Source organism: Spirulina subsalsa CS-330 (assembly GCF_028330765.1).
In the GTDB taxonomy this organism is placed as follows: domain Bacteria; phylum Cyanobacteriota; class Cyanobacteriia; order Cyanobacteriales; family Spirulinaceae; genus Spirulina; species Spirulina subsalsa_A.
Genome location: NZ_JAQMTY010000079.1, coordinates 1 through 52,291, shown reverse-complemented (window position 1 = coordinate 52,291; position 52,291 = coordinate 1). Strand labels below are relative to the sequence as shown.

Below are 52,291 nucleotides of genomic sequence, written 5' to 3'. Positions count from 1 at the left end.
GACATTCAGTGGACGTTAAACAGATGCTTGTGGAGGGGAATCTGGACGGGGTTTCAAGACAGAGATGACTTGAAACTAGACAAACCCAGTGAAACAAGAATCCCCCGTTATAATCTTTGATTTAACGGTGGGAGTGTCAACCCGTACCTTTGTTCCTAACCGCGCCCGACCCTTCCCGCTGCCGTCGGCTATTTGCCACCGTAATAAAACAGGATTTCTTTTTCCTTGAGGGGGGCAAAGTCGGCATCCAGGAGGCGTTGATTGAGTTCGGCTTGGGAGAGGTGTTTTGCACCGATGCGGACAATGCGCGATCGCATCGTATTGCTCACGCCGCTGCGTTGGCGATCGCCTTCTAAGCCCATCACATCCTGATACAACTGCAATTTTGCCGCCGGGATTGGGCTGCCGTCTAAATCAAGGCCTTGGGCGATCGCTGCATCCACAGCCTCAGCGCCGGTGGTTTTCGGGGTCTCAGTCATGGGTCAAACTCCATCAGATTATTCTTTCAACCTACCCCTAAATGGCTCATGATAATGGTGATTTAAAATAGACCTTCGGTGTTAAAACCAATCTAGGAGTTAGTTCACCATGATCGCCCCCGAAATTACCCCCACCTTAACCGAGTTGGGTCGCCAAACCCGCCACGCCGCCCAACAGTTGGCCGCCCTCTCCAGCAACGATCGCAACGCGGCCCTAGAGGCGATCGCTGCTGCCCTCGAAGCTGCCACCCCGGAGATTTTGGCCGCTAATCAGGCCGACTGTGATGCAGCGGAGCGGGACGGGATTGCTAAACCTCTCTATGCGCGGTTGAAGTTGGGGGCGAGTAAGTTACAGGGGGCGATCGCAGGCGTGCGGGATGTGGCGCAATTGCCCGATCCCGTTGGGTCAGTGCAGATTCATCGTGAACTGGATAGGGGGTTGGTGTTGAAGCGGGTGACCTGTCCGCTGGGGGTGTTGGGGATTATTTTTGAAGCCCGGCCCGATGCGCTGATTCAAATCACCAGTTTGGCGATTAAGTCCGGTAATGGCGTGATTTTGAAAGGGGGCAGCGAGGCGTTGCGATCGTGCCAAATCTTGGTGGATGTGATTCATCGCGCCCTGGCGACGACGGCGGTGAACCCGGACGCGGTGCAACTCCTCACCACTCGCGCCGAAATCCGATCGCTCCTCACCCTGGATGATTATGTGGATCTGATTATTCCCCGTGGCTCGAATCAGTTTGTGCGCTATATCCAAGCCAATACGCGGATTCCGGTGTTGGGCCATGCCGATGGGATTTGCCATCTTTATCTTGACCAGGCGGCGGATCATGGGATGGCGATCGCGATCGCGGTGGATGCGAAAACTCACTATCCGGCGGCCTGTAATGCGATTGAAACGCTGCTGGTACATGAAGCGATCGCGCCCCAACTCCTTCCCCCCCTCGCGGCTGCCCTCCAAGCCCAGGGCGTGGAATTGCGCGGTGATGCTGCGACCCGGCAGATTATCCCGATCAACCCTGCCACCGATGCAGATTGGGCGACGGAATATAGTGATCTGATTCTGTCGATTAAGGTGGTGGATTCTGTCACCGCTGCCATTGACCACATCAACACCTACGGCTCCAAACATACTGATGCGATCGTCACCCAAGATGAGGCGATCGCCCGCCAATTTCAACAAACCGTAGACGCGGCGGGGGTGTTTCACAATTGCTCGACGCGGTTCGCTGATGGGTTCCGCTACGGCTTCGGCGCAGAGGTGGGGATCAGCACCGCCCAAATGCCGCCCCGTGGCCCGGTGGGGTTAGAGGGCTTAATCACCTATAAATACGAGGTGGTGGGCCAGGGTCACATCGCTGCCACCTATACCGGCGAAAATGCAAAACCGTTCACCCATCGGGATTTAGGGGAATGAGCAGCGATCGCATCCACATCACTAACATCCGCGCCTACGGGTATACGGGGGCATTGCCGGAAGAAACGGTGTTAGGGCAATGGTTTTCGGTGGATCTGACTCTCTGGGTAGATCTGCGGGTGGCGGGGGCCCGCGATGATCTCAGGGAAACGCTGGACTATCGAGAGGCGATCGCGATCGTCCAAACCACGATCCAAACCCAACCCTACGCCCTGATCGAACGCCTCGCAACGGTGATTAGCGATCGCCTCCTCACCCTGCCCCGCATCACCCAAGTCCGCATCCAACTCACCAAGGAAGCCGCCCCCATCCCCAACTTCAGCGGCAAAATTGCGATCGATATTACCCGCCCAGAGTGATGGGGATGTTTTGGCTGTTTTGGGTTAATGACTGCATATCGAACCAGCACAATTTGCGTTTGAGTCTTTGGAATAGAGCAATGGATGGAGCTTTTTAGATGGGTAAATATGAAAAGCTATTATTGAAGATAATCGGGGGTAAATCGGACACAACTATTGATTTCAAACAACTTTGTGGTTTGTTGCTTAAGTTGGGTTTTGACCAAAGGGTGAAGGGTGACCACTTTATTTTCACGAGGGAGGATATTATTGAAATCATCAACATCCAGCCGCGAGGGTCACAGGCGAAGGCGTATCAAGTGAAGCAAATTAGAGGTTTAATTCTTAAATATAATTTAGGTGATCGCGATGTCAATTAAGTATCAGTTAGTGATTTATTGGAGCCATGAGGATGATTGCTTTGTGGTGGAGGTTCCGGAGTTGCCGGGATGTTTTGCGGATGGACAAAGTTATACGGAGGCGGTGCGTAATGTGGAGGTGGTAATTCGGGAATGGATCACGACGGCGCAAGAGTTGGGGCGGGAGGTTCCGGAACCGAGGGGGCGGCTCATCTCTGCGTGATGGGGTTGGGGATTTGTGGGTTTAGGGTTTGTTGTGTTTTGGATATTTTAGGGGGTTTTGAAAATATGATTGAAATCAAAAAGCCTGATGGTTGGAAGCAATCGACATTGGATAAGGTTGCAACCATTGAAAGATTATCAATACAACCAGATTCAATAAAAGAAGGAACTAAGTATATTGGACTAGAAAATATTAACAGAGGTGGAAATATTAAAGATTTTTCGATCGTGATGAACGGAGATATTGCAAGCAGTAAATTTCAATTTACAGAATCCCATATTTTGTATGGAAAACTTAGACCATATCTTAAAAAGATTTCTCGTCCTAGTTTCTTGGGCGTTTGTAGCACTGATATTTTGCCGATAAAGCCAAGCGAAAGTATTGACAAAAATTATCTATTTTATTACTTGAGACAAGAAATTTTAGTTAATTTGGCAACCACTAGATCAACTGGTGTAAATTTACCAAGAATTAGCCCAAAAATATTAGCAAAATTCCCTATTGTTTACCCGCCTCTTGAGGAGCAGAAGCGGATTGCGGCGATTTTGGATAAGGCGGACGGGGTGCGGCGTAAGCGTCGGGAGGCGATTCGGTTAACGGAAGAGTTGGCGCGATCGCTCTTCCTCGATATGTTCGGCGATCCCGCCACAAACCCCAAGGGGTGGGATGTTGTGAAGTTAGAAGAGTTGACAAATCGTCCAATTACATATGGAATTCTAAAGCCAGGAGAACATAATAAGAATGGAATTCCTATGTTAAGAATTCAGGATTTAGAAGATGGAACAGTAAAAACTTCAGGATTACATTGCGTATCCCAAAAATTATCAGATCAGTATAATAGGACAATTTTAAAAGGTGGGGAAATACTTGTATCACTTGTTGGTACTTTGGGAACAGTTGGAGTTGTTCCAAAAGAGCTATATGGGGCGAACATTCATAGAAATCTAGGATTAATTGATGTAAGAAGTGATTTGATTAATCCAAGGTTTATTGCAAGCTATTTAATATTTTCTGGAGTTTCTAGTTTCTTAAAGCGTCGAACCAAAGGGGGAGTACAAAGCTTGTTTAATCTTTCTGATTTGAGAGAACTTCCTGTTTTTCTTCCATCTAGAAAGCTACAAGAAGAATTTGATACTTTTTATCAGAAGCATGATCTATTTTATGCAAGAAGTCAGAAATTCAAACAACAATCAGAAAACCTATTCAACTCCCTCCTACAAAGAGCCTTCCGTGGCGACCTCTGAAATAATGAGCGAAACATTTAACCAAATTTTGAAATTGATTCATCAACAAGAAATCAAAAAGAGAGATTATCAAAACCAACCCATATATACTGTGTGGGGCATTCCCAAAAATGCCAAATCTCCCGCAGTCTTAATCACCGCCTATCGACCCAGCCCAGACCGTTGGGAACATGACCACAAAACTCGAAAACCATGAACACTAAAACCCAAACCAAAATCATTCGCCATGGTGACTACATGGCAGAAATTCAAATCACCCTAACCTATACCGATCATGATTGGTCACCTTACCTTGATCTTGCCGAAGCGCAAAAACTCGATCACCTGCGTCAAGCCCTGCAAAACCAAGACCTCCGAACCGCAGCCCAACTCGGACGACTGTATCGCCTCACCCCCGTTGAAGCATAAAGTGTCAAAGGGTAAGCGGCCCGGCGTACCTCGTCAGTCACTCCCCCAACCCGCTAAAGTAAAGAAACGTATCAATTTCTCATCACCCGCCCCCAAGTAGGATCAATACTCATGCGCTTAATCTTAATGACTGGCAAAGGAGGAGTCGGTAAAACCTCAGTCGCCGCCGCCACCGGCCTCCGCTGCGCCGAACTCGGCTACAAAACCCTCGTCCTGAGTACCGATCCTGCCCACTCCCTCGCCGACAGCTACGAAATCGACCTCGGCCACGAAGCCCAGCCAATCCGCCCCAACCTTTGGGCCGCCGAACTCGATGCCCTCATGGAACTCGAAGGCAACTGGGGCGCAGTCAAACGCTACATCACCCAAGTCCTCCAAGCCCGCGGCCTCGATGGTGTCCAAGCCGAAGAACTCGCCATCCTCCCCGGCATGGACGAAATTTTTGGCCTCGTGCGGATGAAACGCCACTACGACGACGGCGACTATGAGGTGCTGATCATCGACTCCGCCCCCACCGGAACCGCCCTCCGTCTCCTCAGCATCCCCGAAGTCGGTGGCTGGTATATGCGCCGCTTCTATAAACCCTTGCAAGGGATGTCCGTTGCCCTCCGTCCCCTCGTGGAGCCGTTTTTTAAGCCCATTGCCGGGTTTTCCCTGCCGGATAAAGAGGTGATGGATGCACCCTATGAGTTTTACGAACAAATCGAAGCCCTCGAAAAAGTCCTCACCGACAACCAAAAAACCTCGGTACGGTTAGTAACTAATCCTGAACGGATGGTGTTGAAAGAATCCCGCCGCGCCCATGCCTACCTGAGTTTGTACAACGTCGCCACGGATTTAATCATCGCCAATCGGATCATTCCTGATACCGTCAATGATCCGTTTTTCCAACAGTGGAAAGCCAATCAACAGGTTTACAAGCAAGAAATCCACAGCGATTTTCATCCCCTGCCCGTGAAAGAAGTGCCCCTTTATTCAACGGAAATGTGCGGTTTAGAAGCCCTCGATCGCCTCAAAAAAACTCTTTACGGCGATGAAGATCCCACCCAAATTTATTACCAAGAAAATACAATGCGCGTCGTCCAAGACGGCGATCAATACAGTCTTGAACTCTACCTACCCGGCATCCGCAAGGATCAAATTCAACTCAACAAAACCGGTGATGAATTAAATATCCGCATCGGCAACCATCGCCGTAATCTCGTCCTCCCCCAAGCCCTCGCCGCCCTCCAACCCGCTGGCGCAAAAATGGAAGAGGACTATCTCAAAATCCGCTTCAAAACGGTGATCATGACTTAGATCCTGACCTTCCGCAGGTTACTCCTTCCCCTCACCCCAAACCCCTCTCCCACAGGGCGAGGGGCTTCTGATCGCCCTCAAAGGCAGGGCTTACAGTTCGCCAAAGCCTTTCTTTTTCTTGGTTTTCTTGCGTTTTTTGCCGCCGCCCATGTTCGGCATCCCACCGCCGGGGCCGCCGCCGAACATGCCGCCGAGACCGCCGCCGCCCATGCCGGGCATTCCCATGCCAGGGATGCCGCCGCCTTGGCCCATTTGTTTCATCATCGATCGCATCCGGGTGAAGTCGGCGATCAGTTTCGAGACTGCGCGGACGGAATGGCCGGAGCCGCGAGCGATGCGATCGCGCCGACTCGGAGACTTCGCCAAGAGGTCGGGATCTTTGCGTTCGGCCATGGTCATCGAACTGATCATCGCTTCGGTGATTTTCAGTTGCGACTCGCCTTTTTGAAGGTCGGAACTGCTCAGTTTCCCCATGCCGGGAATGAGCTTCATAATCCCGCCCAACGACCCCATATTTTTCAGCAGTTTCATCTGCTTGAGGAAGTCGTTAAAGTCAAACCGCGCCTCCATGATTTTCTCTTGGAGTTCCGCCGCATCGGAGAGATCGATTTCCTCTTGGGCTTTTTCAACGAGGGTGAGAATGTCGCCCATGTTGAGGATGCGTGAGGCCATGCGATCGGGATAGAAAGGCTGGAGGGCTTCCACCTTTTCCCCCACCCCGATGAACTTAATCGGCTGGCCGGAAATGCAGCGCACCGAAAGCGCCGCCCCGCCTCGGCTGTCCCCGTCCATTTTCGTCAGGATCGCCCCCGTGATGCCGATTTCATCGTGGAAGGTGCGGGTGAGGTTGGCGGCCTCTTGCCCGGTCATGGCATCAACGACGAGGAGGGTGTCATCGGGCTTGGCGATCGCTTTAATCTGGGCCAACTCGCCCATCATGTCTGCGTCAATTTGCAACCGTCCGGCGGTATCGATGATCACCGTATCCACGCCCAATTCTTTCGCCCGTTCCACCCCTTGGCGGGCAATTTCGACGGGGTTCGCATCTTTGCCGAGGTCAAAGACGGGCACATCAATCTGTTGCCCTAGGGTAATTAATTGATCGATCGCTGCCGGACGATAAACATCGGTGGCCACCATCAAACAACTACGCTGCTCTTTGCGGAGGTAGAGGGCGAGTTTAGCGGTGGCGGTGGTTTTCCCGGTTCCTTGCAGCCCGGCCATGAGGATCACGGTGGGGGCGGTGTCGGCATGGGCGAGGGGGGCGTTGCTGTCGCCCATGATCGCAATCAATTCATCATGGACGATTTTGATAAATTGTTGATCGGGACGGACTCCGGTGATCACTTCTGCACCGAGGGCTTTTTGCTCGACTTCTTTGACAAAATCCCGCACCACTTGCAGGTTTACATCGGCTTCGAGGAGGGCCCGCCGCACTTCTTTGAGCGCGTCTTTGATGTTGGTGTCGGAGATTTTGTCTTGGCCGCGTAGCTTTTTCCAAGCGTCTTCTAAGCGGTCGGCGAGAGCGTCAAACATGGTGGGTTACGTCGAGTGAAGTCAGGGGTGCATCGAATCCGGTTGGGTGTGAGATTCGAGGGTAACCCTTAGAATAGCGTGTTTCTGGGCCGTTCTAAAGGAGGGGCCGGGGCGCGATCGCACCTCTCACCGCCCAATTTCGGCGCGATCGCTCCCCTTGATTTCTGGCTCCCCCTCAGTTTTCGACCCGTTGCGGCTCCAACCACGCATCTAGATCAATCCCCGTCAGGGCTTGACCAATTTTTAAATATTCGACGCGGGCGGCTTTGAGGAGATGTTTCATTTGGATCGGCTCATGGGCTTCGGCGGCATTGAAGGCGGCATTGAGGGCGATCGCTCGAATATTTCCCCCGGCTACTTCAAGCTGGGCCAATTCGTCATAATCCAACGCCTGGGTGGGGGTTTGAGGGGGGAAAATGCGCTGCCAGATGGCGTAACGATGCTCTGCCTTGGGAAACGGAAAGGTGAGCATAAACCGGAGCCGCCGCACAAAGGCCTGATCAAGGGAATCGCGGAGATTGGTGGTTAAAATCGCCAAGCCTTGATAGGATTCCATCCGTTGTAAGAGGTAACTCACTTCTAAATTGGCGTGGCGATCGTGGCTATCTTTCACCTCGCTCCGCTTGCCAAACAAAGCATCAGCTTCATCGAAGAGTAAAACCGCTGATCCGGCTTCGGCAGCGTCGAAAATTTGGCGGAGATTTTTCTCAGTTTCGCCAATGTATTTACTACTCACGGCACTGAGATCAATGCGATAGAGATCGAGTTGGAATTCTTGGGCCAGCACTTCGGCGGCCATGGTTTTCCCCGTCCCACTGGCCCCGGAAAATAACGCCGTCATCCCTAAACCGCGATTATTTTGAGCCGCAAAGCCCCATTCTTGATAGACCTTAGACCGTTGACGCAGTTGGACAGCAATTTGCTGCAAAATTTTCAGTTGATTTTCCGGTAAAACCAAATCTGACCAAGTGGCTTTAGTATCAATGCGTTGGGCAAGGTCATCTAAGCGGGGGCGGGCCATGGTGCGGCAAATTTGCCACAGTTGTTGGGCAATGATCGAGGGAGATGCGGTGGAGGTTGACTCGGTTTGAGGTTGTTTTTGAAGATGATGGGCAGCGGCTTGAATCGCCTGGGGACTGAGGTTAAATTGTGACACCATCATCCCTAACTCACCACTGAGGAGGTGGGTCGCCTCACCTAGGTTCCGCTGCCAGAGATCCAGTTGTTCTTGATAGGTGAGGGAGAGGATTTCAAGGGTAATGAGGGGATGGCGGGGGCTTTGGATGCGTTCTTCCGTGAAGATGAGCAGGGGGGGTGGCAGATCGGTGATCAGTTGGGTGGCGATCGCCCCTTTGGCCCCATCAGCAAAATTGAAGCCGTCAAGATCGAGAATTAACAAGCTTTGGGTGAGGGCGGCTTCCCGTTGCCAGCGTTGGGTGATGTAGCGGAGGTTGTCCCGGTCGGTGGGGAGGCGATCGCCCCATAAAATTTTCACAGGTCTCTGGAGAGCTTCCCCCACAGCGGCAGCGATCGCCCGTTTATCACTATGCTCCACACCACACAGTTGCACCATCCCCGGAGTCTCAGCCGTCAGCAGTGTTAACAGGTTCTCCACAATCTGAGCATGGGAGGGGGGCAACATTGCCGCCGTATCCGCCACCAGGGGACTCATGAAGGAAGCGAGGCGATCGTCTTGGTAGGGTTCCCCCATCAAGTAATGCAAAATCGTTTCATCGATTTGCAGCGGGCATTGGGTAATGACTGGGCCAGTTCCCACATCCAGGAGTTGCCAACGGCGGAGGGGCCCTTGGGGTGTGAAAGCATTCCAATGGGCATGGGCAAAAAGTTGTAACCCCAGGCCAAAGGTGGGATAGGGCATCTGGGGGTTATGGTTGAAGCTGGCACAGAGGGCAGAAAACCGGGGAAAAAGGGCAACGCCAACGGCCATGAGCAGCGAATTCAGTTCAAAGGGAGAGAGGTTAAATGTGGTGTAAAGCGTTTCTAGGCGGGAAGGGGGGGAAAGTGCCGGGATCTGGATCATGGGATCACGATCTCCCCCGATATCCTCGTCGGGGTTTTGTTGAGCAGACCACCGCCGTTCTAAAAACTGCTGAAGCTGATTAACATTTTCAATCAAGGATTGTGAATTGACGGCGTGCCAATCATTATTCATCGCTTTATATCGCTGAATCGGTTTTAAACAAGTATCTCTTTTGAGTTATCAATGATAGATTCACTTCTTTTCAAGATTTACTATTTACCCACATTGTAACGAACCAGAATTGTTTTCACTTGTCAAGTGAAAACAATAGAAGGTGATTTAAAAATCTAGACTAAAGTCGTATTTCAATTCACCTCTCATGATGTTATAAACTCCCGTAATGCCCGATCAAAACTGAGGGCAAAATTCCGCATAGATTCCGTATATTCCTCAGCTTCGATAGGTGACACCATGGCTAAAAATCAAGTTCAACAGTCTCGTCCTTTTGTGCCGCCCGTCCAAAAAAAGGCTTCCCATCTAGCCCCTTCACCCCGCGCTGTGCCACCATCGGTGGTGGCGGTCGAGGGTTCTGGCCTGCTGCCGGTTCAGGCGAAGTTAACCTTGGGGGAGGTGGGCGATCGCTACGAACAGGAAGCCGATGCCACCGCCAAACAAGTGGTACAGGCCATCAATGCCCCCACCGTCCAAACGAAATCCACCCCGATTCAACCCGTTGGCCGCAATCTCACCCCTTCACCCCTTGCGGGAGTCATGCAGGCTCAGGGAAATTTAGGAGGCGGGGCTGTTGCTGCGGATGTGGAAACTGGGATTCAACGGGCCAAGGGAGGGGGTCAATCTCTAGACACGAATTTGCAGGAATCCATGGGCCAGGCCATGGGGGCAGATTTTAGCAACGTGCGGATTCATACCAATGGCCAGTCCGATCAACTCAATACCGCCATCCAAGCTAAGGCGTTTACCACCGGGCAAGACGTATTTTTCCGCCAAGGCGAATACAACCCCAACAGCACAGCAGGTCAGGAATTAATCGCCCACGAATTAACCCATGTGGTACAGCAATCCGGCGGCTCCCAATCCGTCCAGAAACAAGAGTCTCAAGTGAATAATTTGGGAACCCTTCAAGACCTCTACAAAAATTATTTGACGTTTAATATCAGTTGTCTTCAAAAAGTTTACGATTTACATAATAAAGTAGATCAAATTATTGGCGATCAAGCGAAGAAGAGTGGTAAAAGTATTCCCCCTAAGGAGCGTCGCAATGTTTTGAAGACAATTGAGGCAGACTTTGATGGCTTGATTAAGCAGTCTAGTCAATGCTTGAATATGCTTAAAAAAATCCAAGCTTTACCAGCAAATACAGCCGTTGAAACGAATATGAAAGCACACGTCGCTGAAGAGATTCAATTTGCCTTATCTAACCAACAGAATCTAGCTAGTTTTAAATCAGAAGTCAAAGATTCCTTTAAAGCAATAACTACCATCGAAAATCAACGAGATCTTGATCTTCAAGACATGGTGGCTGCGGTGCAAATTAATTTGATGCCGCTAGATTACTTTATTGAAAAAACAACTCCTTTCTTTGGCTCTCGAAAAAATGAAAGGTTTGCCGTAATTGATAATGGTTTTAAAATGTTTATACAAGCAAGACAAGCATTTTTTGCTAAACAGGGAGGCATGAGCGTTGTTGATCAAATTAAAATGATTTTGTCTCTCAAGACTTTGATTGAACAAGGTTTGGTTGAACCTTGTTCTGAATACATCAAATCATTTGGCGAAGATACTACTGTGTCTAGTCTTCTGACGATCGTATTTAAGATTCACAGCAAGCTCCTAAAACCCGCCAATATTTACAAAGAAATACAAGAACCTCCCGTATACATGGAAGGAATATTTGAAACCCTCAAAGATATCAAAGGAAGTATAGAAGATTATCAGTCACTTATTGATAATTTTGAACATCTTGCACCGGAAGATCTAGAAGTAGATGTGACGATTAAACCTCCCAGCTTGCAAGAAGGTCAGGGTGAAAAGGTTAAAATTGAGGATGGCAAACAGAGTGGAGGGAGCGATCGCCAAACGGCTCAGGGTCAAGAGGATGCCACTGAAATAGACTCAACTCAATATTTCTTGACTAATGAGATCATGACCGCAGCGGAATTTGAAAAGCAAGAAGCGGCGGTCTTTGACTATAAAATGAGTAATGGTGATCATGCACAGAAGGAAGACTATATCCAGTCCCATAGCCAGATGATCAATATTTTGCAGGAGTATGAAAAATTCCGGGATCAAAATTCAAAGGGAATAAGCAATCTTACTGATGCCCTTAATTTACTCGATCAGATGAGCCGAATTACGGGTGATTATTGGGATTGCATTAGCCCAAAAGAAGCGAAGGACTGCCCTGCAACTTGCGCTAGATCGATCTACAGCAATATTGAGGATGAATCAGACAAACTGTTATCTGCACTGAAGAAGAAATCCTCTGCGGACAATGCTCAAGATAGCTCGACAAAAAATGTAAACCAAAATTCTGCAACTTCTGGGGAAGGTTCTAGTCCTCAAAAAAATACAGAAGTAGAAATCAAACAACCTAAAACTCAAGCAAAACTTAAACCTAAAACTGAAAGAAAACTGCCTAGTCCAAAAGGAACTTTACAACAGGGCGAAATGTATGATAATGCCGCTGAAAAACATCGCCAGTTTGGTACACAAATCATGTTGAGAGATATACTTATTAAGAAATTGAACTTTATTCCAGGCAAGCCGGTGTCTGGTTCTTATGAACAATCTACCTTCAATTTAAACGAACTTGCTGAGGCAATGTCGTACTACCATCGTCAAAAGACAAAAACTGATTATGACTCACGAACTTCGATCAGAAAACTCTTGCCAGCCATCATCGATATTATAAATTGCTGCGAAGCAGCTTATCCAGAGTTTGACCCCAACGGCAAGAATGATCCCAACACCCAGGATGTAATTCGCCATGTCTATGATCAAGCGTTTAAAGAGCAAACATTGCTCTTTAATCGGATTGAAACCCTCACGAATAACCGCAAGAAGTCGCAGAAAAGCGAGGTTTAGCCAGATGGCAGAGGGTTCTAACTCACTTTCCGCAGGTTCAGACAAATGATGGTACTGAATGATGCGTCAGACCATTCAACCCTCTATAGCAATCCTATTTGATTCATGAACAGGCAAGGGGCTGAAGCCCCTTGTTGATGAGGAGATAAGATCTCCGATTGATTTAAGATCGCTATATATCATCATGAATTCATCAATCTGACGCACCATTGATGGAGCAATGTTTGAGTAACTTGCGGAATGTCACATCCAGACGGTTTTCTTGGGTTGAATTGGTATTTATTGCTGAGTCGGGGCTTTCTTTTTTTCAGTCTCAGCGTTTTTCTTGCCCCTTTCTGTTCATCAAACTCACGTTAGCCAGATAGTTGATCGCCCCTGATTATGATGCGGATGCGGTGACGTTTTCCGGATCGAGCCATACCTCAAGATCGATATTGGTTAAGGGTTGACCGATTTTTAAATATTCGACGCGCACGGCTTTGAGGAGATGTTTCATTTGGATCGGCTCATGGGCTTCGGCGGCAACGAAGGCGGCATTGAGGGCGATCGCTCGAATATTTCCCCCCGCTACTTCAAGCTGGGCCAATTCGTCATAATCCAACGCCTGGGTGGGGGTTTGAGGGGGAAAAATGCGCTGCCAGATGGCGTAACGATGTTCTGCCTTGGGAAACGGAAAGGTGAGCATAAACCGGAGCCGCCGCACAAAGGCCTGATCGAGGGAATCGCGGAGATTGGTGGTTAAAATCGCCAAGCCTTGATAGGATTCCATCCGTTGTAAGAGGTAACTCACTTCTAAATTGGCGTGGCGATCGTGACTATCTTTTACCTGCGTTCGTTTGCCAAATAAAGCATCAGCTTCATCGAAGAGTAAAACGGCTGATCCGGCTTCGGCAGCGTCGAAAATTTGGCGGAGATTTTTCTCGGTTTCGCCAATGTATTTACTACTAACGGCGCTGAGATCAATGCGATAGAGATCGAGTTGGAATTCTTGGGCCAGCACTTCGGCGGCCATGGTTTTCCCCGTCCCACTGGCCCCGGCAAAGAGAGCCGTAATCCCCAGCCCCCGAACACTTTTGGCGGCGAACCCCCATTTTTCGTAAACTTTGGCGCGTTGTTTGACGTGGGTAGCGATGTCGCGGAGGATGGTACGTTCGCGATCGGGCAAGACGAGGTCGTCCCAGGTGGCGGTGCAGTGGATGCGCTGGGCGAGGTGGTCGAGTTGGGGGCGGGCTTGGGTGCGGCAATAGTGCCAGAGGCGATCGCTTAAATCGGGGCTGGGGACATCTTGGACGGCAGCGCAGGCCGCTTGGATCGTGTGGCTGTTGAGGCTGAATTGGGCAACGAGGGGATCGAGGTGGCCGTTGAGATCGGCGGCGCGATCGCCGAGATAGGTGTGCCACAGTTGCCGCTTTTCGCGGTAGGGGAGGGGGCGCAATTCAAAGGTGAGGCTGGTTTCGTTGAGGGGTTGGCGGCTTTGGTTGCTCAGGATCAGAGGAACGGGGAGGCCGGCGACAAAGGACGCGATCGCGATTTTTTGCTCCGGCTGGGTTTGGGCATCGGCATCAATCAAGAGGATCGCTTGGCTGAGAATGGCTTCCCGCAACCATTGCTGCTTTAGGGTGGTGAGGGTGTCGCGATCGCTGCTCAGATTACTAATCGGGAGTTGATAAATCTGCAAGCCTAACGTCTGGGCAATGGTGAGGGCGATCGCACGTTTGGCCTGGCGATCTGTGCCGCACAGTTGCACCAGGGGATACTGACCGGAACGCCAGACGGGGATGACTTGATCGGCGATCGCTTGCTGGGACGGCGGCAGGGCGATGGTTTCGAGGCTGAGGGGATGAATCCAAGGAGCTAGGGCGCGATCGAACGCAGGCACGCCCAGTAAATCGCACAAAATCCGAGGGTCAAGGGTCAACCGAGCGCGGGTCAATCCCAACGTTGCATCCAGCTTCACCACCTGCCACCGTAACAACGGACATTGGGGCGACAGCACATCCCACGCCGCATCGGGAAACAACATCAACGCCAGCGCCAGAGTCGGATAGCTATGGTCTGGGTTGCCCATCATCTGAGCGCAGAGGGTCGCACCATGGGGATCAAGTTCCATCGCCCCACAGAGCAGCACAATTTTCGCTTCAAACGAAGACAACCCCAACCGCTGCGACAGACTCGCCAAGCGTGATACGGGCGGCGGCGGATGGTCGCGCTGCACTTGACCGGATTCGAGATAGTGGCTGAGGTGCGATCGCACCCATGCAACCCCGTTATAAAGTTCCTGTAATTGGTCTGAATGGGTTGTTTGAGTCTCGGTCATGAGTCTTTTTTTTATCGTGAATTTCTATTGCTTGCGATCAACCTCTAGAGATTTTTGACTAACTTTTTTCCTATACTGAGTAGCCTCTATTTCATGATCCAAAATTAAGGGAATGAACGTAATAGAAAGATATTCAAGCATCATTATTAGTCTGCACTAGCATCACCCCGCCCCCGAGTTCGCTCACGCCCCCCTCCAGCACCATATCCAAACGCATCGGACATCGCAATGTAATCGGCTGCAAATGCTGGCTTACTTCGTTCATTGTGAATTATAGTTCTCACGGGGCCAGCTAATTCTCTTAATACTTCTTCCATATCTGTCATCGTAAAATTATCTCGACCTTGGGCGATTAATCGATCTCTCAAACGAGAGCCAATATTGACATAATCAGGCCCATCATAGGGAATATATTGATCGAAAATGGCCGGCAAACCAATCGACGCATGGTAGGCATCTCGAATGATTCTCAGGTTTTCACCGGCAAGATTTTTATCAGTAAAGTCTAATGTTGCATCACATAATGGCCGATCCATCCGGAGTCGAAACCAAAAATCACTAAAATTGTCTCGAATAAAGTCGGCCCGTGCTACTTGATCGGCAGCCGGATCAGGGGAAGTGAGGTGTTTTGATGCGTCTGACAAACCTAGGCGTTGAATGATCGGATCGTGTTGACGTTGCACCGCTGCGCCGGTTTGCTGGACGACGTGGGTGAGTTCGTGGGCGATCAGTTCTTGGCCGCCTTTGCTGCTGGGGTTGTATTCCCCTTGGCGGAAAAAGACATCGCTGCCGGTGGTGAAGGCTTTGGCTTGGAGGGCGTGGTTGAGCGTATCTGAGGTGCGATCGGTGTGGACTTTGACATGGCTGAAATCGGCTCCCATGGCTTGACCCATGGAACGCTGTAGCTGCGGGTCGAGGGCTTGGCCGCTGCCTTGGGCGCGGTGAATTTCGGATTCAATTTCGACCGGGGCGGCGGTTGCTCCGGTGGCTTGCCGTTGCACGGTTGGCGCGGCTTGGCTGACATTATCAATCAACGCCCCAGGGGGGAGGGTGGTCGTGGGGGGTGCGATCGCACCTTTTTGGGAAGGCATTGTTTTGGGAGAAGGTGTGATCGCGTCACGTTTTCGAGAGAGTTTTAAGGAGGTAGACATGGGGGTTGAGGGCAAATGTCAGGATTAAAAATGCACTTTACGATCTGCTGAACCTCAGACATCGAGCCAACGACGACCTGAAATATTCACCCGATGATGATGGTGAAGATGCTATTTGTTGCATTATGAAAGGGTTAATCAAAAATGAGGTTGGCCGACAACGCCAAAAGTTTGGCCTTATGCACAATGCCCCGTGAAATTTTGTAAAGCATCCGAATTAGTGCAATGCTCCAGCGTTCTCCGACTGTCTCTGCCCACCTCATCTATACCTTTCTCCAAATGGCCCAAGCGCACGGAGTGGCGATCGCCCCCATGATGCGGCGAGTCGGCATTGATCAGGCCATGCTGCTGCAAGCGGGGGCGCGTTTTCCGGTACTGCAAGCCTGGGCCATGTGGGACGAACTGGCCCGCGTCACTCAGGATCTACAGATTGGCTTAAAGCTCGGTCGCTACGCGCTGTTGAATAGCTTGGGGGTGGTGGGCTACATGATGATGAATGCACCAACGCTGGGGGATGCGTTGACGATCTTGACCCAGTATGAGCGGCTGTTGGCGGATGTGGAGCGGTTTGTGGTGCGCCAAGATGCGACGGTTGTGCAGTTGGCGATCGCCAGCAGTGAGATGGGTTGGCATCCGGCGGAGCGGTATGTGGTGGATTATGTGATGTCTGCGCTCAAATGTATTTTTGATCGGTTGGTGGGGCGGGAAACCCAGTTGATTCAACGCATGGGATTTCACTATGCTGCGCCATCCGATGATCCAGGCTTGACGGTGCATCGGGAGACGTTCGGCGATGTGGCGTTTCAGTTTGGCGGCGAGGAAACCTATTGCGTGATCGATCGCCGGATGCTGACGTTGCCGGTGATTGGGGCGAATCCCCATTTTTTTAACCTGTTTGAGCAGCAGGGGCAGGTACTCCTGACGCAATCGGTGGGCAATCTGGTGAGCGATCGGGTTCGGCAAATCCTCGCCATCAGTCTCTACGGCCATCTGCCCACGATCCAGGAAGTCGCCACCTGCCTGATGATGAGTTCCCGCAGCCTGCAACATCACCTCCAACGGGAGGGAACCACCTTCACCCAACTCCTCGATGATGTGCGCCAAGTAATGTCCGCCAAACTCCTCACCCAAGATGACCTCACCAAAAGTGAAGTGGCCTATCTCCTCGGTTTCTCTGGGCTGAGTGCCTTTTCCCGCGCCCTCAAACGCTGGCAAGTTGACCGCGATCGCGCCGGCCTTACTCCGCTGGGAGAGCCGGTAAATTCGGCTCCGGGTCTGGGGTGGGAATAGGCGGTGCTCCGAGGGGAGCGAGGGAATCGGGGGCATCCGTGGGGGGAAAGGTACTATCTGGACTAGGGGCAAGGGGATCGAGGCCGGGTTGTCCAAAGTCCGGCGGGAGTTCACTGTCGGGGAGACCGTTGGGGATCATGTTGGGATCAATCGGGTTAGGCTCAACCGATTGCGGGGTTTGACCTTCGGGGAGCGTGGCTAAGGCGACGCGATCGCCCCCCACTTCTCGCAAAATATCCAACACCTGAATCACCTCGTCATACCGCGCCTCCTTCGACGCATACAACACCATCAACCCATCCGGCCGCGTCGCAAAATAACTCTCCACCGCCTGAAACAATTGGTTTCGCGTTGATACCGGATTTTGCTCCACATACACCTGCCCAAAATCATCCAAACTGATGATCAACATCTCCTGCATCTGCGCCGTGCCCGTCGTCGCCTTCGGCAAGTTCAAACTAATCGCCTGCTGCCGCGACACCCCCACCGCCGCCAAAATAAAAAACGTCAAAATACAAAAAATCACATCAATCAGCGGAATAATCTCAATCCGCACTTCCTCTTGTTTGTGGTTATCTTGCCAAAGCTGGAGGGGATGGGCCGCCGGGGCCGGGGCACGTTTTTTCGGAGGCGTAGAGGGGGATTGACTCATCAGAATTTTAAGGGGCGAACTGGAGAGAATTCGGGCCGGTGGGATGGGCATTTCCCACCCAATTACCAGATTTAAATCTCAAGGATTTTTTTCGGGCTGGGGGGTTGTTTCATCTGTTCTGCTTCGATCCACCGTTGGCGATAGAGCACTTCGAGATCGCTGCCGGCCTTGCGGAAAACGCGGATTTGACCGAAGAGAAAGGCCTGAAAGAGACGATAAAACGCGAGGCTAATAATCGCCACCACCAGTCCGGCAGCAGTGGAAATTAGCGATTCCCCGATCCCCAACGTGACCCCGGCGGTGGAGGCGGTTCCAAGGTCGCTAATGCTGATCGAGCCGAGGGAATTAATCAGCCCCAAGACTGTACCGAGGAGGCCGAGTAAGGGCGACAGGGCGATCACGGCTTCGAGGATTTTATCGCCTCGGCGCATCATCGCCAGTTCGTCATCGGCGGCGGCTTCGAGGGCGAGATGAAACACCTCCGGTTCGGGTTGGGTGAGATGAAGCGGGGTATAGAGAAATCGACCCATGGGATGCTCGCGGTAGTCGCGGGCGACTTCGACGGCGGCATCCCAGTTACGATAGGCGGTGTCCATGACGCTCATCAGGATTTGCCGCTCTTGAAGCAGGACACGCGACCAAAACCAGAGGCGATCGAAAATTGCCCCCATGGCGAGAACGGAGAGGAAGAGTAAGGGCCAGATGGCGACCCCGCCTTTATCGATGATGTCTTGAACTGTCACGGTGCTGTGCTCCCCTTGACCAATTGCATGATTAATCGTTGATTTTGACATATTTTCCTCGCAACCCCACGGGGGGTGGGGCTGAGGATGGGGGAAAATGGGGCGGAGCTTGGCTTAGGGTTGGCGCAGTTCTTGGGCGGTGGTGCTGGTGGCGGTGTTGTTGGCATAGCGGCGATAGTCTTCGACATATTGGGCGGGGTCGTTTTGCCAGGTTTGGATCGTGGGGTGTTGTTGGAGGGTGTGCCACCAGTGCTGGAGGCGCGGACAGTCGGCGGGGAGGGGAAATTGACGATGGGCGGCGATCGCAGACCACCGCTCCAACCAGGGATAAATGGAAATATCCACCAAACTCAAGGTATCACCGAGGATGTAGGGCTGATCCGGTTGGAGGGCTTCGGTTTCGAGGAAGCGGCAATGGTGGTACAGTTCTTCGCGCCACTGGTCTTGTTGGGCGGGGTCTTGGGCGAGGAGAAGTTTATAAAAGGCCGTGGTGAATTTGGTGTTCACAAAGTCGATCCAAATCCGAGCGATCGCCCGCTCTCCCGGTAAGGTGGGCAGCAGGGGCGGATCGGGAAATACTTCATCAATATATTCATTAATAATTGCGGATTCCCAAATGCGATCGCTCCCCACCACCAACACCGGCACTTTTCCGTAGGGAGAAATCTCGTGAAAATTCTCCGGCTTATGGTCAAGGTCAATTTCGACTCGTTCAAACTCTACCCCCTTTGCCGTCAAGGTTAGGCGGGTGCGGTGGGCGTAGGGGCAGCGGTTGGAGCTATACAGGGTTACAGAGGGCATCGGTTGTTACGGGTGGAGTCTGTGCCTCTAGGGTACAGGATGGAGCCAGTGCCAACCGCTGCAAAAATCCCCCATCTCCTCATGCCAGGAGACGGGGGAACCAGCGTGAACCAACTGAGTGCATCCCAGCTATGCAATCCCTCACCCAACCCTCTCCTGAGGGAGAGGGCTTTTGGCTCCTTTCTCCTGCGGGAGAAGGGCTGGGGATGAGGGTGATCCCTGGCGAGCCATGGAAATCTGCAACAGTGGGATGCACCCAACCAACTTTAAAATGGCCTTAATGCACCGTGGCGCGTTGCGCTTCCGCGTCAATGGATTTGAGGAAATAGAGACGCAGGATATTCCCAGCGATGCGGGCCTGGAGGGGCAATTTTTGCAGGGCTTTGAGCCAAGCCGGGCGATCGCTCTCACTGAGGCGCGTTAACTCCAAATTCGCGTCCGAACAGTCTTCCATGAGGCGGAAAAAGTCCGGATGGCTCGTATCCAACACCGCCGGAAACGCCCGCAGTGAGGTTTCATTGGTGTTGCGAATCACATCCCGGTTATAGGTTTTCGCATCAAGGCCGATCATTTCATAAAAATCCGATCGCTCAAACACCGTCAAGGTATGAGTAACGAACACAATTAACAGGAAAAAGCGGGCCCAGAGGCGAGAAGTCCAAGTTTTCCAAAGTTTAGGCTGCGATCGCAACAACACCTTAAAGAAATCCCCATGGCGATTCTCATCCTGACACCACTGCTCAAAATAGCGAAACAGCGGATAAATTTGATATTCCGGCTGCTTTTCCAAATGGCGAAAGGTCAAAATATAACGCCAATACCCGATTTTTTCCGAAAGGTACACCGTATAGATCACCCATTCCGGCGGGAAAAATGTATAGGAGCGTTTTTTCGTCAGATAGCGCAAATCCAGAGACACACCAAAATCCGCCATCGCCTTATTTAAAAAGCCCGCGTGCCGCGCTTCATCCCGTGCCAAGAGGCCAAAGGCTTCAGCGAGTTTCGGGCTATCGGTTTTGAGGCGGCGTGACAGTTCTTTAAAGAGGAGAAACCCGGAAAATTCCGAGGTACAAGACCGTTCAAGAAAATCAACAAACACCGATCGCACATGTTCCGGCAATTGATCCCAGGCTTGGTTAAACTCATCATCGCGGACGAAGTGATGGCGATTGTAGTCGGCTCTGAGTTCATCGATCGCCGCTTCGAGTTCATCGGCTTGGGACGCGAGGCTCATTTTGGCGATCGCCTCAAAATCCGTCGTATAAAAGCGCGGTGTCAAAAGAGTTTCCTTCACCGGAGCCTTCACGCCGGGGCGAATCTCATCGATTTGGGGAGTCGGCAACGCAGTAACCATAGGGTGCAATTCGCAAGAAAGTTCATTCAAGTTCTCCCATCCTTGCGCAAGCCCCCCAAGCCGACAAGAGGGTTTCCGACTCTACCCCTAAGTTTCCCAAGGGAAACAATTAGGATGCCGTCAGGGGTTGAGGCTGATTCTACAAATTATTAAGTTTTCCGGGCAAAGGGCGACAGTACGCCCGCCAATCTGGATTAATCAAAAGAAAAAACACAAGGTAATCCGCATGGCAAACCCGGACAATTGCGCCGCCCCCGTGACCCAATGCCCGATTCAATATGTGGTGGATCTGTTGGGGAATAAATGGTCAATCTTGATCCTGCGGGAACTGTTTGGGGGCGATCGCCGCACCCACGAACTCCTCAAAGCCCTCCCCGGCATCAGCACCAAAACCCTCAGCGCCCGCCTCCGCACCCTCACCACCTACGGCCTCGCCGAACGCCGCGTCTACGCCGAAGTCCCCCCCCACGTTGAATACACCCTCACCCCCAAAGGCGAATCCCTCCGCCCCGTCCTCGCCGCCCTCCACACCGTCGGCTCCCAATGGCTCGCCCAAGACCCCTGCGCCTGCCCCCTGACCGGAGCAGGTGAACCCCAAGCGACATCATCCAGCCCATCCCAGGCCATTGAAAAAAGCCTCAGTTAGCATTGTTAGATCGTTTGTGAGGGCAGAGGTATGAGCGGGGTTGAGACTGAAGCGATCGCACCTGAATTTTCTCATCATTTCTCCCCACTCCAAGGATTAATTAAAGTAACATTCATCATCGAAAAATCCTTAACGTTGCGAGTCACTAAGTTCAAATTGTGATAGCGACAGGTTGCAGCAATTAAACTATCAATGACAGGAAGTTTTTGCCCCCGTCTCAACGCTTCACCACACATTTTTGCCCATACATCAATCACATCCTGCTCAATTGGCAGAATACGAGATGTAAACCGCGCTTCTATGCTATCAAGCCACTGCGATAACATCCTGGCTTTTTCAGGATGAAGATTTTCTATCTTGACAATCCCTTTTTTGATTTCACCAATGGTCAAAATACTGAGAAATAACGCATTCTCATCCTGTTCAGACATCCAAGAGAGCACTGAGTGATCCGGCTTTTTCTTCAAGTATTCTGATAAAGCGCAAGTATCCAGAAGATATTTCATAAAATAAAATCTCGTCCTGTATCCTTGTCTCGCTCAAAACAGATTATTTCCTCTTCATCTAAGATAGGCAATCGCAACATCTGAACGAGAGAACAATTTGGCGTTTCTTGTGTCTGTTGGAGGATGCGATCAATGGACTGTATAACATCTTTAGCAATACGATTCTGATCCGGTTCAGATAATATCTGGATTTTTTGGATCATTTCGGCTAACAAGTGGTTCATGGGTTAAGCCTCCACGATTTTTTAATGTTCTTACAGATGATCATACCCAAAGGTTTGAGCGTATCAGCCACCGATCGCCCCTTAAACTTTTTGGGATCTGCGTCGGATTGAACCAGCGGAGGCCGAGACTGAAGCGATCGCACCTCATGCCGGCTCGTACCCCGCTGCGGTGTAACGTCCCCCAATGCACCAAGACCCCGTCCCCCGGTTCTAGGGGTAAGAGTTCTGGCGGGGTGGGGGCGAAGTGGGCGGCGAGGGTGCGATCGCTGAGGGCGTGATAGTGGAAAAGCTGCGTTTGGGGGATGGGATAGAGTTCGAGGCTGGGGGCATCGATGCCGCAGGGGGTGAGGGGGAGCCACAGCGTCACCATCGGCGTGGGGGGTGTGGTGCAGTGGGGCGGCGCATCGGGCTGGGGTGGAAACGTCACACCGTAGGCCCCTTCTTGATGCCAGCGGTTGGGGTGGTGGAGCGGGTGGGCGCGATGGGGGGCGTATTGTTGGCGGAGAGTGGCGCGGGTTAGGGTGCAGTGGGTGAAACCGCCGATCGCGTCCAACAATGCCAGCCCATCCGGGGCAGCGGTGAGACAAGCTCGGAGCGTAGCGGCGAAGGAGGCGAGGCCGAAATCTTCGAGGGCGATGGGGTTGAGGGCGGTGGAATAGGGGTCGAAGCGGTAGGACGGGGGCAGGGGAATGTGGGCTGGGCCATGGCGAGCGATCGCATCATTCATCGCTTCAAAACAGGCCGCCGTTGCCGTAGCGATCGCCCCCAACGCCGCCCCGCCGAATTGACCCCGCACCACCGTAAACCCCCGCTCGTGATAGTCCTGTACCGCTGCTTCCATACCGTCTTCCTGCCTTAATCATCCTGTTTGCTCCGATGATCTACGCTGCACCATTTTGAGCAGTAGCACAAAAAAAGCCCCTACACCGTAGGGACTTGGGAACATAACACACAGAAGCAACCTGTCACCGTAGGAACGTTCTAGATATCAAAATCAATCGGTAAACCCTGGGGAGCGGGGCGACGATTGGAGGGCGTGGTGGGGATCGGTGCAGAGGAGCGGAGATTTAACTGTTCACCGGTGCCGCGATCGGAGGGGGCGAGGAAGGGGCGGAGGTTAATGCCACCGAAGTTGGATCGGGAGGGTGCGGGATTCGCTGCACCACCACCGGGTAAGTCCACGCCGAAAATATCGCCCACTTGACGCAAATCACCGAGAATATTGCCGGGACGGTTGCGGTCTTGGAGTGTGGGAACGCCTTGGGTTTGTTGGCCGCTGTTGGCGAGGGTGAGGTTATTGAACACGCTGTCGCGGGTGGCGATTGGGTCTTGACCGGGGGGAACAGTTAAGACGATGCGACAGGTGGGATCATCCTCGGTGGTCACACAGATGGTGTCATAGCCGTTTTCCATGCCGGTGCTGAGTTCCACCAAACCATCGGGGCGATATTCTTCGAGGCGGCGGCTAATCTCTGCACAACGTCGTTCTGCGGTCCAGCCGCCGCCTAAGCTGCGGGGGGCTGCCCAGGCGTACTGTTGATTGGGTTGTTCGACGGGGCTGTAGGCAACGGTGGGGGTTGCATCCATGGATTGACAGGAAAAGCGGGGATTGTCTACGGGCTCAACAACGACATCGGCTTCCTCTGCCGCTGGCTCGTTGGTGGATTGGGCCGAGACCGAGAGCGCATTACCGAGCACCATGGTACTGAGGAGGGAAAAGCCAAGGGCGGTGAGAGAAAGGCGAGATAAACGCATAGTCATTTTTTTAAGGAGCGATCGATAACAACAGGGATTGAGTGACGGCAGAATTAACCCGATATTTTCTATAGATTGCGGACGTGGTTGGGGGGGATTAAGTTCCAAGGGGGGCGATCGCATCACGAGAGAAAAAGGTGCGATCGTGAAACTGAATCGCAAAAATCTAGCCCCAGTTGTGAAAACCAGGGCTAGATAGATCAAGACATGAGCCTTGCTCGATTGCGCTATTTCAATTGTCCGTTAATCGGCATAGAGATTGTGGTTAAGCGTCGAACCATTCTAGGGTTGCCTCTTCCCGTGTATTGGTGTGGCGGGATGGCGTTTGGCGTTCAAATTCCATGTGGATCGCACGGGTTTGTTCACCATCGGAGGCCACCGCCATGATCGGGTAGTCCAGTTGGCCATCTTGGAAGGACATTTGGAACCGGAATGTTCCGTCTTCGTTGAGCTTAATCGGACGACCGCCAATGGTGACGGTGGCATCGGGTTCCGTTGCGCCGTAGACGATCAATTCAGCATCGGCCACAAGCCAGAATTTGCGGGGGCGAATCGGCGGGGCAGAGGCGGAAAAACCAACGCCGGACATGTTGTAACCGGACATGGTTAAGCCACTGAGGCCAGCCCCGGACATCGTTAAACCTGCCCCAGACATCATGCCCATACCAGACCCAGAAGCGGTTAAACCTGCCCCAGACATCATGCCCATGCCGGACATCCCGTAGCCGGACATCCCATAACCAGACATCATGCCCATACCAGATCCAGAAGCGGTTAAGCCTGCCCCAGACATCATGCCCATGCCAGACATCCCGTAGCCGGACATCCCATAACCAGACATCGTTAAGCCCGCACCCGAAGCGGTGAAGCCCATGCCAGACATCGTTAAACCTGCGCCAGACATCATGCCCATGCCGGAGACAAGGGTTTCGCCCATGCCATAACCGGACATCATGCCCATGCCGGAGACGAGGGTTTCACCCATGCCGAAGCCGGACATTCCGTAACCGGACATGGTTAAGCCCGCACCCGAAGCGGTTAAGCCCATACCGGACATCGTTAAGCCTGCCCCGGACATCATGCCCATACCGGATACGAGGGTTTCGCCCATGCCATAACCGGACATCATGCCCATGCCAGACATCATGCCCATGCCGGAGACGAGGGTTTCACCCATGCCATAACCAGACATTATCCCTGCACCGGAAACACCTGCACCGGACATGGTTAAGCCTGCACCGGATATGCCTGCACCGGACATGCCAGCACCGGACATAGTTAAACCCACACCGGACATGCCAGCACCGGACATAGTTAAGCCTGCCCCAGACATCCCCGCACCGGACATGGTTAAACCTGCTCCGGACATGCCAGCACCAGAGGCCCATTGACCGATCCCAGAGGGGAAGATGTAGGAGCTGAGGCTTTCTTCGGCGCGGAACATGGAACCGGCTTGGCGTTTGGTGGCGGCGACTTCTTCGAGTTCGCGCATCCGGCGGCGAATTTCGTCTTCAATGCTTTCGCCGCCCATTTGCTCGAAGTGATGGATGGATTTTCCGGCGAGTTCTTGTTCCCATTCTACGGTCATGAAGCGGTCTTCGATCCAGTCGGAGGGGTAGACGGGGGGGACGCGCACGATGCCGGAACGGGCGAGGCTGAGCCAACGGCCATCCATGCAGCGATAGCCGATTTCGACCATGTAGTCGCGATCGCTGATCGGAATCGGTAAATACCACTCGCGGGCCAGTTCATCGCAGGGGTATTCTTGGGTATTTTGAGGGTTTTGGTCGTTGAGATTGATGTTGGTAACGTCGTAAATGCGGAGGGCGAGTTGTTGTCCACCCTGACGACGGAGGCTTTCTTTCTGGTCGTTGGGGATATCCCAATAGGTGTAACACCATTGGGGATCACGAGGCATTAACACAATGCAACTCTCACCATAGCCACTGGGTAAGTCGGGTAAGTCTGCATCCACAGAAGCTAAATCCGGGAGGGCTTCGTCGTATTGACCCACTTCAAACTTTGATGCTTCCACTGCTGTTTTTTCCTCGGTTGGTTGACTCGCTAAGTTAACGGAAGATGAAAGGGGGGGAGCTAGGCGTTCAATTTCAATCGCTTGGATAGCAGCGAGAAGTTGCGATTTCCGCATTCTGCTGTATCGAGAGATGTTATAGTCACTGGCAACTTTACGCAGTTGCCGCAAGGTAAGTTCTTCTAAGGATTGGCGTTGTTCGGCCATCGGTACGTTTTGTTTGTTATCAGGGTTGCTATCAAAAAAGCATTTGGATGAACAGAAGGTATCGCATCTTCAGACAGCCGGCGCGATCGCTTGCCTATATCTAAGAAGCCTAATCCTCTAGGGTCAAGGGGCGGATGGCATGAATTCATTCCCAGCACACGAGAGGATGGGCATGGCGGGGATCATTGCGTCAATAAACCGTAACAATTGATCCCAGGTCTGGATTGGGGGGTGCGATCGCGCCGCAATTCCCTAACCTTCTTGGGGAGGATCGCTAGACTGTATAGATGTACATCGTGATGGCTGCGGCCAATATTTTTACACTATGGGTTTATTTGGTTTTGGTAAAAAATTAACCTTGCCGGCCCCCGGCGAAGCCTTACCGGGACGCTCCCAAGCGATGCCGGTTCCGAAACAACATTTTGTTAACGGTCATCCCCTCAAAGCTCCGTTTCCGGAAGGGATGGAATTGGCGATGTTTGGGCTGGGGTGTTTTTGGGGTGCGGAACGGAAGTTTTGGCAGTTAGAGGGCGTATATTCCACAGCGGTGGGCTATGGGGCGGGCTTAACCCCCAATCCGACCTATCAGGAAGTCTGTACTGGGCAAACGGGGCATAACGAGGTGGTGCTGGTGGTCTACGATCCCCAGGTGATCCCCTACGAAATGCTGCTTAAGGTGTTTTGGGAAAGCCACAATCCGACCCAAGGGATGCGCCAAGGGAATGATACGGGCACGCAATACCGCTCCGGGATTTACACCTATTCTGAGGCACAGCAGCAGGCGGCGATCGCCTCCAAGCAAGCCTATCAAGCGGTGATCCAAGCCGCGAACTATGGTGAAATCACCACAGAAATTCTAGACGCGCCGGAATTCTACTACGCCGAAGACTATCACCAGCAATACCTGGCGAAGAATCCCAACGGCTACTGTGGCCTGGGGGGGACAGGGTTAGAATGCCCTATTGGTTTGCTGCAAACTCAAGAGTAGGGTCACACACCTCTGAATCGGTGGGTTACGGCGGATTGCTAAATGGCAGTGATATCAGGAGTTTAAGCCGCCTAACCCACCCTACTGAATTGACCCCTCGCCCGCTGGATGAGGGGTTTTTGCTTATCGTTCGACCCAGTGGGGTTCGGGGATGGGGTGTTTGAGGTGGAGGGGGAGGTGGAGGGGTTGGCGGTCGGTGTGGGAGAGGAGGGCGGGATCGATGTGGTTGAGGGTGGCGACGAGGGCGTGCTGGACGCGGGGATGGTCTTCCTGGCTGAGGGAGAGGAGGAAATATTCGCGCAGGTGTGCCCGTTGGCTGCGGCTGTAGCGGGGGTAGGCTTGGCTCAGTTTGCGGACGGCGAAGAGGCGTTTAATCGGGTTGGGATGGCTGAGGGCCCAGACGAGGCGATCGTAGCGGTGGTTGAGGTGGTGGCGGTGTTGGTGGAGAAACTGGCTGATCAGTAGGCCGAGAATGGCGATGATGCCGATGCTTTGGAGAATTTCACTGGTGGCGAGCCAATGGTTTTCGGTGGTGAGCCAGAGGGTGCTGGCGAGATAGGTGGCGATCGCCATGCCGCCCCCACTGGCCACCGCAATCACAAGGGGCTGTTGCGGGCCATCTAGCACCCGCTGCACCGTGGCCCAATATTTCCGCCATTGGCCCGTTTGTAGCCAATAGACCGAGAGCATCGCCCCGACTCCGGCACTGGTGGAGAGGACGAGTTGCCAATTCCACAGGCAAAGTGCGATCGCGCCCCCCGTGCCGACCCCCCATTGACCCAAGCGTCGAGTTTGGGGATCACGCCAAAGGCGCACCCCCTGAGCAAGCAGGGTTAGGGTGAAGCGTTGCCAAGCCGGTGAGCGAGAAGAACGAAGCGAAGCCACAGATTTTAGTCCGCAGAGTTGAATCAACAGAGGGCCATCAGCCCATAGCCCAGTGTACCACCCTGCTTTAAGGGTTTTCGGGTGGGGTGGGATTCGGGGGGGTGGAATGGGGCTTGGTGCGGCGGCCCTGGAGGGACACCACTTCGGCAACGGTGCTTTCGCGGGCGACACGGATCAGGAGGCCCGCGATCGCTAAACTCGCAATCACCGAACTGCCCCCATAGCTAAAGAACGGCAACGGTAGCCCCGTGGTCGGCAGCATCCCCGTAGCCACCGCAATATTAACCAACGCCTGCCCCACCAGAAAAATCATCGCCCCCATCGCAATCAGTTGATGCACTGCATAGCGAGACTTCAGCGCCACCCACACCGCCAGCGTCGCATAGCAGCCCAAGAGGAGCAGCAGCAAGATCCCGCCCACGAGGCCAAATTCTTCGGCGAAAACCGCAAAAATAAAGTCTGTGTATTGAATGGGCAAGTAGAATAATTTTTGTTGCGACAGGCCATACCCCGATCCCCACAGGCCCCCCGACCCCACCGCCAAAAGACTTTGAATCAGTTGATAGCCGTCCTGCATCGGGTCAGCCCAGGGATTGAGGAACGAGATCACCCGGCGGCGTTGGTAGTCTTGGATGCCAATACTGAAGAGTCCCAAGACTAAACCAGAGCCAGCCGTTCCCCAGAGCGCAAGCCAGGGCAGGCCCGCAGCCAACGCCATCAGCCAGAGACTCATGCCACAGAGGGCGGCGGTGCTGAGGTTGGGTTGGAGGAGAATCGCCCCTAGCATGATGGCAAAAATGCTCAACCAGATGCCCCGCACAATCCACGGCAATTTTGGCCAGCGACCGAAGATCGAGGCACTTTGCAAAATGAGAACGGGTTTGATCAGTTCTGAGGGTTGGAGGGGAATGAAGAAGAGGGTGAGCCAGCGGGTGGCTCCGTTGACGGTGGTGCCGATGCCGGGAATGAGGGTGATGACAATGAGAAAGACAAAAAAGGGCATCAGCCAGCGGGCCAGATTGAGGAGGCGGCGGATGGGCGATCGCACCACCACACTAAACCCCACCATCCCCAAGGCAATCCATACCAATTGACGCTTGAAGTAATACAGCCCATCGCCATATTCCGCATCGGCCACCGGGAAGGAGGCGGAAAACAGCACCATCAACCCCAAAAATAACCAAAGAAACGTTAACCACCGCAGCAATCGCGCTTCCATCGACCAATGGGCCACATCCCCATCCAGGAAGGGGATCAGGTAGCGAAAGGCTTGAGTCCACGATCGCGTTTTGGCTTGAGTGGGTGGATTTAAGGTCATCGGGTTGGGGGTGGGTAGGGAATCGCGCCCCTAGGCGATTGGCGACGATTCAGGATCAGGATCAATTATCGGGGATCAGGATTGATTGTATGGGGCGGGGGATTCATTGGTGTTGCTCCCAGGCGGTGAGGGCGGCTTGGTGGACGGTGTGCCAGGGGATGCCGTGGGCTTGGGCGTGGGTGGCGCAGTCTTCGTATTCCGGTTGGATGTTGAGGATGCGATCGCCCTGGGAGGCAATTTTCAGGGTGACATCACCGTAGGGGGTGGTGACGGTGTGGAAGCGGCGGGCAAGGATGCGGCGGCGTTGGGGCGATCGCCGAATCCCCAGGGTGGGCGTTTCTTGAAAGAGCACCGCTTCACAGGCGGCCACGGCAGCGGGGGGACAGATGACGGTGATCAGCGTGCCAAGGCGAGATTTTTTCATTTGAATGCCTTGGGTGAACACATCGAGGGCCCCGGCGGTGAACAGTTGGGCTTGGGCATAGGCGATCGCTTGGGGTGAGGCATCGTCAATCTGGGTTTCGAGGACGATCACCGTTTCGAGGTCGTCAGCGTTGGGATCGGTGGCCCCGGTCTCAGCGGCAGCGGTGGGTGTGCCAATCCACACGCGCACCATATTCGGCAGCGGCAAGGCCTTCGTCCCCGCACCCCAGCCGGTTTTCTGGATTTGCATGGGCGGTACAGTGCCAAAATTTTGGGCTAAGGTGACCATCAACGCCGCTCCCGTGGGGGTGACGAGTTCGCCCTCCAGATCATTACTGTAGATCGGGACGTGGCGCGTTTCCCACAGTTTCAGCACAGCGGGGACGGGCACGGGGAGACGACCATGGGCGGCCTTGACCGTGCCGCTGCCGGTGGGGAGGGCGGAACAATAGACCCGACTGACACCGAGCCAATCGAGGCCGATACAAGTGCCGACGATATCGACGATCGCATCCACTGCGCCCACTTCATGGAAATGGACGGTTTCCGGGGGGATGCCGTGGACGGCTCCTTCGGCGATCGCCAACTGTTCAAACACCTGGAGCGACCAATCACGGGCTTGGCGGGGCAGTTTTGCGCCCTGGATGAGGGCAGTGATTTCGGGGAGATGGCGATGGGGGGGATGGTCGGATTTCTGGAGGTCCACATGGACTTTCGTCCCCTGTTGGCCGTGGTGGGTGATGGGGTGCGATCGCAGCCGATACTCCCCCGCCATCCCTAGCCCATGAAGCTGATCAATCAAGTACTCTAGGGGAACGCCGAGATCCACCAATGCTCCCAAACACATATCGCCCGCAATCCCCGTCGGACAATCAAAATAGGCGATTTTGGTCATTGTTCACCCTACCTCTCTAAGCCGTAAATATCAGCTTAACCTGTGGGGGTGGCGGGTCTGGGGTTCATTGTTGAATGTTTCAATTTCTACGTTATGGCGATTCTGTATTCAATCCATCCGGATAATCCGCAAACTGACCGAATAGAGTCCATAGTTCGAGCGTTGCGGGGAGGGGCTGTGATGTTGTATCCCACCGATACTGTTTATGCGATCGGGTGTGACCTCAATGCCCCCGCCGCCGTGAAGCGAGTGCGACAGCTAAAACGGATGGCCAACGATAAACCCTTAACCTTCCTCTGTTCATCCCTGTCCAACATTGCTGAATATGCCCTTGTTGCTGATCAAGCCTATCGAATCATGCGCGGTTTAATTCCGGGGCCCTATACCTTTCTCTTACCCGCTACGAAACTCGTACCCCGCGTGGTGATGAATCCCAAACGGAAAACCACGGGCATTCGTGTCCCGAATCAACCCGTCTGTCAGGCGATTTTAGCGGCCCTCGGAAACCCAGTGGTTTCCACCTCTGCCTATGTACCAGCGGATGAGGACGGGACATTACCCACCCTAGGGATTGAACGGATGCGCTTGTTTGATGCCCTTGATCCGGTGGTGGATATCATCATCGATACGGGGGTTGAACTGGGGTTTAAGAGTTCCACGATTCTCGATCTCACCACCGATACCCCCCACATGGTGCGGGCTGGGTTGGGGGTGGATGCCCTGCAAGATTGGATGATTGACCGTGACTAGGGTTAGCGATCGCCCCCCCACAAAACACCTCGTCGTGATTTCGGACAATTGGGGCGGATTAACCCAATTTTTCAATTGTCTCATGAAGCCGAGATTCATCCTCCAACCGCCTCACCCCAGTCAGAATGGTTTAAACCCGCTCTGGCTCTTTTGTTCTGGGTGTCGAGTCTGGGGAACTGCGATCGCTTTCCTGGGCGCGTTCATTGACAGGTTTGAGGTTGTGACACAAGCCCAGATCCAGGAGCCATGGCATCACCATACAGTCAAAGTGTAGAGCAGGGCGGAAGTCCAAAGCCGCTCGCTAGACCACTCAATACCTTTCCTACTGTGTTTGGGGCATTACCATGAACGTTGAAACGCTAAACTCTGCTTACTCCACCTCTCAAGCTTCTCCAGCGGTTGCTGACTATCCGGAGAAAGACAGTCCCACCTCCTTTTCCTTAGAGCGGATCTTAATTGATGACATTCGCCGCCAAGTGGGTTCCGTGTCCCGGTCTGCCAAAGCGGTGGTGGCGCGGATTACGACGGAAGTGGAGCGCGTCTGTAGCAAGAGCGATCGCATCCAAAAATCCGGTGACATCACCTCCCATCTCCTCTATCTCGGTCAGCACCGTCTCAAAAAATGCCTCGCCTACCATCGCCTCGGCTCCAAGCAAGGGCGCGTCGAACTCCACAGCAACCTGAGCGTGATGGTGTATCGGCACATCGCCCCGACCCAGGCTCAACTGGGCTTCTCCGGTCGCTACGTGTTGATTGAAGACTTCTTGCAAGATTTCTATGTGGAATCTTTGAAAGCCTTCCGCCGCGAAAACGATGTGCCAGAAGACTACCAACCCCGCACCCCGATGCAGTTGGCGGAATACATGGCCTTCACGGAGCAATACGCCAAACGCCGGATCACCTTACCTAATGGCTATTCTCAACAGTTGATCATCCTCCGGGCCCAAACCTTCGCCCGTCGTCAACCGAAAGAAACCGCCGTGGACATTGAACAGGCGGTGGAATTTCCCAAGGGCGCAGACGCAGAAGCCCATCATCGTTCGGCGACGGTGCAACAGGTACGCAGCCAAATGGTGACAGAAACGCCGGACTTGTGGGAAACGGTGAAGCGCGATCGCGTTGTCCATGCCCTCTTCAACTACCTCAAAAACCAAGGTCACGAAGACTGCGCCGATTATCTCGCCCTCAAACTCCAAGACCTACCAGCCTCGGAAATTGACGACATCCTCGGCCTCACCCCCCGCCAGCGGGACTATCTCCAACAACGGTTTAAATACCATGTGGAAAAATTCGCCCGCACCAGTCACTGGGAGTTAGTTCACCAATGGCTCGATGCTGGGGTGAGCCAACGGTTAGGCATGACCCATCCTCAATGGGAGGTGTTTCAGGCGCAATTGTCCGATAGCCAATTACAACTGCTGGAGTTGAAGCAACAGCAGGTGAGCGATGCGGACATTATGGCCATCACGGGGATGACCGCGAAGAAAGTGCAAAAGGGCTGGACGGATCTGTTGACGCTGGCGGCAGAAGTCCGGAATGGCGATGCTTAGGCTACGGGGTCGAAGGTGCGATCGCTCCCCCCGATTGACCCACACGATCCCCCCTCGCAGCCAACTCCCCGATCCCCACGACGTTAAACCACCCCCTTAAGCCCTGTGATGCAGTCATCACAGGGTTTTTTAGGATCTAACCCTCACCCAACCCTCTCCCACAGGAGAGGGCTTTCGGCTCCCTTCTCCAGCGGGAGAAGGGTTGGGGATGAGGGCAACCCGATGCTCTACAATTTGGCGCGGACGGTGAATTCATAATTACCGCCGGGTTCGAGTTGGTAATCGCTGCGTTCTAAAAAACGGCTCAAGGGTTCAAGAATTAACGCCCGCCCCAAAGACGGCTGTACCTTGAGGTTTCCCTGACGAAATTGCCATTGAAATTCCCAGGCATAGTGGGAGGCTCGCACCTCACCGGCAATGCGACCCTGTTGCCATGATTGATGGGTAATGCGGACATGGGCAGTGGTGTTAGAAACACGACTCATGGATTCGTTAAAAAATGGGAGTAAGCATCAGGATATATTGTGACATTTTCGAGGGCGATCGCATCTGTTCAGCCTCAGCACTTTTAGTATCCTGATTAGGGGCTACAGTTTCATTTTTTTAAAAATGGGTTCGGGAATCGCCCGAATGATCGTCATAATGCCCCACCAAAACCAGGGTAAATACACCGTATTTTTGCGCTTTTGCACGGCTTTCAAAATATCCCGCGCCACATCATCCGGTTGGGCAACTAAGAATAACCCTGGCAGGCCAAAGGTCATTTTGGTATCCATAAATCCCGGCTTCACCGTCATCACATGAACCCCCACTTTACTTAATCGACTGCGCAGACCTTGTAAAAAGAGTGTCAATGCACCTTTGGCTGAACCGTAAACATAATTACTTTGGCGGCCGCGATCGCCCGCCACCGAACCAATCCCTACAATCCACCCCGACCCCTGTTGTTCCAGCGCATTCGCCAAGGGTGTGAGGATTGAAACCGCCCCGGTGTAGTTAGATTGGATAATCGCCAGGGCATGATTTATATCTGTTTGGGCAGTGGGTTGATTGCCCAGTTCACCCATGCAAAGAATCACACCTTCAAGGGGATTCGCTGCGGCGAGAATGCGATCGCAAATCTCCCGATGGGACTCAAACTCCAACGCCTCAAACCGACTCCAACCCACCGAAACGTGATAGCGAATTTTTAAGTCTTGAGCGATGCGATCGAGTTCGACCTCATCCCGTGCCGCTAGATATAAATTTGTCCCGCGTTGAGCCAACTGATGAGCCAGCGATCGCGCCAAACTCGATGTTGCTCCAATAATTACTACTGATTTGGTCATGGTTGAATCTCCAATCGTTCCGACAACGTTGAGCGAAAATGATTATCGGGATCAACCTGTCGCTTAATCGCTAACCAATCCTCATATTGGGGATACATTGCCCGAAAACTCGCCGGACTCACCCGCGCATCTTTCGCCAAATACAACCGCCCCCCACACCGAATCACAACCTGATCCAACTCCTCTAAAAATGCCCATAATCCTGGCTTAATCGGAATATCTAACGCCAAGGTATACCCCGGCATCGGAAATGATAATAACTCGGCTTCTTGGTTTCCCATCCGTTTTAAAACCGCTAAAAATGAAGCCCAACCCTTTTGACTCGAACGCTGTAAAATCTCTGTCAAGCCATCATGACTTGTTGCCATCGGCAGCACACATTGATACTGCACAAATCCCCGTTTACCATACAGTCGATTCCAATCATTAACGAAATCTAAGGGATAAAAGAACGGATCATAATGAGCGATCGCCCGCTGCTCTTTTTGCATTTGACGATGATAATACAGTTGGTTAAAACTACCCATGGTGTAGCGATTTAACAACACTGATGGCGCATCTAAGGGAATCGATAACTTTGATTGTTCATGAATTGGCAAGGGGTTCACCTGTTGTTGAGGTGATAAATCACTCAGAGAAGCCGTATCCCCAAACATCAAAATACTCCGCCCCAAACTCCGCCCCGTCGCTAAACAATCAATCCATGCCACAGAATAGGGATAGAGGGGTTCGTACTGGGCAAAGAGGGCGATCGCTTCATCTAAATTTTTTGCCTTAATGTTAAAGCTTTTGATATAAGCAGACGCGATTTTTTTGAGTTTAAATTCCGCTTCTAAAATAATCCCCGTTAGCCCCATACCGCCCACCGTTGCCCAAAATAAATCGGCATTTTCAGTCCGCGAACAGGTGAGGATTTCTCCACTCGCAATCAATAGCTCAAAACATTCCACATGACGCGCAAATGATCCGGCACAGTGGTGATTTTTGCCATGAACATCGAATGCGATCGCACCTCCCACCGTCACAAACTTCGTCCCCGGTGTCACCGACAAAAACCAACCCCTCGGCACAAACACCGCCAAAATCTCATGGAGTGGCACACCCGCCTCACACCGCAATCGCCCAGTCTCAGCGTCAAACGCCACCATCCGATTGAGGCGTTCCATCAACACGGTCTGACCCGAATGATTTAACGGCGCATCCCCATAACTCCGCCCCAAACCCCGCGCCAACTGAGAGGCACTAGAGGACAAACTGTGGGATAAAGTCGAGAGATTTTCTGGACGCTGCACGGTGCTTTTCACCACAGGATAACGCCCCCACCCCGTCAACGTTTGCTGAACTGTATTACTCATTTGAACCACCCTCATTCATGCAACACAACACTACAGATATAGAAAATAACCAAAGGTGATTAACCACGCCCCAATAATACCTTGTAAAAATCGATCATACAGGAGAATTTTAGTGGGTGAAGCACTTTGGGTAAACACCAGAGTCTGCTGAAGATAGCGTAAAATTCCTAACACCACAAAAATGGTTGTGATGTATAGATTAGAATGGCCAACTCGCTGGATTACTTCATCAGAAACTGTATACATAATATAGGTAACAACCGTAACCGATGCTGTTAACATCATCGCCACGTTAATAAAATCGATGTTATATCCTTCAATCGATGTGCGTGTACTCTTGCCTTGCAGATAAATTAAATACTCATCTCGTCGTTTAGCCAGTCCTAAAAACATTGCCAAGAGAAATGTTAACATAATTAGCCAGTGCGAAATAAATACTTGGGTCGTAACACCCCCTAAAAATACTCGCAATAAAAAGCCGATGGCGATAATTGTAATATCAATAATTGCAATGTGTTTAAGCTTAAAACTATAGAATATATTCATTATAAAATACCCCAAAATAATCACAATTCCGGGGGAAGGCAACGTTACACCAAGAGCCACCGCCATCGTTAATAAAATTCCGACAATCCAGCGGGCTTGTGGTTTAGAGATTGCACCTGATGCCAAGGGGCGATCGCATTTCGTTGGGTGGAGGCGATCGCGCTCAATATCCACATAATCATTAATCACATAAATACAACTGGCCATCAGCGAAAAGGCAAAGAATGCGATCGTAACTTGTGCCCAAACTGTCCATTGATTAAGCTGAGACGCGAAAAAAACAGGCGCAAAGACAAAGCCATTTTTAACCCACTGATGGACTCGAATTAGTTTTAAAACTGCATAAATCATAACAACTTATAACAACGATTGATATGCTTTTAATGTTTCCTGGGCAGTCTGTCGCCATGAAAATTGTGCAGCTTGAACTCGACCCCGTTGAATTAAATCTTGGCGGAAGGTGCGATCGTCAATCACGTTAAAAATGCCCTCAGCCAACTCTAAAGGATCATCCGGGTTAATCATCACCGCCGCATCCCCAGCCACTTCCGGCAATGACGACGTATTCGACGTAATGACAGGCGCACCAAACATCATTGCCTCCAAAACTGGCAACCCAAACCCCTCATAATGGGACGGATACACCACAGCATCCGCATGGTGATAATACTGAGCAACTAATTGATCAGACACATAGTTAAGATGATGAATATCTTCACGGTAGGGCGATCGCTCAATCGCTTCAAAAATCGGTTCATACAGCCAACCTTTACGCCCAATTAAAACCAATTGATGGGGAATGTGATGATGTTCTTTGAGATAATTAAAGGCTCGAATTAAACTAATGACATTTTTGCGCGGCTCAATTGTGCTCACAAATAAAAGATAGGGTGTCGGATGATTAAATGGAGCAGGTAAGTCAGTATTCCGGATCAATGTTTGCACATCTGCGGAAGTATAGCGACTCGCCAATGGAGTCACCCAAACCCGATCTGGATCAACCCCCAAATAACGCACAATATCCCGTTTGGAACTGTCCGAAATCGTAATCACCAAATCTGTCCAACCTAAGCACTGTCTCACCCGCCGCTCATATTGCTGCACAACCTGATTCACATACTGAGGATACCGCGCAAAGGTCACATCATAGAGGGTCAAAACCTGACGGCTCTGTTTGAACGGAAACACAGTGTAATTCGTCCCGTGAAAAATTTCAGGATAGCCCAGTTTTGGCTCTAAATAGGTGGCGAAAAATTGCGGCCAACAGTCCAGGAGTAGATTGGAAATACGCACAGGACAGGGGAAATGGTGGATGCGATCGTTAAACTCCCGCAACACCCCCGGCAACTCCCGCCTCCCCCGCAACCACCCCCTCATCCCCGGCTGATACACCCCCCGCACCCCACACCCCAACCCCCACAACTCCCGCACCAAATGACACACATACAACCCCACCCCACTCGGCCGCCCATCCACCGGTGTTACATCAACTATTAACATTTAATTCAAGATTGAAAGTTCGACTCATCAAATGAACATTGATTGCTTTGTGGCCTATAGTATACAAGAATTTTAGAATCGAACAAGACTTCTTCAAATCCATCGTTCTTGATTTCTGTGATAATATCTTGCCCACTTTCTAATCCTGATATACTCAGATCATGAATTGGATTAAAAATGATTAGGTCAGATGATTTCCAGTTACGTAATAAAAATTTCTCTGAACTCAGTGGAAGATAGACAAAAGTAACTAAATCACTTGATATTTTGGTGTTTTTGATACATTTTTTGGTAAGGTTATGTATGCGCCTTTCTACAGTTCTTTGATATTGAGATACTGGGCGAATATAATAATCTGGTGAAGCATGTGTTTCCGGAATTACTATTACCAATAGCGATATTAGTAAGGTTAGAAAAAAATAATTTAGCTTCAAATCACTTTTTTGATCAACCCACTTCAATAAAGAAGATACAGAAAAAAGAGAAAAGACTAAGCAAGAAGGAATTAAAAATGCTGAATTATACCAATATAGTTCGCGAGTTTCTACCCGATCCATTGTATAAATTAATATGCTAGGTATATGAGCAGTCACAAAAGATAGTGGATGTATTAAAAATATAAAGCCAAAAGATTTAAACAAGTCTGTCGCCGCACTATTATTTAATATGTAGTCTAGTAATTTCATCGGATGTGTCAAAAATCCGACTATTATTTCAGGATATGTTGAACCCCAAGACTGCCATAATCCAATATTTGTATCACTGCCTCCAGAATAAAAAGGCATAATAACTTTTACGGATATGAAAAGCCACATTATAGAAATCAAAATAATAATTAATAATGTTCTAATTGCGAAGATTCTTTTTTCTCGAATATTACTTAATTTCAATGAAGTGCCTATTAATAAGAATGTTAAAAATAAGCCTACATCTTGCCTAATTCCTAGTGTTAGCAATAGCAAAACATAAAATATCCAATCATTTTTTTGCAACATAAAGTATCTAGTCAATCGAATTATTAGCGGAATTGCAAATATTTCAAAATGACCAGATATCAAGTTGGTTTTGACAAATGAGTTAGATGTAAATAATGCACTCGATAGACATATTAGACTATACGTCCATCTATTTTTAAATACATAATTAAATTCAATTTTACTGTAAATCTCGATCAAAAAAGTCGATTCTAGGAATATCCAGCCCATACTCAGACAGCCAAAAAAAATAAGAATATACTGAGAATTTGTTATTAAATAAAATGGAAATAATATGAGTAAACTAGGTGTGAAATGTTTTCCTAAATGATTAATATCATAGTCTGTGACATAAAATGGATTACCTTTTATAGCATTAGTGATCCAGTCGTTGATTAAACCAAGATCATGAAAATGGTAATATCCAGTTTGGTATTGACTACTCGTCACAAAAATCGAATATGCTGTAATGCATAAAAACGATAGAGTTAATAGTATCAGGCTAAATGAATTTTTATTTATAAAGTTTTTATCGTGTTCGATCATTACTTATTGAGTTTGTAAATTAAAAAGTTTTCTGATGTATTAACCAACATGGTTTCTTCAGAGACACGATTTTTAAGTTCCAAAGAATCGAAAGATTGCAGTATTTTAGGTTTAACTAAGCAAACATCTCCATGAATGAAATTCTGATATGAATTACGATTAATTAGAAATAGCCATTCCCGCAACTCTTGAACACTCATAGTCTGATTATCTCCTTGATAACTTTTTGGACTATTTCCAGAGTATCCATTAATTGTAGGGATGTTTGAATATAGCCCAGACCACATTGCAAGCATATGATTTTCAAAGGGTGGTTTTTGCGGGTTTAAGTATAGGTAAAAAGAGCTACACTGTGATGCTGATATAATTTCAACAATTTCAGACACTTCTTTAAACCAAATTTCTTTCTGAAAGTGTGCAAGCTTGAAAAAACTTTGTTCATAAACTCCTAGGATAGAAATACCCAAAATCAGAAAGTATTTTAACTTTTTCGGACAAAAATTTTGATTTTTCAGAAAAGAGTTTAAGTAAACTAAGATTCCAATAATTAGATAGACATGAGTAATAGACCAGATCCTAGCAACAGCTCTAATGACCGATGCTCCAGGTATAAAGATATAAACAAAGTGCCATAGAGAAATATCAATAAATGGCCAGTACATTGAAAGACAGAATATAATCAGAAATGTTGATAAGCAAGCAGTCTGTATATCCAGTTTACTATTTTGTTTTTTAGACTTAATCAATAACGATAGAAAAAATATGCTTAATATAGTCATTATGATTCCAGGAAACATAAAGTGTTCGCCACGAGCAGGGAGATCCTTAGAAATCCATCCTATCCACTGGAACCAATTACTTTCAAATGGTGCCGAAAACCATGACTGAATACGAGGAATCATTAGTTTGACTTCATCGTAAGATCTTGACCCTAGGATAAGCTTTGCCTTGATGTATGGAAAGAATGTTAGTAAGTTTAAGATTAACCAACAAAGAAATATAGTAATAATTTTTTTAATATCTTTTCGTAGGAAGCTGAATAGTTTTTTTCTTATCTCATGACTCAAAGTAAGTGTGGCTATCAGAAAGATTAGTGTGCCGAAGCACAAAAACCATCCTAAATAAACTCCCGAAAGTATTTGCCAGTAAAGCAATAATAAACAATAGATTAGTATCTTGATAGATGGATTTTTCAGAAATATCCATGTCATATAAACAGTTATAGGAGTAATGAACTGAGGTAATAACTGAGGATGATTGATTTTGGCAGTTCTAAACATTCCAAATGCAAAGAGGAATCCACCCCATCCAGACAAGATAGGATGAACTTTTAGTTTACGTAAGATGTATGTCAAACTCGAAAAATTCAAAATAGATAAAGAAATTTCCCAGAGGACAAAAGCTACTGTTGGTTCAGATATCAATCGGAACATTGCATACAAAGGGAATGTTCCAAAGAGATTATCTGAAAATGCTAAGACTTCTCGATAGGGATAGAAAAATGTTGGAGACCAAAGCCTTGCTGTATATTTGGGGTCAAATAAAAATTTAAATGTGTGCTCCATAAAGTAGTTATTGAGCAGTGTGTCCCCTGGATCTACTTGCATCAATGAAAATTCACTTTGCAAAGAAATTCCAAATGAGTTACTAATCCCAAATGCAATTAAGCTGATATAGTACCCTATAACTAATATTTTCATCTATTCTGAGAATATGATTTGAAGTTTTGAACAGCTTTTCTTCCAGTTCATGAAATTGAGCGAGTTGTTATTAGTGTGCCAGTCTGACTGATTTTTTACTGCCAAGTAGTTTCTAATGGATTCGGCTAAGTGTTCTGGATGTTGAGCGATGAAGTAGTGTCCATTTTCCCCAATCACTTCGCGGAAGACGGGGATGTCGCGGGCGATGATGGGGAGGTTGCGGCGGGCGGCTTCGATGAGGGGGAGACCAAAGCCTTCGCCGTAGGATGCGGCGAGGAGGGCGGTGCTGGCTGCATAGACTTTTTCGAGGTATTCATCGCTGATGGATTGGAGCCAAAAGAGATTTTGATTGAGTTTTGGGTGAGTGTTGATTTGGTGAATGAGGGATTCAACGAGCCAGCCTTCTTTGCCAACGATGACAAGGTTGATATCGGTGTTGTCTTGCCAGAGTAGTTCAAATGCGTCTAGGGCTTGTTGATGGCCTTTGCGTGGTTCTAATGTGCCGACCATTAGAAAACTAGGTCGTTTTTTGAGTAAAGTCAAGACAGTTTCGGCGTTTTCTGGTAATCCAGTGGTGGGGACGCTGTTTTCAATATCGGCACCGAGGTGGAAATAATCAATCTGTGGAAGGGGATGGCGAAATGATGATTCATGGTGCAGCCAATCGGTAACGTCATCGGCAACGGCTTTGGAGATACAAATGAGTCCTGTGGCAATTTCAGCAACGGTTACGAGCCAATGGCGGAGGAGGTTATCGGCTCCGGGGGGCCACCATTCGGGGTGACGGATGAGGAGGATATCGTAGACGATGAAGTAAATTTTTAACTTGCGATACTTGAGTTGCCACCAGGCGCGGGTAATGGCGGGCATGAAGCGAAAGTTGAGGTCTAGACCGAGAAAAATGTCGTGGGATGCGATCGCGACTTTCCGATCATGCAAATCAGCCTGTGCAACGCCGAAGGTGTGATGCGTGAAATGGCGTGCATAGCGATAGGTTTGACCATCAAAGTAAATGGGTTCAACGCGATAGCCATCAGGGGGATTTTTGAGGAACTCAAGGGTAATACTACGAACTACTCTCTGGATTCCAGATTTAACATCTTCTTGAACCAGTTCAGAGATATCAACGAGAAGTTGGGGTGTTTTTTGCGAGTTTGTCTGATGTTCTAGCGCGATGCTAATTTGAATTTTCAAAAAATCCAAGAGTTGCATCAGTTTAAACCCTAGATGACTGACTTTAGTCTTGATTTTTCGTGCGATTGATTTGAATTGCTTCATTTTTTAGATTTCACAAAACCAAGGCGAGAAAAATGACATAATATGATTTGCTCTGGCGTTGCAAGAATCAGGTTGCATTACGGCATCAGGGTCAACTAAGTGTTTGATGAATATAGATTACTATTTATGAGTATTGATCAGTCTTTAACTATTGTTTGGGTTTGTGATCATGAATCTAATCATGAACTTAATATCTTACGATCGCAGGGCTGGAATATTTTAGCCCTGTCCACCTCAGCGCGGTCAACCAGGCAGATTGTAGCATCAAATCAGCCGATCCTCGATCACTTGGGGCTACAGCCAGATTTTTTAGAACACCTTTACGGTGACTGGATACAGCAAGGGGCGGGCAATCCAGCGGCAGACGCAGCACCGCGCCACTATTCCGAGATTGATGCCGTGATTGTTTCCGATCCTCGTTATTTAGGGCGCATTCTGACGCGCTATGCTGGTCGGGTTTTTTATCGTGCTTACGACCCGCCAGGACAACTCTCTCAGACATTCTGGAAATTGAATTATTTTCGAGCCATTCAAGAGCGGGGGGATTTTTGGGTTTTACCCTGTGATGAGGCGGCGTTGGTGGGTGAGCATGATTGGTTGAAGCAGCGGATGCGGGTTGTGCCGTTGGGGTCTGATCAGGATTTGCCATTAGCGAGGGTGATGACACAGATGAATCGCGATCGCACTCCGCCCCCTCAGCCTGTACTCCTGCCCGCCAAACGTCATGAACCAGCAGCGTTAGATAAGTTGAAGCGGTTGTATGTGCTGTTTCATTTTCCGGGGCCGATTGTGCGATTGAATGAGCAGGGGCAATATTTATCGTCGGAGGGGATTCCGCGTGTGGTGCGGAAGTTTGTGGAGGCGGTGTTGGCGAAAACCTCGTATCAGGTGGTGATTACCTGTCGGGCGGGGCAGTTGGAAGCCTGTTATGGTTTTTTTAAGGCGCAGGATTATCCCGGACGGATGCAATTTTTACTTCTTGATCCGGAAGATACGGAGTTAAGGTATCAATCTAAAGTGCGGAAGGCTTGGGTACAGATTCGCCGTCAATATACGACGACGTGGCGGTGGTTGTGGCCGTGGATTGAACAGCGATCGCAATGGACGGCGCAAGTGGTGCATCGTCGTAAAAATATTAAGGTGGGCTGGTTGCGGTTTTGGCAGTGGGTGTGGTTGAAGCGGTTGGCGATTCACTTTACAGCATTGCCGTTTTTGGCTCTTGGCTTAGTGGGATTAAAGGCCGGAACGGCAGTGATGAAACGTCTCAAAGTGCATCCTAAAATTATCAAGAAATACAGCAATATTGTCAACCGTCGTTATGATCATTTGGTGGTGTATAACGAGTTGGAATATTTAGAGACGGTGAATCAGGATGAGCAAACAGCATTTGTTTTAGTTCCTCATTATTATCTGTTTCCAGAAAGTATGCTAATTAAGCATCGGAAAGCTGTGTATTTACCAGACTACATGCCACACTTTTTTAGAGGACAAAAGTTTGCAGGTAGTTTAGACCGCTGGCATGACCGCATTGGTTATACGATCGTTCAGCAAATGAATTGGATTTTTACAGCTTCGTACTTTAGTCAGTCCTATTTACCAACTACAGTGCTTGAAGTTGAACCAGAGAAAATGACCGTCTTGCCGATTCCGTTGTTGATGCAGAAGATAGAGACTGTTGATGCCGTGATTGGCAGGCAGGTTCGGGACGTTATGAATAGCTCACAATATTTATTTTATCCGACGCAGGATCGCCCCAATAAACAACTGTCATTTTTGCTGAAGTTGTTTAAGGATTTGCGGCGTGATTTGCCGGATTTAAAATTAGTGTTGACGGCGAATATTCACATTCATCCGGGGACAAGACAGGTGTATACCGATTTGCAATTACAGGATGCGGTGATCTTATTAGAAGATGTGTCCGATGCGGAATTGCAGGGTTTGTATCAACAGGCGGCAGCGTTGGCGTTTACCTCGACGATGGAGGGGAATTTTCCGCCGCAAATTTTTGAGGCGTTGACGTTAAATACGCCGGTGGTGGCGACGCGGATTCCGTTGATTACGGAGGCGTTGGGAGACGCATCCGATCGCCTCCTGCTCTGTGATCCTTTAGACCTCCCATCGTTCCGAGAAAAATTACTCTATGCGCTGCGCTATCCGCAACAGGTGCGCGATCGCCAACGGGTTGCCTACCATCGCATTCTCGATCAATACAATGATGAGAAATTTGCGGATTCGGTGGCGGATTTTCTCGCGAATTTGCCGTAACCCTCACCCCTAGCCCCTTTCTTGCTGGGAGAGGGGAATAGTTCAAAGTCCCTCTCCCGGCGGGAGAGGGATTTAGGGTGAGGGGTCATTTCAACGCATCGCGCAGTTGAGTTTTGGCGGTGTCGAGGGCGGTGGGGAGTTGGCTGGCATCGCGTCCCCCGGCTTGGGCGAGGTGGGGACGACCGCCGCCGCCGCCGCCGCAGAGTTTAGCAATGCCGCCGATGAATTTACCGGCTTGGAGTTTTTTCGCCTGGTTGACCTGGGGACTGAAGGCCGCCACGAGGGAGACTTTATCAGCGGCAGGGGTGGAGGCGAGAACGACGGCACTTTCACCGAGTTTTTGCTGGAGGCGTTCGGCGGCAGTTTGGAGGGCCTTGGGGTCGAGGTCGCCGAGGTTGGCCACCAGAATTTTGAAGTCGCCCACGGTTTCGGCATCGTTGAGGAGTTGGTCAGATTTGGCGATCGCTAATTCTCCCTTTGCGGCTTCTAGCTCCTTCTGGGTCGCTTTCAAATCCGTTTGCAATTTATCAACCCGCTCGATCAGTTCCTCCGGCTGGGCTTTAAAGCGATCGCTCAACTCCCGCACCACCTGATCCCGCACGGCAAGATAATCGAGGATCGCCGGGCCCGCCACCGCTTCAATCCGTCGTACCCCGGAGGAAATCCCCGCCTCGCTGATCACCTTAAACGCGCCAATTTCCGCCGTGTTGCGCACATGCGTACCGCCACAGAGTTCCATCGACACCCCCGGAAAATCAATCACCCGTACGTCCGCACCATATTTTTCGCCAAACATCGCCGTCGCGCCCTTAGCCTTGGCTTGATCGATGGGCATCACCGCCACATCCGCATCGTGGGCTTCGGCGATCCAGGTATTAATTTGGGCTTCGATTTGGGCCAATTCATCGCGACTCACGGCCCGATTCAAGTTGAAATCAAACCGGAGCCGATTGAAATCCACCAGCGAACCCGCTTGGGACACCGCCGGATCAACGAGTAATTTTAACGCCGCTTGCAGGAGGTGGGTGGCGCTGTGGTTCGCTTGGACGCGACGGCGGCAGGCGCGATCAATGGTTGCCGTCACGGTTGTGCCCGTTTGCACCGTGCCCCGTTCGACGCGCCCGTAATGGATGAACATCCCCGATTCCTTTTGCACATCGTCGATGCGAATCACCCAATCATCGCCACTGAGGAAGCCGCGATCGCCAATTTGCCCCCCCGATTCCGCATAAAACGGCGTTTCATTGAGGACAATTTGCACCGTCGCGCCCGCGCTGGCTTGCTCCGTGGTTTTACCGTCGATTAAGAGTGCCACAATTTTCGCTGTCGCTTGCACCTCGGTATAGCCGAGAAACGCCGTCGGGTGGACGTTTTGCGCCAATTGATCGAGGCTTTCTTGAACGGTGAGATCAATGGTTTCGTGGGCTTGACGGGCGCGATCGCGCTGTAACTCCATTTCCGCCTCAAACCCCGCCACATCCACGGTAATGCCTTGCTCTTCCGCGATTTCCTGGGTCAATTCCAGCGGAAACCCGTAGGTATCGTAGAGGGTGAAGGCTTCCACGCCGCTGATCTGCTCCGGTTTCGCCGCGAGAATATCTGCCACCATTTTTTCACCCCGGCTCAGGGTTTTGAGGAATTGCGCCTCTTCCCGCGTGAGTTCCGCCTCGATCGCCCCTTGCCGTTCGCGCACATTGGGATAGGCAGATTCGGAGACAGCGATCGCACTGGCCAAAACCTGATTAATAAACGCTCCCTCAATGCCAATCAACCGCCCATGACGCACCACCCGCCGAATCAACCGCCGCAAAATGTAGCCGCGATCGGTATTCGAGGCCGTGATCCCGTCGGCGATCATGTGCATCACCGATCGCACATGATCCCCAATCACTTTTAAGGAAACTTGGGTAGTTTGATCGGCTTTGTAATAGTCAATTCCGGCAATGTTGGCCGCCGTTTCAATAATCGGAAAAATCAAATCTGTTTCATAATTATTCGGCACTTGTTGCAGGATTTGCGCCATCCGCTCCAAGCCCATCCCCGTATCAATATTTTGCTTAGCTAAGGGGGTTAAATTACCCTCAGCATCACGGTTATATTGCATAAATACGAGGTTATAAAACTCAATAAACCGCGTATCATCTTCGAGATCAATGTGATCATCCCCTAGTTCCGGATGAAAATCATAATAAATCTCAGAACAGGGGCCACAGGGCCCCGTGGGGCCGGATTTCCAAAAATTATCTTCCTCCCCCATGCGCTGAATCCGATGGGCGGGAATCCCAATCTGATCACGCCAAATCGCAAAGGCTTCGTCATCGTCTCGGAACACACTGGGCACTAATCGCTCTGGCGGCAATTGAAAGACTTCGGTGGACAATTCCCACGCCCAAGCGATCGCTTGCTCCTTAAAATAATCCCCAAAACTAAAATTCCCCAACATTTCAAAAAACGTATGGTGGCGAGCCGTGCGCCCCACATTTTCAATATCGTTGGTGCGGATACATTTTTGCGAAGTCGTGGCGCGATCGCAAGGTGCGGGCTTTTGACCGAGAAAAATTGGCTTAAACGGCAACATCCCCGCGATCGTCAGCAATACGGTCGGATCTTCAGGCACAAGCGATGCACTGGGGAGAATTTTGTGCTGCTTCGCGGCGTAGAAGTTGAGAAATTGCTCACGAATTGCTTGTCCAGTCAGGGATGGAGGGGTCTTAGCCATCAGTCGTTTTACAGGTGCAGAGAATAAAATCACTATCTTTCATTGTGACATTAACCCGGACGAAGCGTGTAGAGGGGAGTGCGATCGCGGTTTCCGCTGCCGGACGGGTGAATCTATGCAGAATTTAGCGGAGACCCTGACAGTCGGATTCCAACACAGCCACCCCTAACTCACGCCCTGGAGTTCCATCCTCCGCAGGCGGTTCTGTAAAGGTGGAAAATGTTGCAGCATGGACAAGATACCAGGCTGTATCTGGAGAACCATTCACTTCAATTTTTGGCTGTTCTTGGGCGCTGAATTTTAGAGTTTGTTGGCTTAATTTCTCCATCGTGCCACTGAGGGATTGACGGGAAAATTGATTGTCAGCCGGTAGAGAATAGGCGGTGAATGCCACCGTGATCGCGCCATCGGGTGCTAAATCGGGTCGGGGCGCGGCTAGGGTTAAGTCAAGGCGATCGCGCCTTCCGCAACTCTTCGCCACAAACCAACAATCCGCCCCACACCATCGCCCCGTCACCCCCTCAAACTCCTCCCACGGCCCCATCCCCCGCGACCACGCCATCCCTAAATTTGACTGCACAAAGGGCGGCGGCGTGAGCACACTCACCCAGCGACTCCCGACCCCAAACGCGGGTTCAAAGGTATAGGTATGATGTTTGGGCAATAACACATTGCCATTTTCTGGAGAGAGCCATAATTCATCCGTAGGAGCATCGGTTGTAACCGCTAAATCTCCCGCTTGGTTCACAGTCATGGGGTAAGCGTAAGGCCCTGCTGAGTAGATGGAATAGGATTTATTCGCCAAACTACCAAAGGCCGTTAACCGGACTTGGGGGCCAAACCAGCGGGCAATAAACCCCGGTTGGGTTAAATCCGCCTCAAACACCGACGCACCGAGATTAAAATTCAACAAACAAAACAAACAGCCCACCGTTGCCACACCACTTAAAGCGACTAAACCATGGCGGGTTTTTGGTTGAATGCCGGTGATTTTGATCAGTTTAATGATGGGTTGACTGAGGCGTTGACCGATGGCTGCGATGGGCGTGTTAAAAACAGGACGATTGAGAAATGCTTGTTTTATTTGTACTGTTTGAATGAACGTATTCCATCGGGTTGCAGTTCTAGAAGGTTGCGGCAGTACTGGGGTATCCGGTGGCCGTTGATACCCGATTAATCCACCCCAAAACATGGTGTGAATGTAGAAGATTGGCCGTAAATAATCGACTTCTTGCACTGCGGTTGATACTAAAAATGCAAAAATTCCTAAGACTGTGAGCAACTTTAAATGATTGGGTTTGGACATTTGAGCGATGTTCGCAAAACTGGTCAAGCTCATCAGGAGCAACGCGATCCAGATTAAGGACGCATGGACTAAGCCCAATTCTGCCAAAACTTGCACATAAAAATTGTGGGCTGTGTCAAATAGTCCATAACTAGTAGGATACTGTTTCAACACTTGAAACCAACTGGCATAGCCATGACCCAAAATCGGCGAATCTCGGAACATCATCAAGGCAGATGACCAAATTTCGAGGCGTGACTGATCAATAAATGGGCTATTCTGGGCGAGGATGAATTGGATAGCGCGATCGCTACTCAACCCAATCAAAAGTAGGGTGGTGCTTAAACCACACAAGCCCCAAAATAGTTTGCGATGCCATAGATAGAGGGCATAACTATTACAGACCAGAATATACACAAAACAAAGCACGATCGCGCCGCTTTGTTGGCTCTTCAAAATACTACTCAAGAGCAGCAGACTCACGTTTACGGCAATCAAGCGTTGTCCATACCGGGAGGCGGTGAGCATTCGCCAAATTGCGATCGCTAACCCCGGCGCAAAATAGGGCCAAACCCAACTTGGATTCCCAAACACTTGGGTGAAGCGGGCGAAGGCAAAGCCAGTGAAGTCGTTATACATCAACCACTGGGGCAGGAGTTGCTCAATCCCCAAGGCGATGCAGATGAAGTTTGCGATCGCCACCAACACCGGCCCAAATGCGATCGCCCCTAACATTAATGTTCCGCCCCCGCGCACCGTTCGGGCCAACAAAAACGCCAGGGTTCCCAACAGGGTCGCAATCACGAGGGTGAAGTAGGTACGGAGGCCGTAGGTGTTGTTGTAGCTAGCTTGGAGGAAACATTCAAGTTTGAGGGCCAGGCCAGGCACAGCAAGACAGGGAGTCCAGGCTTGGCCAGGGGTGAAAAACAGCGACCACAACGCCCGCGGTCCCGTAATCAGCAGCACGATCGCCCAAATATAGCCCAGCAAAAATTTTTCGCGGGGGCGGATCAGCCAGTGGGGGCGGCGCAGGGATGTCGCGCCGTAGAGGGCGTAGTAGAGGAGGCCACTCAGGACGGCGACGCTGAAGCATTCAGGGATGCCGGGGAGACTGTATTCCGGATTGATCGGGACGAGGAGATGGCTCGCGACAATGCACCCTAAGCCAAAAATCAGGACGAGATAGGGGGCTTTGGGGCGAAAGTTGGGCATGGCTGCTAGGGGGAATCGGGCGGGGTGAGGGTTTCGATCTGGAGGGTCATTTGGGTTTGACCCTGTTGCAAGAATGCCTCACATTGTTGCAGGTGTTGGGTGGCAGTTTCAAATTGTTGAAAAACTTGTTCGAGGGGGAGGTTACCGGTTTCCAGTTGAGTGATTAGGGTTTCGAGTTCAGCGATCGCTGTTTCGTAATTCCACGTTGTCATGGCTTTTGATTAATACTTTTGCACCAGTATATAGCGATCCTCAATCAATCGTAAATCTATAATCCCCGCCAACAAGGGGCTTAAGCCCCTTGCCTGTTTATGAATCAAATAGGATTGCTCTAGCCACAATTGTGTTTCAAATTCGTTACACTATGGGCGTTTTTCATCCCCATCGATCACTATGCGCAATGCTCTCCTTGCTGCGATCGCGGCCTGCTGTACCATTCTGTTTTGGGCGATGGTGCAAGCACCGGAATCCATGGCCCAAAGCGATCGCCTCCATACCCTGCACCGCAGCGATCAGCCCATCGCATCGGCCATTACTGAATTTGCCCCCCGTCAAGCTGTCCTCGCCGGAACCGTCGCCTATGGCATGACCGACGATGATCAACCCATTCAGGGCTATCTCGCCCGCCCCGCCGACCGTGTTGAACCCAGCCCCGCGATCATCGTCATTCACGAATGGTGGGGGCTGAATGAAAATATTGAAACGATGACGCGCCGCCTCGCCGGGGAAGGCTACACCGCCCTCGCGATCGATCTCTACAACGGTGCAGTGGCCGAAGCCCCCAACCAAGCCCGCGCCCTAGTCGGCACAGTGCAGAACAATCTAGAGGCCGCCCGCGCCAACATTCGCCAAGCCTACGCCTATTTAGACGAAACCCAGCAAGCCCCGAAAATTGCTAGCTTGGGCTGGTGTTTTGGTGGTACTTGGTCGCTGAATACGGCGTTGCTGTTCCCCGATGAACTCGATGCAGCGGTGATTTACTACGGCGGCGGCATCACCACTGATCCGGAACAACTGGCAACCCTGGAAATGCCGATCATTGGCTTCTTTGGCGCGGAAGATACCAACCCGACCCCGGAAACCGTGGCAGAATTTGAGCGCATTCTCAAGGATTTGAATAAATCGGTTGAGGTGCATCTTTATGGCGGTGCGGGTCATGCCTTCGCGAATCCGTCGGGGACGCGCTACGTGGTAGCGGCGGCGCTGGATGCTTGGGAGAAAACCCTGGAATTTCTCAACGATCAACTGCGGTAGGTACGCGGGCAAGGGGCTGAAGCCCCTTGTTTCTCACAGGAGTTAATCGTGATTCACGGCACGATCGCGCCCCTGTCATCCAACCAAATCAAGTGGCACTCTGCGCCGATTTTCCCCTGTAACTGGGCTTGGGCATTACCGCCATTGATCGTAATTTCAACCCAGCCATGGCTCCCGATTAAAGCGATCGCGCTCCCCCAGGGTTGATCGCTGTAGCTGTGGGCGGCGGGGAGGGTGCGATCGCCAAATTGGATTTCCCAGGTGCGATCGCGCAGCCGTTCCCCTGGAATTGTCGTGATTAAATTCCCAAAATGGTCAATATGCTGAATCGTGCCCTGGAGTCCCGTCGCGTCTGCTGTCACTGCGGGTAACGGCAGCGTGATTAAACCTGTTGGATCAATCGGATCGCCGAGTTCTGTGAGCGGCACGCCTAAAGATAAGTGCGCCCCCACAGGAGCGAAAATATCCCGACCGTGGAAGGTGGTACTAGGGTGGAGCGTGCGCCAATAGTGGGGATGATTTAACACCACAGCGGCGAGGGGCGGCGAGGTTTGCAAAACACCACTAAACAGGCCGTTATCCGGGCCCACAAGCCACCCTTCCTGAATCTGAATCGCGACGGCGCGGCGATCGCTCCCCACTCCCGGATCAACCACCGCCACATGCACCGTGCCCGGCGGAAAATAGCGATAGGCATTGAGTAGGCAAAACCGGGCGGCTGCGATATTTTGCGGGGGAATCTGGTGGGTTAAATCGATGACAGGGCAATGGGGCGCGATGGAGGCGATCGCCCCTTTCAAGATACCGACGTAACCATCTTGAACCCCAAAGTCAGTGAGCAAGGTCAACATTATGATGTGATCGAAAGAAAATCCTTAGAAATCAAAAGAAAGTACCGCTAAAATTCTGTAGCAATTGTTACTTTTTTCGTTACAAAACCCGATTTATCAGAGAATGGTGATATCTTAAAAGTGTGCCCCAATGATTTAGACCATTTTATTTCGATCGAGGGATTAATTATGTTGAACCAAACACGCAAAGAAGTACTCCGCAACACCGCAGCCAACCACCGCGATAACCTGCGTAAAAGCCTCCAACAACGCTTAGAATCTGCCCGCTCTTCTGGCAACGAAGATTTAGTGAAGCAGCTTGAAGCTGAAGCTGAATACCTAGGGATGAACTAACCCCAACGTCCAACTGTCGCGATGAAGCTGAATTAACAGAAAAAGAGATCCCACATGGGATCTCTTTTTCTGTCTCAGATAGACTCACTGAAGGATTCACGGGAACACAACAGACGAAGCCGGGCGAGTCCTTGACATACTCCCCCACTAAACCCTACGGGCTATAGTGGGAGATTCTGAACAGCCAGTTACCTGACCATTTATCCACTCAAACAACGAGAGTTGCAGAGGGTTGCTAGGCTCAACGACTAACGCCATTGATTTATCCT

Annotated in this window: 44 protein-coding genes and 2 pseudogenes; 16 read left to right on the top strand and 30 right to left on the bottom strand. The window is 50.8% G+C overall.

The window, feature by feature from the left end; all coding sequences use genetic code 11:
- Positions 1–188: 188 nt before the first annotated feature.
- Positions 189–479, bottom strand: coding sequence for a small RNA NsiR4-regulated ssr1528 family protein (locus tag PN477_RS05445; protein WP_272120425.1), 291 nt, complete (start codon positions 477–479; stop codon positions 189–191).
- Between the two features lie 109 nt (positions 480–588).
- On the opposite strand from PN477_RS05445, the gene proA reads away from it, so the two are divergent.
- From proA to PN477_RS05410, 7 genes are all read left to right on the top strand, one after another.
- Positions 589–1,896, top strand: a complete 1,308-nt coding sequence (gene proA, locus PN477_RS05440; protein WP_272120427.1) for a glutamate-5-semialdehyde dehydrogenase — start codon at positions 589–591, stop codon at positions 1,894–1,896.
- Positions 1,893–2,255: a dihydroneopterin aldolase gene (gene folB / locus PN477_RS05435; RefSeq protein ID WP_272120430.1), complete on the top strand. Its 363-nt coding sequence runs from the start codon at positions 1,893–1,895 to the stop codon at positions 2,253–2,255. The genes proA and folB overlap by 4 nt, the downstream gene beginning before the upstream one ends.
- Positions 2,256–2,353: 98 nt before the next feature.
- The gene (locus PN477_RS05430; protein WP_272120432.1) at positions 2,354–2,614 is read left to right on the top strand and encodes a type II toxin-antitoxin system HicA family toxin; all 261 of its coding nucleotides are present in this window, start codon (positions 2,354–2,356) and stop codon (positions 2,612–2,614) included.
- Positions 2,604–2,816, top strand: coding sequence for a type II toxin-antitoxin system HicB family antitoxin (locus PN477_RS05425; RefSeq protein WP_272120433.1), 213 nt, complete (start codon positions 2,604–2,606; stop codon positions 2,814–2,816). Before PN477_RS05430 ends, PN477_RS05425 begins: the two co-directional genes overlap by 11 nt.
- 65 nt (positions 2,817–2,881) lie before the next feature.
- Positions 2,882–4,060, top strand: a complete 1,179-nt coding sequence (locus tag PN477_RS05420; RefSeq protein WP_272120435.1) for a restriction endonuclease subunit S — start codon at positions 2,882–2,884, stop codon at positions 4,058–4,060.
- Between the two features lie 192 nt (positions 4,061–4,252).
- Positions 4,253–4,468, top strand: a complete 216-nt coding sequence (locus tag PN477_RS05415; RefSeq protein ID WP_272120437.1) for a hypothetical protein — start codon at positions 4,253–4,255, stop codon at positions 4,466–4,468.
- A gap of 111 nt (positions 4,469–4,579) precedes the next feature.
- Positions 4,580–5,767 (top strand): TRC40/GET3/ArsA family transport-energizing ATPase, encoded by a 1,188-nt coding sequence (locus tag PN477_RS05410; protein WP_272120439.1) that lies wholly within the window; start codon positions 4,580–4,582, stop codon positions 5,765–5,767.
- A gap of 90 nt (positions 5,768–5,857) precedes the next feature.
- Here PN477_RS05410 and ffh read toward each other — a convergent pair whose 3' ends face one another.
- Both ffh and PN477_RS05400 read right to left on the bottom strand, forming a co-directional pair.
- The gene (gene ffh / locus PN477_RS05405; RefSeq protein ID WP_272120441.1) at positions 5,858–7,303 is read right to left on the bottom strand and encodes a signal recognition particle protein; all 1,446 of its coding nucleotides are present in this window, start codon (positions 7,301–7,303) and stop codon (positions 5,858–5,860) included.
- 175 nt (positions 7,304–7,478) lie between these two features.
- On the bottom strand, positions 7,479–9,476 hold the full coding sequence (locus tag PN477_RS05400) for an ATP-binding protein (RefSeq protein WP_272120443.1): 1,998 nt from the start codon (positions 9,474–9,476) through the stop codon (positions 7,479–7,481).
- 279 nt (positions 9,477–9,755) lie between these two features.
- Here PN477_RS05400 and PN477_RS05395 point away from each other — a divergent pair, with 279 nt between their 5' ends.
- Positions 9,756–12,389: an eCIS core domain-containing protein gene (locus PN477_RS05395; protein ID WP_272120445.1), complete on the top strand. Its 2,634-nt coding sequence runs from the start codon at positions 9,756–9,758 to the stop codon at positions 12,387–12,389.
- Positions 12,390–12,768: 379 nt separating this feature from the next.
- Here PN477_RS05395 and PN477_RS05390 read toward each other — a convergent pair whose 3' ends face one another.
- Positions 12,769–14,706 carry an ATP-binding protein gene (locus tag PN477_RS05390; protein WP_272120447.1) on the bottom strand — a complete coding sequence of 646 codons (1,938 nt, stop codon included), beginning with the start codon at positions 14,704–14,706 and terminating at the stop codon, positions 12,769–12,771.
- A 146-nt stretch (positions 14,707–14,852) separates the two neighbouring features.
- Complete coding sequence (locus PN477_RS05385; protein WP_272147053.1) at positions 14,853–15,857, bottom strand: eCIS core domain-containing protein; 1,005 nt, start codon at positions 15,855–15,857, stop codon at positions 14,853–14,855.
- A 225-nt stretch (positions 15,858–16,082) separates the two neighbouring features.
- On the opposite strand from PN477_RS05385, the gene PN477_RS05380 reads away from it, so the two are divergent.
- Positions 16,083–17,147 (top strand): AraC family transcriptional regulator, encoded by a 1,065-nt coding sequence (locus tag PN477_RS05380; protein WP_272120451.1) that lies wholly within the window; start codon positions 16,083–16,085, stop codon positions 17,145–17,147.
- Here PN477_RS05380 and PN477_RS05375 read toward each other — a convergent pair.
- The 4 genes from PN477_RS05375 to acsF all read right to left on the bottom strand — a co-directional run bounded on the left by PN477_RS05375 (position 17,095) and on the right by acsF (position 20,697).
- Positions 17,095–17,799: an ExbD/TolR family protein gene (locus PN477_RS05375; RefSeq protein ID WP_272120453.1), complete on the bottom strand. Its 705-nt coding sequence runs from the start codon at positions 17,797–17,799 to the stop codon at positions 17,095–17,097. The genes PN477_RS05380 and PN477_RS05375 overlap by 53 nt on opposite strands.
- A 71-nt stretch (positions 17,800–17,870) precedes the next feature.
- Positions 17,871–18,542 carry a MotA/TolQ/ExbB proton channel family protein gene (locus PN477_RS05370; protein ID WP_072623073.1) on the bottom strand — a complete coding sequence of 224 codons (672 nt, stop codon included), beginning with the start codon at positions 18,540–18,542 and terminating at the stop codon, positions 17,871–17,873.
- 114 nt (positions 18,543–18,656) lie between these two features.
- On the bottom strand, positions 18,657–19,343 hold the full coding sequence (locus PN477_RS05365) for a glutathione S-transferase family protein (RefSeq protein WP_272120456.1): 687 nt from the start codon (positions 19,341–19,343) through the stop codon (positions 18,657–18,659).
- A gap of 277 nt (positions 19,344–19,620) precedes the next feature.
- Entirely contained in the window at positions 19,621–20,697 is a 1,077-nt protein-coding gene (gene acsF, locus PN477_RS05360; protein ID WP_272120458.1) for a magnesium-protoporphyrin IX monomethyl ester (oxidative) cyclase, read from the bottom strand.
- Positions 20,698–20,923: 226 nt separating this feature from the next.
- Between acsF and PN477_RS05355 the strand changes: the two genes are divergently transcribed.
- Positions 20,924–21,343 (top strand): winged helix-turn-helix transcriptional regulator, encoded by a 420-nt coding sequence (locus PN477_RS05355; protein WP_272120460.1) that lies wholly within the window; start codon positions 20,924–20,926, stop codon positions 21,341–21,343.
- Between the two features lie 74 nt (positions 21,344–21,417).
- Here PN477_RS05355 and PN477_RS05350 read toward each other — a convergent pair whose 3' ends face one another.
- The 6 genes and pseudogenes from PN477_RS05350 to PN477_RS20820 all read right to left on the bottom strand — a co-directional run.
- Positions 21,418–21,849 (bottom strand): type II toxin-antitoxin system VapC family toxin, encoded by a 432-nt coding sequence (locus PN477_RS05350; protein ID WP_272120462.1) that lies wholly within the window; start codon positions 21,847–21,849, stop codon positions 21,418–21,420.
- Positions 21,846–22,073 carry a hypothetical protein gene (locus PN477_RS05345; RefSeq protein ID WP_272147051.1) on the bottom strand — a complete coding sequence of 76 codons (228 nt, stop codon included), beginning with the start codon at positions 22,071–22,073 and terminating at the stop codon, positions 21,846–21,848. Before PN477_RS05345 ends, PN477_RS05350 begins: the two co-directional genes overlap by 4 nt.
- Positions 22,074–22,113: 40 nt before the next feature.
- Positions 22,114–22,914, bottom strand: a complete 801-nt coding sequence (locus PN477_RS05340; RefSeq protein ID WP_272120464.1) for a phytanoyl-CoA dioxygenase family protein — start codon at positions 22,912–22,914, stop codon at positions 22,114–22,116.
- A gap of 140 nt (positions 22,915–23,054) precedes the next feature.
- Positions 23,055–23,828 carry a COP23 domain-containing protein gene (locus PN477_RS05335; RefSeq protein ID WP_272147049.1) on the bottom strand — a complete coding sequence of 258 codons (774 nt, stop codon included), beginning with the start codon at positions 23,826–23,828 and terminating at the stop codon, positions 23,055–23,057.
- A gap of 265 nt (positions 23,829–24,093) precedes the next feature.
- Positions 24,094–24,444 (bottom strand): annotated as a pseudogene (locus PN477_RS20825) (DUF4912 domain-containing protein); the annotation flags it as partial.
- 1,041 nt (positions 24,445–25,485) lie between these two features.
- Positions 25,486–26,067, bottom strand: a pseudogene (locus PN477_RS20820) (DUF4912 domain-containing protein); the annotation flags it as partial.
- 325 nt (positions 26,068–26,392) lie between these two features.
- On the opposite strand from PN477_RS20820, the gene msrA reads away from it, so the two are divergent.
- Entirely contained in the window at positions 26,393–27,055 is a 663-nt protein-coding gene (msrA, locus tag PN477_RS05325) for a peptide-methionine (S)-S-oxide reductase MsrA (RefSeq protein ID WP_272116778.1), read from the top strand.
- A gap of 123 nt (positions 27,056–27,178) precedes the next feature.
- On the opposite strand, the gene PN477_RS05320 is transcribed toward msrA, so the two are convergent.
- From PN477_RS05320 to larC, 3 genes are all read right to left on the bottom strand, one after another.
- Complete coding sequence (locus PN477_RS05320) at positions 27,179–27,940, bottom strand: hypothetical protein (RefSeq protein WP_272116776.1); 762 nt, start codon at positions 27,938–27,940, stop codon at positions 27,179–27,181.
- A 67-nt stretch (positions 27,941–28,007) separates the two neighbouring features.
- Positions 28,008–29,258 (bottom strand): FtsW/RodA/SpoVE family cell cycle protein, encoded by a 1,251-nt coding sequence (locus PN477_RS05315; protein ID WP_272116774.1) that lies wholly within the window; start codon positions 29,256–29,258, stop codon positions 28,008–28,010.
- A gap of 103 nt (positions 29,259–29,361) precedes the next feature.
- Positions 29,362–30,576: a nickel pincer cofactor biosynthesis protein LarC gene (larC, locus tag PN477_RS05310; protein ID WP_272116772.1), complete on the bottom strand. Its 1,215-nt coding sequence runs from the start codon at positions 30,574–30,576 to the stop codon at positions 29,362–29,364.
- A 93-nt stretch (positions 30,577–30,669) separates the two neighbouring features.
- Between larC and PN477_RS05305 the strand changes: the two genes are divergently transcribed.
- A complete protein-coding gene (locus PN477_RS05305) occupies positions 30,670–31,326 on the top strand; it encodes an L-threonylcarbamoyladenylate synthase (RefSeq protein ID WP_272116771.1) in 657 nt (218 codons plus the stop codon).
- Positions 31,327–31,670: 344 nt separating this feature from the next.
- Entirely contained in the window at positions 31,671–32,876 is a 1,206-nt protein-coding gene (locus PN477_RS05300; RefSeq protein ID WP_272116769.1) for a HetZ-related protein, read from the top strand.
- Between the two features lie 227 nt (positions 32,877–33,103).
- Here PN477_RS05300 and PN477_RS05295 read toward each other — a convergent pair whose 3' ends face one another.
- The 8 genes from PN477_RS05295 to PN477_RS05260 all read right to left on the bottom strand — a co-directional run bounded on the left by PN477_RS05295 (position 33,104) and on the right by PN477_RS05260 (position 42,037).
- The gene (locus PN477_RS05295; protein ID WP_272116766.1) at positions 33,104–33,361 is read right to left on the bottom strand and encodes a DUF3146 family protein; all 258 of its coding nucleotides are present in this window, start codon (positions 33,359–33,361) and stop codon (positions 33,104–33,106) included.
- A 102-nt stretch (positions 33,362–33,463) separates the two neighbouring features.
- On the bottom strand, positions 33,464–34,204 hold the full coding sequence (locus PN477_RS05290; protein ID WP_272116764.1) for an SDR family oxidoreductase: 741 nt from the start codon (positions 34,202–34,204) through the stop codon (positions 33,464–33,466).
- Positions 34,201–35,559, bottom strand: coding sequence for an FAD-binding oxidoreductase (locus PN477_RS05285; protein WP_272116762.1), 1,359 nt, complete (start codon positions 35,557–35,559; stop codon positions 34,201–34,203). The genes PN477_RS05290 and PN477_RS05285 overlap by 4 nt, the downstream gene beginning before the upstream one ends.
- A 30-nt stretch (positions 35,560–35,589) precedes the next feature.
- Positions 35,590–36,456, bottom strand: a complete 867-nt coding sequence (locus PN477_RS05280) for a UbiA prenyltransferase family protein (protein ID WP_272116760.1) — start codon at positions 36,454–36,456, stop codon at positions 35,590–35,592.
- Positions 36,457–36,462: 6 nt separating this feature from the next.
- Positions 36,463–37,605, bottom strand: a complete 1,143-nt coding sequence (locus PN477_RS05275) for a glycosyltransferase family 4 protein (RefSeq protein WP_272116757.1) — start codon at positions 37,603–37,605, stop codon at positions 36,463–36,465.
- Positions 37,606–37,610: 5 nt separating this feature from the next.
- The gene (locus PN477_RS05270) at positions 37,611–39,125 is read right to left on the bottom strand and encodes a DUF2079 domain-containing protein (protein WP_272116755.1); all 1,515 of its coding nucleotides are present in this window, start codon (positions 39,123–39,125) and stop codon (positions 37,611–37,613) included.
- Complete coding sequence (locus PN477_RS05265; protein WP_272116754.1) at positions 39,125–40,825, bottom strand: hypothetical protein; 1,701 nt, start codon at positions 40,823–40,825, stop codon at positions 39,125–39,127. The genes PN477_RS05270 and PN477_RS05265 overlap by 1 nt, the downstream gene beginning before the upstream one ends.
- Positions 40,826–42,037 (bottom strand): glycosyltransferase family 4 protein, encoded by a 1,212-nt coding sequence (locus PN477_RS05260; protein WP_272116752.1) that lies wholly within the window; start codon positions 42,035–42,037, stop codon positions 40,826–40,828.
- A gap of 354 nt (positions 42,038–42,391) precedes the next feature.
- Here PN477_RS05260 and PN477_RS05255 point away from each other — a divergent pair, with 354 nt between their 5' ends.
- A complete protein-coding gene (locus PN477_RS05255; RefSeq protein WP_272116750.1) occupies positions 42,392–44,368 on the top strand; it encodes a glycosyltransferase in 1,977 nt (658 codons plus the stop codon).
- Positions 44,369–44,453: 85 nt separating this feature from the next.
- Here the strand turns inward: PN477_RS05255 and alaS are convergent, their stop codons facing one another.
- The 3 genes from alaS to xseB form a co-directional block, all read right to left on the bottom strand.
- A complete protein-coding gene (gene alaS, locus PN477_RS05250; RefSeq protein WP_272116748.1) occupies positions 44,454–47,087 on the bottom strand; it encodes an alanine--tRNA ligase in 2,634 nt (877 codons plus the stop codon).
- A 124-nt stretch (positions 47,088–47,211) separates the two neighbouring features.
- Positions 47,212–49,584, bottom strand: coding sequence for an O-antigen ligase family protein (locus PN477_RS05245; protein WP_272116746.1), 2,373 nt, complete (start codon positions 49,582–49,584; stop codon positions 47,212–47,214).
- 5 nt (positions 49,585–49,589) lie between these two features.
- A complete protein-coding gene (xseB, locus tag PN477_RS05240) occupies positions 49,590–49,796 on the bottom strand; it encodes an exodeoxyribonuclease VII small subunit (protein WP_072620719.1) in 207 nt (68 codons plus the stop codon).
- 181 nt (positions 49,797–49,977) lie between these two features.
- Between xseB and PN477_RS05235 the strand changes: the two genes are divergently transcribed.
- Positions 49,978–50,838, top strand: coding sequence for a dienelactone hydrolase family protein (locus tag PN477_RS05235; RefSeq protein ID WP_272116744.1), 861 nt, complete (start codon positions 49,978–49,980; stop codon positions 50,836–50,838).
- 53 nt (positions 50,839–50,891) lie between these two features.
- Here the strand turns inward: PN477_RS05235 and PN477_RS05230 are convergent, their stop codons facing one another.
- Positions 50,892–51,689, bottom strand: a complete 798-nt coding sequence (locus PN477_RS05230) for an SAM hydrolase/SAM-dependent halogenase family protein (protein WP_272116741.1) — start codon at positions 51,687–51,689, stop codon at positions 50,892–50,894.
- A gap of 168 nt (positions 51,690–51,857) precedes the next feature.
- On the opposite strand from PN477_RS05230, the gene pirA reads away from it, so the two are divergent.
- Positions 51,858–52,022, top strand: coding sequence for an arginine synthesis PII-interacting regulator PirA (gene pirA / locus PN477_RS05225; protein ID WP_272116739.1), 165 nt, complete (start codon positions 51,858–51,860; stop codon positions 52,020–52,022).
- The last annotated feature ends 269 nt before the right edge of the window (positions 52,023–52,291 follow it).

Coding starts and splice junctions, on each gene's coding strand:
- PN477_RS05445 (WP_272120425.1), bottom strand. CDS start 479: ATGACTGAGACCCCGAAAACCACCGGCGCTGAGGCTGTGGATGCAGCG.
- proA (WP_272120427.1), top strand. CDS start 589: ATGATCGCCCCCGAAATTACCCCCACCTTAACCGAGTTGGGTCGCCAA.
- folB (WP_272120430.1), top strand. CDS start 1,893: ATGAGCAGCGATCGCATCCACATCACTAACATCCGCGCCTACGGGTAT.
- PN477_RS05430 (WP_272120432.1), top strand. CDS start 2,354: ATGGGTAAATATGAAAAGCTATTATTGAAGATAATCGGGGGTAAATCG.
- PN477_RS05425 (WP_272120433.1), top strand. CDS start 2,604: ATGTCAATTAAGTATCAGTTAGTGATTTATTGGAGCCATGAGGATGAT.
- PN477_RS05420 (WP_272120435.1), top strand. CDS start 2,882: ATGATTGAAATCAAAAAGCCTGATGGTTGGAAGCAATCGACATTGGAT.
- PN477_RS05415 (WP_272120437.1), top strand. CDS start 4,253: ATGAACACTAAAACCCAAACCAAAATCATTCGCCATGGTGACTACATG.
- PN477_RS05410 (WP_272120439.1), top strand. CDS start 4,580: ATGCGCTTAATCTTAATGACTGGCAAAGGAGGAGTCGGTAAAACCTCA.
- ffh (WP_272120441.1), bottom strand. CDS start 7,303: ATGTTTGACGCTCTCGCCGACCGCTTAGAAGACGCTTGGAAAAAGCTA.
- PN477_RS05400 (WP_272120443.1), bottom strand. CDS start 9,476: ATGAATAATGATTGGCACGCCGTCAATTCACAATCCTTGATTGAAAAT.
- PN477_RS05395 (WP_272120445.1), top strand. CDS start 9,756: ATGGCTAAAAATCAAGTTCAACAGTCTCGTCCTTTTGTGCCGCCCGTC.
- PN477_RS05390 (WP_272120447.1), bottom strand. CDS start 14,706: ATGACCGAGACTCAAACAACCCATTCAGACCAATTACAGGAACTTTAT.
- PN477_RS05385 (WP_272147053.1), bottom strand. CDS start 15,857: ATGTCTACCTCCTTAAAACTCTCTCGAAAACGTGACGCGATCACACCT.
- PN477_RS05380 (WP_272120451.1), top strand. CDS start 16,083: ATGCTCCAGCGTTCTCCGACTGTCTCTGCCCACCTCATCTATACCTTT.
- PN477_RS05375 (WP_272120453.1), bottom strand. CDS start 17,799: ATGAGTCAATCCCCCTCTACGCCTCCGAAAAAACGTGCCCCGGCCCCG.
- PN477_RS05365 (WP_272120456.1), bottom strand. CDS start 19,343: ATGCCCTCTGTAACCCTGTATAGCTCCAACCGCTGCCCCTACGCCCAC.
- acsF (WP_272120458.1), bottom strand. CDS start 20,697: ATGGTTACTGCGTTGCCGACTCCCCAAATCGATGAGATTCGCCCCGGC.
- PN477_RS05355 (WP_272120460.1), top strand. CDS start 20,924: ATGGCAAACCCGGACAATTGCGCCGCCCCCGTGACCCAATGCCCGATT.
- PN477_RS05350 (WP_272120462.1), bottom strand. CDS start 21,849: ATGAAATATCTTCTGGATACTTGCGCTTTATCAGAATACTTGAAGAAA.
- PN477_RS05345 (WP_272147051.1), bottom strand. CDS start 22,073: ATGAACCACTTGTTAGCCGAAATGATCCAAAAAATCCAGATATTATCT.
- PN477_RS05340 (WP_272120464.1), bottom strand. CDS start 22,914: ATGGAAGCAGCGGTACAGGACTATCACGAGCGGGGGTTTACGGTGGTG.
- PN477_RS05335 (WP_272147049.1), bottom strand. CDS start 23,828: ATGCGTTTATCTCGCCTTTCTCTCACCGCCCTTGGCTTTTCCCTCCTC.
- msrA (WP_272116778.1), top strand. CDS start 26,393: ATGGGTTTATTTGGTTTTGGTAAAAAATTAACCTTGCCGGCCCCCGGC.
- PN477_RS05315 (WP_272116774.1), bottom strand. CDS start 29,258: ATGACCTTAAATCCACCCACTCAAGCCAAAACGCGATCGTGGACTCAA.
- larC (WP_272116772.1), bottom strand. CDS start 30,576: ATGACCAAAATCGCCTATTTTGATTGTCCGACGGGGATTGCGGGCGAT.
- PN477_RS05305 (WP_272116771.1), top strand. CDS start 30,670: ATGGCGATTCTGTATTCAATCCATCCGGATAATCCGCAAACTGACCGA.
- PN477_RS05300 (WP_272116769.1), top strand. CDS start 31,671: ATGAACGTTGAAACGCTAAACTCTGCTTACTCCACCTCTCAAGCTTCT.
- PN477_RS05295 (WP_272116766.1), bottom strand. CDS start 33,361: ATGAGTCGTGTTTCTAACACCACTGCCCATGTCCGCATTACCCATCAA.
- PN477_RS05290 (WP_272116764.1), bottom strand. CDS start 34,204: ATGACCAAATCAGTAGTAATTATTGGAGCAACATCGAGTTTGGCGCGA.
- PN477_RS05285 (WP_272116762.1), bottom strand. CDS start 35,559: ATGAGTAATACAGTTCAGCAAACGTTGACGGGGTGGGGGCGTTATCCT.
- PN477_RS05280 (WP_272116760.1), bottom strand. CDS start 36,456: ATGATTTATGCAGTTTTAAAACTAATTCGAGTCCATCAGTGGGTTAAA.
- PN477_RS05275 (WP_272116757.1), bottom strand. CDS start 37,605: ATGTTAATAGTTGATGTAACACCGGTGGATGGGCGGCCGAGTGGGGTG.
- PN477_RS05270 (WP_272116755.1), bottom strand. CDS start 39,125: ATGATCGAACACGATAAAAACTTTATAAATAAAAATTCATTTAGCCTG.
- PN477_RS05265 (WP_272116754.1), bottom strand. CDS start 40,825: ATGAAAATATTAGTTATAGGGTACTATATCAGCTTAATTGCATTTGGG.
- PN477_RS05260 (WP_272116752.1), bottom strand. CDS start 42,037: ATGCAACTCTTGGATTTTTTGAAAATTCAAATTAGCATCGCGCTAGAA.
- alaS (WP_272116748.1), bottom strand. CDS start 47,087: ATGGCTAAGACCCCTCCATCCCTGACTGGACAAGCAATTCGTGAGCAA.
- PN477_RS05245 (WP_272116746.1), bottom strand. CDS start 49,584: ATGCCCAACTTTCGCCCCAAAGCCCCCTATCTCGTCCTGATTTTTGGC.
- xseB (WP_072620719.1), bottom strand. CDS start 49,796: ATGACAACGTGGAATTACGAAACAGCGATCGCTGAACTCGAAACCCTA.
- PN477_RS05235 (WP_272116744.1), top strand. CDS start 49,978: ATGCGCAATGCTCTCCTTGCTGCGATCGCGGCCTGCTGTACCATTCTG.
- PN477_RS05230 (WP_272116741.1), bottom strand. CDS start 51,689: ATGTTGACCTTGCTCACTGACTTTGGGGTTCAAGATGGTTACGTCGGT.
- pirA (WP_272116739.1), top strand. CDS start 51,858: ATGTTGAACCAAACACGCAAAGAAGTACTCCGCAACACCGCAGCCAAC.